The organism is Pseudomonas sp. NFPP07, assembly GCF_900115645.1.
Lineage (GTDB): Bacteria > Pseudomonadota > Gammaproteobacteria > Pseudomonadales > Pseudomonadaceae > Aquipseudomonas > Aquipseudomonas chlororaphis.
On the sequence record NZ_FOXG01000004.1, the window covers coordinates 386173 to 443584 of the forward strand.

Below are 57412 nucleotides of genomic sequence, written 5' to 3' on the forward strand. Positions count from 1 at the left end.
TCGGCCCGAAGGGACGCGGCGATCTCAAGCCCCATGAAGGCCCTGCGGGCCTTGTCGCAGCCTCGCGGGCTCGGCAGCGGCTACAGGGTCGCTGCATCATCCGGCGAATCCCCCAACCACAAACAATGCTATTTTTTGCCGCTCGCGGCGCAGCCAGGCGCCGCCACTTCTACAGGGAACGTATCGATGCAGACCGCCGTCCAGCCTTGTCCATTGCCCAGCCCGTCCAGCATTGCCAACCTGGCCGTCGGGGCGAGCTTCATCGATTGCCGCCAGGTCCTGGCCAACGACCCCGAGCGCACGGCCATGCGCCACCTGCTCAACCTGATGAGCCAGACCCCGGCCTGGATCGACCGGATGATGGGCCTGCGCAACCGCGTGGTGCAGTTGTTCGGCCTCAAGGACCTCGGGCGCCTGACACACATCGACCTGACCAGGGCGGACGAGGATTACCGGCCGGACGACCGGGTCGGCATCTTCACCCTGGTTGCCCAGGCCCCCGACGAGGTACTGGTGGTGGACCGCGACCAGCACCTGGACGTGTACCTGTCCCTCAATCGCCTGCCGCTGACCGCCGAAGGCCAACGCCCGGTGGTGCTGTCCACCGTGGTCCACCCGCACAACCTGCTGGGGCGCCTGTACATGCTGCCGGTGGCGCCGTTCCATCGGCTCATCGCGCCCATGACCCTGGCCAACATCAATCGCCGCTGAGCCGCCACATTCAAGGACACTGCCATGCAGACACCCGAGTTCGACGTTGTTGTAGTAGGCCTGGGCGCCATGGGCGCCGCGACCCTGTACCAGTTGGCCAAGCGTGGCGTGAAGGTGGCCGGCATCGACCGTTTTGCCCCACCCCACGACCAGGGTTCGAGCCATGGCGACACCCGCATCACCCGCCAGGCCGTGGGCGAAGGCGCCGCCTATGTGCCGCTGGCGATCCGCGCGCAGCAGATCTGGCGCGAGCTGGAAGCGCAGCAGGATGCGCCGTTGTTCGAGCAATGCGGGGTGCTGGTGATGACGTCCAGCGCTACCCCGAGCGGCCAGGACGGCGCGCCGGACTTCACCGAAAACACCCTGGCCCTGGCCCGCCAATTCGGCATCGAACATGAGGTGCTGGACGCCGCGCAGATCCGCCAGCGCTTCCCGCAGTTCGCGCCGATCCACGACAGCGCCCTGGGTTACTTCGAGCCCGGCGGCGGTTATGTGCGGCCGGAGCGTTGCATCGACGCGCAGCTGACCCTGGCCCGCCAGTTGGGCGCGACCCTGATCACCGGCGAGACAGTGCTGGATATCGACAGCCCCCCGGACCGGGTGCAGGTCACCTGCCAGAACCGACGTATCAGCGCAACCAAGGTGGTGGTCTGTGCCGGCATGTGGTCCAGCCAATTGCTCGGCGCGCCGTTCGACAAGTTGCTGCGGGTGTGCCGGCAGACCTTGTACTGGTACCAGTTGGCGGAACCGCTGATCTTCCCCGAACACTCGCCGAGTTTTATCGTCCACGGCGCCAGCGACGAGCAGACCTGCTACGGCTTTCCGCCGATCCCCGGCGAAGGCAGCATGAAGATCGCCACCGAGCAGTACCGCGAGACTTCGACGCCGGACAACCTGGACCGCCAGGTCAGCGCGGCGCAGAGCGAGGCGATGTACCGCGACCTGGTGCTGGCCACTATCGCCGGGGTCACGCCGCGACTGGTGAAGTCCGCGGTCTGCGCCTACACCGTGACCCCGGACTCGCACTTCATCATCGACGAGCACCCGCGCCTGGCCAACGTCATGGTGGTCAGCGCCTGTTCCGGTCACGGCTTCAAGCACTCGGCGGCGATTGGCGAAGCCCTGGCCCAGCGGCTGGTGGACGGACGCAGCGAGATCGATTTGAGTGCATTTTCCCTGGCGCGCTTCGGCCATTGAGGGGTGCCTGGATGCCCTGTGACGGGGCGCTTTCCGGGAAGAAACGATTCAGTGACGTTTTTCCTTCTGTGGGTGCCGCTTTCAACCTTGCCCCTTCGTTCAGTCTCTACGATTCTGTAGAGACCCCCGCGGGGCGGCGCCAGACCGCCCTGGGCAAAACAACAGGAGCGCCCCATGAAGAGCGTCGCTGAAGTACTGAAGTTGAAGGCCAAACACAACCAGCAAGTGCACACCATCGCGCCCCACCAGATGGTGCTCGAAGCACTGATGCTGATGGCCGAGAAGAACGTCGGCGCCCTGCCCGTGATGCAGAACGGCGAAGTGGTCGGGGTCATCAGCGAACGCGACTACGCGCGCAAACTGGTGCTGCACGGCCGCTCCTCGGTGGGCACGCCGGTCAGCGCGATCATGAGTTCGCCGGTGATCACCGTGGACTCGCACCAGAGCGTGGAAACCTGCATGGGCATCATGACCGACAGCCACCTGCGGCACCTGCCGGTGGTGGAAGACGGCCAGTTGCTGGGCCTGCTGTCGATCGGCGACCTGGTCAAGGAAGCCATCGCCGAACAGGCCAACCTGATCCGCCAGCTGGAACAGTACATTCGCGGCGAGTAGCCTCCTCCCTGGTAGCCGCCTTTGGGCGGCTACATTCCCCCGCACACCTATCTTCTGTAGGAGCGAAGCACACAGTGTGTAGCCCCTTACCAGGCGCCGTTTAATCCGCGGTGAAGAACTGCCGCCCATCACGCTTGAGCAAATCCAAAAGCAGCTGGGCCGCCGGCGACAGGTAGCCTTCGGTCCGCACCAGTACCACGATGCTGCGATGCATGCGGGTTTGCGCCAGCGGCACTTCCCGCAGGTGGGCGATGCCCTTGAAGTCGTCCAGGGTTTCCCGGGCCAGGAAGCTCAGCAGCCTGGTCTTGGCGATCAGCCGCGGCAGCAGGGAAATGGTGTTGGTCTCGATCTGCACCGACGGCAATGGCAGTTGGTGGCTCTGGAACACATTGTCGATCCAGCGGCGGGCCGAGACCCCGGTTCCCGGCAGTACCCAACGGTAGTCGCACAGGTCTTGCAGGCGCATCGGCGTGTCGAACACCGGATGGTCGCGGCTGGCCACCACCACGGCCTGGTCTTCGAACAGGGTGTGATGGCTCAGGTGCGGGTCACCCTCGGACAGCGGGCAAATCACCATGTCCAGGCGCCCCGAACGCAGGGACTCGCGGAGCACGTCGTCCTGGCCGATCACCAGGTTCAGGGTGATGTCCGGGGCACGCTCCAGCAGGGTCGCGGTCATTTGCGGCAGCAAGTGCTCGGCCATGCTGGCGGCACAGCCCAGGCGGATATTGCCGAGCACGCCGCTGGCAAAATCGCGCACCTCGCGATGGGTCTCGGCGATGTTCTGCTGCAACTGCCGCGCGCGCTGTTGCAGCAACTGGCCCACCGCCGTCAGCTTGATCCGCCGCCCGTCACGCTCGAACAGCTTGGTGCCGAAGGACTCCTCCAGGCGCTGGATGCTCTTGGTCAGCGCCGGCTGGCTGCGATTGAGCTTCTGCGCCGCGCGCCCGAGGTGGCCGAGTTCGGCGATGGTTTCGAAATAGGTCAGGTCGCGCAGGTCCATGATCGATAAACCAGAGTTATTGGTTGATCACAATTAGAAACTGGACTTGATCAATTGCGCTATCAATAATTTGCTCCGAAGCGCTGGTAGCAACGGTCCCGCAACAGGAACGGCCAGCGCGCTGGAGAATGCCCTTGCCTCGTCCCTCGCCTTTGTCCCTGTCCGCCTGGCCCCTTGCCCTGCAATGGCTGGCGCTGCTGATCCTCGCCGGCAGCGCCGGGCAGTTGCTGAACCACTTCGAAGTGCCTGCCGGGCAGTTTCTCGGGCCGATGCTGGTGGCCATCGGTTTCGGCGTCAGCGGTGCCAGCATCCGTGTGCCACGCCAGGCCTTCCGCCTCGGCCAGGGCTCGGTCGGGGTCCTGGCCGCCCACTCCATGACCATGGCGGTGCTGGCCTCGATGGCCCAGTCCTGGCACGTGATGCTGTTCGCCACCTTGCTCACCGTCTGCCTCAGTGCACTGGTCGGCCTGGCGCTGGTGCGCCTCGGCGGCCTGCCACCCAGCACCGCGGCCTGGGGCACCGCGCCGGGGGCGGCCTCGGCCATGGTCGCGATGGCCGACGACTTCGGCGCCGACTCGCGGGTGGTGGCCACCATGCAGTACGTGCGAGTGGTCTGCGTGGTGATGATCGGCGCCCTGGCCGGCCACTGGATCGGCGTCCCTGCCGGCGGCAGCCAGGCCCACAGCACCGAGGTGGTGCTGCAGACCTTCACCCTGCTCAACCTCGGCCTGACCCTGGGCATCATCGTGCTCGGCGTGCTGCTCGGCTCACGGGTGCCGGCCGGGGCCCTGCTGGTGCCGCTGCTGATCGGCGGCGCGCTGCAGATCTCCGGACTGCTGCACATCACCCTGCCCGGCTGGCTGCTGGCCCTGGCCTATGGCGCCATCGGCTGCTACATCGGCCTGCGCTTCGACCGGCCGACCGTGCGCTACGTCTGGACCCGCCTGCCGGCGATGATCTTCGGCGCGGTGCTGCTGATCGCCCTCTGCGCGCTGTCGGCCTGGCTGCTGGCGCACTGGCTGGACAAGGATTTCCTCTCGGTCTACCTCGCCACCAGCCCCGGCGGCCTGGACGCCATGACGATCATCGCGGTGGACACCCACTCCGACGTCGGCCTGGTGCTGGCCATGCAGACCCTGCGGCTGTTCGCGGTGATCGTCAGCGGCGCTTTTTTCGCCCGGCTGATCATCAAGTGGTCGCGCTGAACCCTGGAGCCGCGTGTCTTTAAACACTCTGAAATAGTAAATCCAAGCGCCATCCGCCCTTCCCAGGCCCCGCCGCCAGGCGCCTGAATACAGGCTTCAAGCCACCGCCCTGCAGCGCCCCGGGCCGTTTCAGCAGCGGCCCGAAAGCTTATTTCCCTCGCGAATAAGAAACGTCTTGCCGCCGGCTGTTGTTACCATGGCGCACATTTGCGTGAAGATTTAATGACTGGCAGGTTTTTCGTGAATTTCATCCGGCGTGTTTTCCATCATCCCCTGGCCCCCCTCGGCGCACTGCTGAGCCTGGTGCTGCTCGTGCCCCTGGTGGCGCGCGCGCTGCTCGGCTGGTCCGACCCCCTGGGCTATCTTTCCGACCTGGGCACCGCGGGCCTGTTGACCCTGCTGCTGTACCGCCGGCCCTGGTGGCTGGCCCTGCCGGTGCTGCTGGTGTGGAGCCTGCTGAGCATCGCCAGCGCCGAGCTGGTCAGCGCCGTGGGCCGCCTGCCCAATGCCTCCGACCTGCATTACCTGTTCGACCCGCAGTTCGTCGGCAACTCCACCGGCGGCGGCCTGGCCCATCCCTGGCTGGCGGCGGCGCTGCTGTCCGGGCTGGCGTTGTGGCTGGGCGTGCAATGGGCGGCCCGCGGCACCCGCGCCCCGCGCTTGCCACGCCATGCCTGGACCGCCCCGGCGCTGCTGTGGCTGGCCCACGGCGGCGTGCAATACCTGAACCCCAGCGAAGCCGATCAATGGCGCCTGTTCAACCTGCCGCACCAGTTGCTCGCGGCCGCCGCCGGCCAGGGCCAGGTACAGCTGGAACAATGGCTGGAAGGCGATGTGCCCGAACTGCCGGTGCAGATGGCCGGCCTGACCCAGCTCGACCTCGACGGCGAGCCGTTGCTGGCCGCCCCGGGCCAGGCGCGCAACGTGCTGGTGATCGCCCTGGAAGGCATTCCCGGGGCCTATATCAAGACCAACCGCGAGGCCCTGCACAGCCGCTACCAGGACAACCTGATGCCCAAGCTCAGCGCCTGGGCCGAACGCGGCATGAACACCCCGGACTACGTACTGCACAGCCACCAGACCATCCGCGGCCTGTACGCCATGCTCTGCGGCGACTACGACAAGCTCGACAACGGTACGCCCAAGGGCATCGAGCTGCTGACCCAAAGCCAGCGCAACCAGGCCTGCCTGCCGGCCCAGCTGCGCAAGCAGGGTTTCAATACCCATTACCTGCAAGGCGCCGGCCTGCGCTTCATGGCCAAAGACAAGATCATGCCGCACATCGGCTTCGACTCGACCCACGGCCTGGAGTGGTTCAGCAACGCCAACTACCTGGACTTCCCCTGGGGCAAGGACGACAAGGCCTTCTTCGAAGGCGCGCTGGACTATGTCGGCCAGCTGAAAAAGCAGAAGCAGCCGTGGATGCTCACCCTGCTGACCGTCGGCACCCACCAGCCCTACTCCGCCCCGGAGGACTACCTCAACCGCTTCGACACACCCAAGCAGGCCGCGGTGGCCTACCTGGACGATGCCATCGGTGAGTTCATGGACCAGCTGGAGCGCCAGGGCGTGCTCAAGGACACCCTGGTGGTGATCACCTCGGACGAGTCCCACGGCATCGATGGCGTGCGCCTGGCCTCGTCCTGGGGCTTCAACCTGATGCTCGCCCCGGAGCAGGCGCAGTTGCCCCGGCTCAAGTCCGGGACCTACGGCCATGTCGACCTGAGCGCCTCGGTGCTCGACTATTTCGGCTTCCAGGTACCGGACAGCCTCAGCGGTCGCTCGCTATTTCGCGACTACGCCCTGGGCCGGGAGATCATGTCCTACACCAACGGCAAGCTGCGTTATCACGATGGCCAGGGCACCCTGACCGAGTGCGATTTCCAGCAGCGCTGCCGCTACTACGCAAGCACCGGTTTCATCGCCGACAGCGCCACCTTCAAGGGCCAGTACGGCGGCCTGCGGGCGCGCCAGATCAGCGCCCGGGCCGAAGGCCTGGACCGCACCCTGCTGCAATCGCCGCTGAACCTGCACTACCAGTTCGGCAGCCCGGCGATCATCCCGCTGCAAGCGCAGATCAAGGATGACTGGGCCGACAACCTGATCGGCGCGCAGTACCTGGAAATGCCCAAGGGCTCGCTGACCCGCGTGCGCTTCACCGTGCGTTCGGCCGACCCGCAGCAGAACGCCTACATCCTGCTCAAGGGCAAGGAGCGCGAGCAGGACGTGCCCCTGGGCCTGCCGGAAGAGATGCTGGTCACCCCCGACCAGCCGCTGGAAATGGACTTCAGCTTCGCCAACCCGGAATCGCGCAAGGCCTTCTCCTTCCACCTGCTGGGCTACGGCCTGGGCGCGGTGGAAGTCAGTGACTTCAGCGTGATCACCGAACTGCCGGGGCAAGAGCAAGACAGCGAAGAACCCCAGGACGACAACCCGCACGCCTCCTGAATCGCCTCCCCGGGAGCTGGACGGCAGCACGACCGCCCAGCTCCCGCGCCCTTGTCTAAACTCCTCGTCAGGCACAAGGTATGGCCTCGCTGCGGTCCACAGCGCCACCGCCGGAGTACGAGGACGCACATGACCGACACCCTGGACACCCCTCTGGAGCAGTTGCAGCGACTGATGGCCGAGCGCCCCTTCATGGTCCTCACTGGCGCCGGCATCAGCACCCCTTCGGGGATTCCCGACTACCGCGACAACGACGGCGTGCGGCGCGGCCAGCAACCGATGATGTATCAGGAGTTCCTGGCCGAACCCAAGGCCCGGCGCCGCTACTGGGCACGGGCCATGCTCGGCTGGCCGCGGATCCGCCAGGCCCGGCCGAACGCGGCCCACGAGGCCCTGGCGCATTTACAGGCGCGGCAGAAAATCGCCGGCTTGATCACCCAGAACGTCGACACCCTGCACGACCAGGCCGGCAGCCGCGATGTGATCGAACTGCACGGCAACCTGCACCGGGTGGTCTGCCTGGATTGCCGCCAACGCAGCGATCGGCAGGCGATCCAGCAATTGCTGGAACTGCACAACCCCTACCTGGCCGGCGTCGACGCGGTGCAGGCGCCCGACGGCGACACCCTGCTCGACCCGGTGTTCGAGGAACGTTTCCAGGTGCCCCGCTGCCCTCATTGCGCTGGCGAGCGGCTGAAACCGGATGTGGTGTTCTTCGGCGAGAACGTGGCCCAGGCCACCGCGGCCAAGGCCCTGCACAGCATCGAGCAGGCCGCCGGCCTGCTGGTGGTGGGTTCGTCGCTGATGGCCTATTCGGCCTTTCGCCTGTGCAAGGTCATGGCCGACCAGGGCAAGCCGCTGATCGCCATCAACTTCGGCAAGACCCGCGCCGACGAGCTGCTGGACCTGAAGATCGCCGCCTCCTGCGAACAGCTGTTGCCGCTGCTGGCCGAGCGCCTGAGCTCCTAGGCAACCCCCGACAGGCGCTCAGCCAGACCGGCCCCGCGCAAAATGTCGAACAGCGCCTGGGCCGCGCTCGACAGCTCATGCCCGGGGTTGGTCAGCACGCCGATGGCGCGTTCCACCACCGGGTCGCGCAGGGTGATGCAGCGCGCGCCCAGCTCGCGCATCTGTCCGGCGCACAGGGCCGGCACCGCGCTCACGCCGAGGCCGCTGGCGACCATGCGCCCCACCGTCGCCAGTTGATGGCTTTCGAATTCCACCGGCAATTTCATGTCCCGCGCCAGCAAGTGCTCTTCAAGCATCACCCGCACCGTGGACGGCCGTTGCAGGGTAATGAAGGGCTGTTCCAGCAGCGATTGCCAGTCGATGTCCTTCAGGTCGGCCAGGGGCGAATCGCTGGGCACCACGGCGACGAAGCGGTCGATGTACAGCGGGGTGAATTGCAGCGATGCGCTTTGCTGCGGCTCGAAGGCCACCCCCAATTCCACCTGACGGTCGCGGACCATCTCCAGCACCTGCTCGTTGATCACGTCGTTGACCGTGACGTTGACCTGCGGGTAACGCGCGCGAAAGGTCTTGAGGATCGGCGGCAGCAGGTTGCCGGCAAAGGACGGCATGGCCGCCAGGGTCACCCGCCCGCGCTGCAGGGTGAAGCGCTGGCGCAGTTCGTCCTCGGCGTTGTCCCAGTCGGCGATCAGGCGCCGCGCCAGGGGCACCAGCGCCTCGCCTTCCGGGGTCAGGGCGACGTTGCGCGTATTGCGGCTGAACAGGCGCCCGCCGAGGCCGTCCTCCAGGGCCTTGATGGTCAGGCTCAGGGCCGACTGCGACAGGTGCAGGCGTTCGCAGGCCACAGCGAAACTCAGGCTCTGGGCCACCGCCAGAAAGGCGCGGATCTGTTTGACGGTCATGCTCTGCCCTCGGGATCGACTGTTGAGTTTTATCTATCAATCAACCTTAAAAATCAACTTAACAAATCAATCCCCTGGCGCAACACTGCTGCTCACTCTCTTCATACGGCCAGCCAGCCGGCTGGCAACGCAAATACCAATAACAAGAGGATGTGCAGATGGCAGGTTTCGACAAGCGCGTGGCGTCCTATGAGGAAGCCCTCGAAGGTCTCAAGGACGGCATGACCGTGATCTCCGGCGGCTTCGGCCTGTGCGGCATTCCGGAAAACCTGATCGCCGAGATCAAGCGTCGCGGCACCCGCGACCTGACCGTGGTCTCCAACAACTGCGGCGTCGACGGCTTCGGCCTCGGCGTGCTCCTGGAAGACCGGCAGATCAGCAAGGTGGTGGCCTCCTACGTCGGTGAAAACGCCCTGTTCGAGAAGCAGCTGCTGAGCGGCGAAATCGAAGTGGTGCTGACCCCGCAAGGCACCCTGGCCGAAAAAATGCGCGCCGGCGGCGCTGGCATCCCGGCCTTTTTCACCGCCACCGGCGTCGGCACCCCGGTCGCCGACGGCAAGGAAACCCGTGAATTCAACGGCCGCGCCTACCTGATGGAAGAGTCCATCACCGGCGACTTCGCCATCGTCAAAGGCTGGAAAGCCGACCACTTCGGCAACGTGGTCTACCGCCACACCGCACAGAATTTCAACCCGCTGGCCGCCACCGCCGGCAAGATCACCGTGGTCGAGGTCGAAGAGATCGTCGAGCCGGGCGAGCTGGACCCGACGCAGATCCACACCCCCGGCATCTACGTCGACCGGATCATTTGCGGCACGTTCGAAAAACGCATCGAACAGCGCACCGTGCGCAAGTAATCGCCCGCCCAACGACTGACGGAGAATAAAAAATGGCTCTTACCCGCGAACAAATGGCTCAACGCGTCGCCCGCGAACTGCAGGACGGCTTCTACGTGAACCTCGGCATCGGCATCCCGACCCTGGTGGCCAACTACATCCCCGACGGCATGGAAGTGATGCTGCAATCGGAAAACGGCCTGCTCGGCATGGGCGCCTTCCCCACCGACGACGAAGTCGATGCCGACATGATCAACGCCGGCAAACAGACCGTCACCGCGCGCATCGGCGCGTCGATTTTCTCTTCCGCCGAATCCTTCGCGATGATCCGTGGCGGCCATATCGACCTCACCGTGCTCGGCGCCTTCGAGGTCGACGTGCAAGGCAACATCGCCTCGTGGATGATCCCCGGCAAGCTGGTCAAGGGCATGGGCGGCGCCATGGACCTGGTGGCCGGCGCGGACAACATCATCGTCACCATGACCCACGCCTCGAAAGACGGCGAGTCGAAACTGCTGTCGCGCTGCAGCCTGCCGCTGACCGGCGCCAACTGCATCAAGCGCGTGCTGACCGACCTGGCTTACCTGGAGATCGAGAACGGCGCGTTCATCCTCAAGGAGCGCGCCCCGGGCGTGAGCGTCGAGGAAATCGTCGGCAAGACCGCCGGCAAGCTGATCGTGCCGGCCCACGTGCCTGAAATGCAGTTCGCCTGAGGAGCAACCAGACCATGCAAGACGTCGTAATCGTTGCCGCCACCCGCACCGCGGTCGGCAGTTTCCAGGGTTCGCTGGCGAACATTCCCGCGGTCGACCTGGGGGCCGCGGTGATCCGCCAGCTGCTGGCCCAGACCGGCCTGGACGGCGCCCAGGTCGATGAAGTGATCATGGGCCAGGTGCTCACCGCCGGCGCCGGGCAGAACCCGGCGCGCCAGGCCGCGATCAAGGCCGGCCTGCCCCACGCCGTGCCGGCGCTGACCCTGAACAAGGTCTGCGGCTCCGGCCTCAAGGCCCTGCACCTGGGCGCCCAGGCGATCCGCTGCGGCGACGCCGAGGTGATCATCGCCGGCGGCCAGGAGAACATGAGCCTGACCAATTACGTGCTGCCCGGTGCCCGCACCGGCCTGCGCATGGGCCACAGCCAGATGATCGACAGCATGATCAGCGACGGCCTGTGGGACGCCTTCAACGACTACCACATGGGCATCACCGCCGAGAACCTGGTGGACAAATACGCCATCAGCCGCGAAGCCCAGGACGCCTTCGCCGCCGCCTCGCAGCAAAAGGCCGTGGCCGCCATCGAAGGCGGGCGTTTCGTCGATGAGATCACCCCGATCCTGATTCCCCAGCGCAAGGGCGAGCCCGTGGCCTTCGCCACCGACGAGCAGCCGCGCGCCGGCACCACCGCCGAATCCCTGGGCAAGCTCAAGCCGGCCTTCAAGAAAGACGGCACGGTCACCGCCGGCAACGCCTCGTCGCTGAACGACGGCGCCGCCGCGGTGATCCTGATGAGCGCCGCCAAGGCCCGGGCCCTGGGCCTGCCGGTACTGGCGAAGATCGCCGCCTACGCCAACGCTGGGGTCGACCCGGCGATCATGGGTATCGGTCCGGTGTCGGCCACCCGCCGCTGCCTGGACAAGGCCGGCTGGTCCCTGGAGCAGCTGGACCTGATCGAGGCCAACGAAGCCTTCGCCGCCCAGGCGCTGTCGGTGGGCAAGGAACTGGGTTGGGACGCAAGCAAGGTCAACGTCAACGGCGGCGCCATCGCCCTCGGCCACCCGATCGGCGCCTCGGGCTGCCGGGTGCTGGTGACCCTGCTGCATGAAATGCTCAAGCGCGACGCCAAGAAAGGCCTGGCCACCCTGTGCATCGGTGGCGGCCAGGGCGTGGCACTGGCCATCGAACGCTAACGCTTACCGCGCACCACGGCCGGCCCTCGGACCCACGACATCCGGCGGCTGGCCGGCAATACGCCCGGCGCACCCCATGGTGCGCCGGGTTCGTTTTGCGGCCCGGCAGACGCCGGCCAGAGGCCGCTGGCAGCCCCCCATCCGTCAGCTACATTCAACTCATGCGGCTGGCGAGACTCGTTTTCCACGCCTTCCTACCCACTGACTCACGGCTGAAACAGTCCAGGCCGATGCGTGGAGCCTTATCCGTCGAAGCCGGATCACAGCACTCAAGCCCCCATGGGCAGAGCCCGGTATGCCACCCAGCCCTTCGCCTGCTTCATCGACCCGATAACGAGGAGCGGAACATGCGCCCGATCAGATGCCTGCTCTACGCCGGCTTTTGCATAGTGCTGGCGGGGCTGGTCAGCCTCCAGGCCAGTGCCGGCCCCTCCTTCGACGCGGACAGGAAAGGACTCGAGAAGCTCTCGACCAACGCCGGCGCCGAGTTGCACCGAGGCTTGCAGAAATCCCACGAAATGCTGATGTACCTCGAACTGCGGGACACCCTGCATGCCACCGAGGCCAAGGCAGCGGCCCTGGAGCATTTCAACGAGTCGGTCGCCCTGTACAAGAAAGTCACTGCAAGCGCCCCCGAGCAGAAGATCCTCTATCAGCCCTGGGATGACAGTGAAAAAGACGCCATCAGCGCCTTCCAGAAGCGCTTGCAAGAGCTGGATATCGCGGTGCCCGACACCGAGAAGCAGCTGGCCAACCTCGCCGTCACTGTGGTGACCCGGCATATCCATGTGCTGGAAAGGTCCAGCTTCAAGGCGACCAAGGCCGACTACCCCCCCTTGCGCAAGGTCCTGCGCTCGCAGGCCCTGTTGCTCGACCTGGGCCTCCTCAGCTCGATTGTCTGGAGCCTGTCGGCCGACCAACCCGCTGGGGCCAGCTAAGTCACTGATCAAGGATCGAATCATGAAAAAAAGGATTGCTTCTGTACTTGTCGGCATCTTTCTCCTGAGCGTCTGCACGCTACTGGCCCTCTATTGGCCCACTGGCATAGAAACAAACATACGCAACGAAATAGGTAAATCGGCCCTGCATCTGTTGGTGGTATCGGTGATCGGCACGATTATTTCGCTGCTGGTCTTTGAATATCAGCGAGAACGACAAACTATCGATAGAAATGCAGAGCAGGCCCGTCAAGCCAGCGAAAAAAAGCGTGACCAGCAACAAAAGCACTTCGAGTACCGAGAGTCGCTTTTGATCTCCGCGCTTTCCCGAACCGCGAACGCCTACAGCAGGGCCAAAAAAGCCCGGCGAGTGACCAGGGCGCATATGACGCTCACAGGAACGACACGCCAGCTTTCGCTGGCCCAATACGACAGTTTTTTTGACTTGATCAATGAGGCCCAACTGGATCTGGAGAACCTCAAGCGGGATATCCGGACCATTGCCAAGACCTTAAGCGCCCCTGAAAACCTGATTGAAAAACTGAACACCATGGATAGCTATCTGGGGGAGCTGATAACGGAATATGAAGACTCTCGACAGAAATTCATCGGAACGCTCCCCACCCTCCCTCTTAGTGACTTTCCGTTACTGGATAACTACGTCAGGCCAGCGAACAGCAGCTTCATGTCCGCAATGGTTACGCCGTACAGCGAGATCCAGGCCACCATTCGTAGCGACCTGCTTCATCCCAACCTGCCCTAAGCGGGCCGACCACAAGCCTTTCACTCCGTTCTCGGCTTGCCCATCAGCAACAGCAACGACAAGCCGGCAAACCCCGCCCCGGCGTAGAACGTCAGCGCCGCGCCATGGGCCTGCCACAGCCAGCCGGCGATCACGCTGGCCAGCAGCAGGGCCATTCCGCTCAACAGGTTGAACACACCGAAGGCCGTGCCCTTGAGGTCGGCGGGCGTGGTGTCGGCCACCAGGGTGGCGAGGATGCCCTGGCTGAAGCCCATGTGCAGGCCCCACAGGGCGACGCCGAGCAGCACCAGCGGCACCGACTCGGCATAGGCCAGCACCAGGTCGGCGAGGATCAGCAACAGCAGGCCGACGCTGAGCAAGGCGCTGCGGTTGATGCGGTCCGACCATTTGCCGACCGGATAGGCCGAGACCATGTAGAACCCGGCCATGACCACCATCACCAGTGGTACCCAGGCGGCGGAGAAGCCCAGTTGCTGGGCCCGCAGCACCAGGAACGCCTCACTGAAACGGGCCAGGGTGAAGGCCGCGCCGATGGCCACCACCCACCAGTAATGCCGGGAAAACCGCCGCAGCGAGGCCAGCCGCAATGGCGACTGGAAGTGCCGGCTGCCGGGGGCATGCTCGGGTTCGCGGATGGCGAAGACCAACAGCGCCACGGCCAGCGCCGCGGGGATCACCGCCAGCCACAAAACCTGGGCGATATCGTTGGCCAGCCACAGCATCAGGCCGATGGCCAGGATCGGGCCGAGGAACGCCCCCACGGTGTCCAGCGACTGGCGCAGGCCAAAACAGGCGCCGCGAATTTCTGCCGGGGCCACATCCGCCACCAGGGCATCCCGTGGCGCGCCGCGAATGCCCTTGCCGATACGGTCCAGCAGGCGCGCGCTGAACACCAGTTCCGCCGAACTCGCCAGGGGGAACAGCGGCTTGGTCAGCGCCGCCAGGCCGTACCCCAGTAGCAGCAGTTCCTTGCGCCGGCCGATGAAGTCGCTGAGGGCGCCGGAAAAGACTTTCACGATCAGCGCCGTGGCTTCCGCCACCCCTTCGATGATGCCGACCGCCAGCATGCTGATGCCCAGGGTGCCGACCATGTACAGCGGCAACAGGCTGTGCACCAGCTCGGACGACACGTCCATGAACAGGCTGACGAATCCCAGCGCCCAGACCGTGCGCGGAATGCCGCGGCTCAAATGCTTCCCGGATTCGCTCGTTACAGGTCCCGCCATGACAGACATCCCCCAGGGTTTACAAAGGATCCGGTTGCTCCAAGCCTAGGCCGACAACGACGGCAATGCCTGTCATGGCTCCCGTTGCAATCGACGCTCGAGGGCCGCGGCCAGGGCCGACGCCTCCTGTTTCAAGGAGGCGCAGAAGGCCTCGACGAAAATCGACGACGGCCGGAAATCCGGACGGATCAGCATCACCCGGTATGGCACCGACAACTGCAGCGGGCGGATCGCCAGGCCCCTGCCCGCCTCCTCCATGGCGCTCAGCGGGTTGATGATCGCCACCCCCAGCTGCTGGCGCACCATGGCGCAGACCGAGGCGGCATTAGTAGTCTCGATCACCACCCGGCGGTCGACGCCGGCCTGGCGAAAATGCTCGTCGAGGGTCTGACGATAAATGTCCAGGCCTGACAGGTTGATGAAATCCACCCCGCGAAAGTCTTCGCTGTGCAGCAGCGGCTTGGCCAGCAGCGGGTGCCCTTCTGGCAGGATGCACACCATGTCGGCGCAGAACAGCAGCTCGCCCTGGGTGCCCCGTGGCAGGTGCTCGCTTTCGGTCAGGCCCAGGTCGTGGCGCTGGGCGCTGAGGGACTCTTCGAGCAAGGGCGACTCCTGGGCGGTGATGCTCAGGCCGATGCCGGCGTGTTGCTCCTGGAAGTGTTTGCACACCCGCGGCAGCAGGGTCTGGGAGAACAGCGGCAGGCAGGTCAGGCTCAACTGGCCGTGCTCGAAGCGGCGGATCGACTGCGCCACGCTGTTGATCCGCTCCAGGCCGACATAGGCGCGCTCCACTTCTTCCAGCAACAGCATGGCCTGGGCGGTCGGCAGCAGGCGGCCGCCCTCGCGGTCGAACAGGCTCAGCCCGGACAGGCTCTCCAGCCGCGCCAGCTCGCGGCTGACCGTGGGTTGCGAGGTGAACAGCAGGCGCGCGGCGCCGGTGACGCTGCCGGCCTGCATGATGGCGCGGAACACCTCGATATGGCGCAGGGAAATGTCCACGGCTTGCTCCTCGGTTTGAGACGTTGATTCACACAAGCCATATCAGAACTGAATCGAGATACAAAGAATAGATATTTTATTGAATACGCCGCCCTCGGCATCATGCAGGCCTCTTTCCTCGCCACAGACGATTGCCATGGCCATTCCCTTTTCTCCCGAGCAACTGACCGCCGCCGCCCGCCAGTACGGCACCCCGTTGTGGTGCTACGACGCGCGGACCATCAAGGTGCGCATCCAGCAACTGAAGGCCTTCGACGTGGTGCGTTACGCGCAGAAAGCCTGCTCCAACCTGCAGGTGCTGCGCCTGATCCGCGAGGCCGGGGTGCGGGTGGACGCGGTGTCCCTGGGGGAAATCGAGCGGGCGTTGCTGGCCGGGTTCAGCCCGGAGGGCGATCCGGCCGGCATCGTCTTCACCTGCGACCTGTTCGACACCGCCACCCTGCAACGGGTGGTGGAGCTGAACATCGAGGTCAATGCCGGTTCCATCGACATGCTGCGCCAGCTTGGCGAGAAATCCCCGGGCCACCGCGTGTGGCTGCGGATCAACCCGGGCTTCGGCCACGGCCATAGCCGCAAGACCAACACCGGCGGCGAGAACAGCAAGCACGGCATCTGGCACGAGCAGGTCGGCGAAGCCCTCGCGGTGATCCGCCAGTACGGCCTGAAGCTGGTGGGCCTGCACATGCACATCGGTTCCGGCGTGGACTACGGGCACCTGGAGCAGGTCGGCGCGGCCATGGTGGCGGCGGTCAAGTCCCTGGACCACGACATCGAGGCCTTCTCCATCGGCGGCGGCCTGTCCACCCCGTACCGCGCGGGCGATGAGCCGGTGGACGTGCGGCGCTATGCCAATGCCTGGCGCCAGGCCCGCGAAGAAATCGAAGCCTGGCTCGGCCACGGCGTGCGCATGGAAATCGAACCCGGGCGTTTCCTGGTGGCCGAGGCCGGCTGCCTGGTCAGCGAAGTGCGGGTGGTGAAAGACGCCGGCAACCATCACTTCGTGCTGGCCGACACCGGCTTCAACGACCTGATGCGCCCGGCCATGTACGGCGCCTATCACGCCATGAGCCTGATCGACGCCAACGGCCAGGCGGTGCAGCGCGAGTTGCGGCCCACCGTGGTCGGCGGCCCGCTGTGCGAGTCCGGCGATATCTTCACCCAGGACGACGAAAGCCTGACCCCGCAGCTGCTGCCCCAGGCCCGGGTCGGCGACCTGCTGGTGATCCACGACACCGGCGCCTATGGCGCCAGCATGTCCTCCAACTACAACAGCCGGCCGCTGCTGCCGGAAGTGCTGTTCGAGGATGGCCAGGTGAAACTGATCCGCCGGCGCCAGCCGCTGGCGGACCTGCTGGAACTGGAGATGGGGTTGTAAGGGCCTGAGACGCAACGTCACAGGTAAGCGGGGGGACGATCTGCCTGTCCCCCCTTCCAGGCATCGCCCCTTGATCGACGCCGGGACTTCGTGGCCAGCCGCTGGAGTGCTGGCCACGCCAATCAAAAAACCTGCCCCGACGCCGGGTACCGCCTGGCGCTAGCCCTCGACCACCACCAGGAACTGGCTGTAGCGATCGATGCCGTCCTTGGACAGTTCAAGCCCGGTCTCGCCCATGCGCGACATCCACTTGCCGTTGTCGCCACGCAGGGAAATCTGCCCGCTGGCGGTGTCGATGGCATAGGAGAACTGGCAGTACTGATCGATGCTGTCCTTGGACAGTTCAAGCCCGGTCGCCCCCATCCGCGACATGAACTTGTTGGTGTCGCCCTGCAATGCCAGCTTCTTGTCGTTGCCGATCTGGATCAGGGTGACCCTGAACTTGCAGTATTGGTCGATGGCGCCCTTGGACAGTTCGAGCCCTGTCGCGCCCATCCGCGACATGTAGTTGCCCGAGTCGCCGCGTAGCGAGATGACAGTACCGTTTTCAATCACACGTTGAGGAAGAACGATCATGTTTGGCACTCCTTGCTGATTGGGTAGGTTCCCTGGTGTAACCACAGGCGCAGCAATGCCTTGGCAACTCATGACCGTGCTCATCCCGGAGGGATATTCAACACCCCTGGATTGCCTGCCGCAGGCGCAGTGTAGTCGAGCGATTGCCGGCTCCCGGGGGCGCCCGGGAGACAACTGGACCAGCGGTTACCGCGGCCCCGCCGCCCTCAGATCAAAGCGCTATGCACGGCCAGATGCAGACGCCACAAGGCTATAAAAAACCGCGGAGCGCCAAGGCTCCAAAGAGCCAGGAGTCGAATGCCGGGACAGCTTCACAGCTGGGCTGTGAAGCCTGTCGAGGGGGAAGGATTCAGTCTTGCCGGGGGTTCATGTACCGCGAGAAATTCTCGATGTAGTCGGTAAGGTTCTCTTCCATCATCAGGCGGAATTCCTCGACGAAATAATCCACCGCCTGCTGCTTGGCCGCCGCCAGTTCTTCGGCGTTGCGGCAACCGCAGGCGCTGACCCAGGCGGCGAAACGCGAGTTGGCGTACATCAGCGAGGCACTGGCCTTGCCGCGGCTGCTGTCGCCGATATGGGTGTTTGCCAGTTCGATGATGGCATCGGCGCGGTTGTAGAAATCCTGATCCGTTTCGTTGGCCAAGGGGCATTCCTCTTGAAAGTGGGCAGATGAGCGATAGGCGATGAAACATGAGCCTGAAGAAAGCCGGCGAGTATAAAAGCCTCGCGCCCAACCATCGACGGCTTTTGCTGCCTCGCGCCCTGCCGTATTCAGTCCGGCCAATGCCGCTCCAGCACCTGTGCCACCTGCGGGTGGCGGTCGATGCGCTCCAGCAGATCACAACACTCGGGGCGTTCGCGCCGCAGATGCTCGCGCGTGCCGCACCAGCGCGACACCACCGCCGCCTGGAAATCCAGGGCCGCCAGGGGTGAACCGCTGGCGTACAGCTGTGTGGCGAACTGATCGGCGAACACCTCCCAGTTGCGGTGCAGGCGCTCATGGGCCGCGTCCCGCACCCGCGCCCTCAGCGCTTCATCGGCGCCCTGCAGCCAGCGCTCCGGGTAATCGATCACGCTGATCGCCGAGTAGCAATTGGCGGCGATAAACACCAGCCCGCGAATGGCCTGCGCCCGGGCGCTCTCATCCTCGGGCAGCAGCGCCGAGCGCGGATAACGCAAGCCCAGCTCGATCAGGATCGCCGCACTCTCGGTGAGGACACTGCCGTCCGGCAGTTGCAGGGTCGGGACCTGTTTCAGCGGGTTGAGCCGCGCCAGCTCGTCGGCCCCGGGCGACGGCGCCCAGGACGAGGCTTCGACGATACGGTACGGCACCTGGCAACACTCCAGGGCGATCTCGACGATGGCCGAGCCGGAGCCTTGTGTCCCATAAAGTTGATACATGACCATCCCCTCGCTTGACTGGGCCTTACATCTGACGGGTGGCTTACGCGGGTTGTTCACTCCAGTGCCGGAAGTCCGCGAGGCGATAGGTCGAATGCTGACGGATAGCCTCGGCCGGCACACGTAGAACGCTTCCACGGTAGCTCAAAAGGTAAAGGCTCAGCGGCTCGGGAGCCCGCATGCGCCGCACCAGGAAATGGATCAAGCGATTGAGCATCCCAAAGCGTTCGATCTCCGGCCGTATCCCGGCCTTGACCCGCAAGAACTTGCCGCAAGCAGAGAACCGGATCTGGTGACGGACAAGCTCAATGACGCTGGGCTAGAACCTCGATGCGCAGCACCCCGTGAACGCCCGTCGCACAGTCGATACGCACCGGCAAAAACGCCTCGATCACCCGGATATTGCTCTGCAGGTGCTCGCTCATGCGCGGGGTGGTGAAGCTCCCGCCGCCGGCCAGGGCCATGGGCAGCAGCAGTTGGTCCGCCAGGTGCTCGGCCACCGCCGCGCCGGAATCCAGCCACTCGCGGGCCTGGTCGATGGCCCGATCGGCCACGCTTTCGGCCCGCAGGCTGCTCTGGCCAAAACCGCTGAACAGCTCGGTCAGGTGCTCGAAGACAAACTCCAGCAACAGCACGTTGCCCGGACCGCATTGCTCATCCAGGCGCACCGGGCTCAGGTGCTCCCGAGGCAGCTCCAGGCGGCTGCCGACGCGGCGCAATTCGCGCTCCGTCACATGCTCCGGCAGGCCGGCGCTCAGGGCCCAGGCCCGACGCCCGAGCAGTTCGCCACGCTGTTCCAGGTGCAGGGGTTGCAGGGTCGAAGGCTGGATAAAAGCCTCCAGCTCGCCGCCGCCGGCGGGAACGAAGCCATGGCGCAGCAGCTGCAACTCCACCTGCCCGCCCATGCGCCGCAGTTGCGGCAGCCAGGCCTGCTGGAGGAAATCCACCGGTGGCGCCAGCGGGTTGTGGGTGCCGCCGCTGATGCTCACGCGGCTGGGCTCCGGGGCTTGCAACAGCGCCGGCAGCAGGGTCTGCAACACCAGGGTGCAACTGCCGGCGGTGCCGATGGCGAAACGGTAGTCGCCGCCGCGAATCGGCCCCGGCTCGAAGGTCAGCGCCCGGGAACCCAGCTCGGCGCCCGAGACCCTGGCCGCGCAGACCTGCGCCGCCGCCAGCACCGCGGTCAGGTGCTGGCGCAGCAACCCCGGGCGACTGCGCCGGGCCCGTATGTTGTGGATGCGCAGGGTCTTGCCGGTGAGCATCGACAGGCTCAGGGCACTGCGCAGGACCTGGCCGCCGCCGATGGCGCCGTCCAGTTCGATGACATCCTGTTTCATCACATTCCTCAGGCGTAGCGCCGGACACTGTCTCGCAAGTAGGCGTCCAGCACAGCATTGTCTTGATGGGTGCGCGCCAGCTTGGGCACCGGGCGTTCCAGTTCGGCGGCGATAAAGGCGTGCAGCGCCGGGCGCCGCGGCCCGTAAGCAGACTCGTCGGCGCTGCGTTTCAAGGCCAGCAACTCATCCACTTCGTCCAGCAGTGGCCGATGGTCGACGGTGCCCAGCAGCTCGGCGAAGGTCATCGGCGGCCGGCCGCGCCCCTGATCGATCCAGCGCACCGCGAGCAACGGCCGGAGCACGTAGAAGTACTTCTTGAACCGCACGCTGTCGCCTTGCAGGTAGCCGCGAAAGTTCTTCCTGGCCATCGACAGGTAGTGATTGCGTGCCGCCGGCGGACTGTAGAAGGCCTCCGCCAGCTCTCGCAGGCGTGCGGTTGCCGCCGGCTCGCGGCGATACACCAGGGGCGAATCCAGCCACTCCAGCAGGGTCGGGTTGGACTTGCGCAGCAACCCGAGGGTCTTGCGCAACTCCCAGCCGCTGATGTCCAGCTCGTCGTCCAGCGGCCGCTCGATCACGTCCCGCCCGGCATCCACCTGGATGAACCACTCGGGCTTCTCCACATAGACGAATCGCACATCGTAGTCGCTGTCGGTGGAGGCAAAGCCCCAGGCCCGGCTGCCCGATTCGCAGGCATACAACACCTGCACGTTACGCTCGCGCTCGATCCGCGCCAGCTCATCCAGTACCCGCTCGCGCATGGCGCTGCTCAGCGGGTAGCGTTCATTGAATTCCATGATTCCTTGTCCTGTTCAATCGACGATCGCCAGCACCTCAGCGCTGGCCTGATCGCCTTGTACATCGGTATTCACAACAGGCGCTTGAGCGATCCGCGAGGCACTTCACCGCCCTCCTCCATCGCTTGCAACCGCTGCGCCAGTGCTTCTCGCAGTGGCTTGGGGGTCACCGGGTCGAACATCGCGTAACGGGCATCGCACCAACGGGCCAGGGCCTCGCGCCAATAAGCGGCTTCGCTGCCCGCCCGATCCAGGCGACACAGCAGGTATTGCAACTGGCGCCAGCCCGGCTTGAGCCCCAGCAAGGCCCAGCGACGCGCCTTCGGCAGCGCATGCCAGTGCTGCTCCAGCCGCTGTTCCAGGGCCTCTTCGAACGCCGCCCAGGGCTGCTCGTGCAGCAGGTCGAGGGCGCAGTCGAAGACTTTGTCCGACGGATCGTCCAGGGCCGCCAGCTGCTGGGCCACGCCACGTTCGCCGAGGGGCTGCAGGGCCAGCAGGCGCACCGTCAGCGCCTTCGAGGCCAGGGCCTGTTGCAGCATGGCGTCGGCCTGTGGCTCCCGCAGTTCCTTGACCAGCCCCAGCAGGCCCAGCCACTCGCGCTTGTTGCCCGGAGCCGGCTGCTGCAACCGGTCCAGCAGCACTTGCCGTGGGTCCAGCCCATGGCGTGGCGCGGCCCAATGGGCCAGGCAACGCAAGGCCCCGGAAGGGTCGAGCAGGGCCTGCGCCAGGTACCCGCGACAATCGGCCAAGCGTGACAACAGCAGCCGCAACGCCTTGACCCGCACACTGGCACCACAGCTGCGCATCACCGCTTCCAGCAAAGGCATCGCCTGCTCGTCGCGCAGTTCGGCGCAGGCATCCACTGCCATCTGCCGGACGCTGACCTCGGGATGGCGCAACGCCATGGCCAGCAGCGCCGGCCGGTCCTCGACGCCCTTGAGCAACAGCTCGAAGACAAAGCACGCGGCCTTGCCCCGGCAATCGCCAAAGGCCCCTTGCACTTCGTCGCGCACCTGGGCCAGTTGCAACACCGCGGTGGCCCGCCCCAGGGTCGCGCCGTGGTCGGCCCGCTGCTTGCTGGTAAGGGCCAGCAACGGTGCCAGGGTCTGCAACAGCAGCCCGGCGTGCTCCGGCGCCCAATACGCCTCGACGGCCACGGCCGCTTCCTGGCGAACCTGGGGCACCCAATCATTGAGACGTTCCAGCAACGCCGCCAAAGCCTCGGCCGATGGCTGCGCGGACAATCCACGCACCGCGGCCTGCCGCACGAACCCGTTGCCGAAGCGGCTCAGTTCCAGCCAGGCGCTGTGCCTGTCCAGGGTGTCCATCACTTCCCGCACGCGGCGGGCTTCGTAGTCGCTCAGCTGGTAATGCCAGCCGGGCGGGGCCGCTATCACTGCGTCCATGTCGTGCATTGTTCTACCCCTTGACGCACACCACCTGACGCAGGGTGTGCAGCACTTCCACCAGCTCGCGCTGGGCGTGCATCACTTGGTCGATGTCCTTGTAGGCCATCGGGATTTCATCGATTACCGCGGTGTCCTTGCGGCATTCCACATGGGCGGTGGCGCGGATCTGGTCGGCCAGGGTGAAAGTGTTCTTGGCCTTGGTGCGGCTCATGGTGCGCCCGGCACCGTGGCTGCAGGAGCAGAACGCCTCCTCGTTGCCCAGCCCACGAACGATGAAGCTCTTGGCACCCATCGATCCCGGGATGATCCCCAGCTCGCCCTTCTTCGCCGACACCGCGCCCTTGCGGGTCACCAGCACCTCTTCACCGAAGTGGCGTTCCTTCTGCACGTAGTTGTGGTGGCAGTTCACGGCCTCCAGCGCCACGTCGAAGGGCTTGCGGATCACCTGGCGGGTGGCCTGGATCACCAGTTGCATCATCAGTTCACGGTTGTGCCGGGCAAAATCCTGGGCCCAGGCCACGGCCTCGACGTAATCGTCGAAGTGCCGGCTGCCTTCCTCGAAGTAGGCCAGGTCGCGGTCCGGCAGGTTGGCGATGTGCTGGCGCATGTCCGCCTGGGCCAGGTGAATGAACAGGTTGCCGATGGCGTTACCCACGCCACGGGAACCGCTGTGGAGCATGAACCAGACCCGGTTGGCCTCATCCAGGCAGACCTCGATGAAGTGGTTGCCGCCGCCGAGGGTGCCCAGGTGCTGGCGGTTGTTGCTGTTGGCCAGCGCCGGGTACTTGTCGGTGATCGCCTTGAAGCGTGGCTGCAAGGCCGCCCAGGCCTGGTCGGCCTGGCGCGGCACGTCGCCCCAGGCGCCCTTGTCGCGGCCGCTGCGCGGCGAGGTGCGGCCATGGGGCACCGCCTGTTCGATGGCGCTGCGCAGACCGTGCAGGTTATCCGGCAGGTCTGCCGCCGTCAGCGAGGTACGGGCGGCAATCATGCCGCAACCGATATCCACCCCGACCGCCGCCGGGATGATCGCACCCAGGGTGGGAATCACGCTGCCGATGGTCGAGCCCTTGCCCAGGTGCACATCCGGCATCACCGCCAGGTGCTTGAAGATGAACGGCATCTTCGCGGTGTTCATCAATTGCTGGCGGGCTTCGTTTTCCACGGGCACGCCCTCGGTCCACATCTTGATCGGCTTGCCGTTGGCGACTTCCAGCAGTTGGTAGGTCTTGTGTTCCATGTTCCTGACTCTTTTTTCTGTGGCTGAAAATCCAGCCTTGTTCGGTGGCCGGTGGTCCGGCATAAAACGGCGACCAGTGAAGGCGGAACATGCAGCGCGCTCTGCCACTGAGCTACTCCCTTGCGGTTGGCGGGAATCGAACCCGCGACCACGCTGTCCTGTAGTTCCACCGGCATTCGCCGGGTCAATCGGTGCAGGCAGGGCCTGCGGGCAGCGACAAGAGAACAGGCACATTTGCTCTACCGACTGAGCTACAGCCTTGCGGCTGGCGGGGTTCGAACCCGCGACACGATGTAGTACCTGTGGCATTCGCTGCCATCCCGCTCGGGCGGGAGAAAAAACTGCGACGACAAGGGTCGATGAAACAGTGCACTCGTGTTCTGACCGTTGAACTACGGCGCCTTTTCAGGCACCGGCGGGACTCGAACCCGCATCACGAATCTGGGATGTAGTTCCATCAGCATTCGTCGCTGAAATCGCAAAAAAGGTGGCACGAAAAAAGGAGTGACTGATAGCCGGAATCGAACCGGCATAACCATGATGTACAGCCACCGGCATTCGTGCCTTCACAGGCCCTGACAACATGTGCTGGGACGTCTTTGGATGTAGTCACAGCGGCATTCAGGGCCAATGAACGAAGATTCTTCGGCGTGCGCCGGGTGAGCGGCGCACGGTTTATCTCATGCCTTGCCGATCAGGACGCCATCGCCTCGATCGCCTCGACCCAGTGCTGCGCACCGTAGTTGCCCGCGGTGAACTGCTGGATCACATCGAACACCGCGTCACTGAAGCCGCCGACGTTGAGGATGTCCTCGCGGTCCGGCGCCTGGGTGGTGGCCCCGGGTTGCATATCGATGCACACCAGCCGCGCCTGCGGGTTGATGGCCTTGATCCGCTCCCACTGGCGCAGGGTTTCGGTCGCCCCATGGCGCCGCGCATCGATCCACGACTCGTTGTCCGAGACCAGGATCAGGGTGTCCACCTTGCACTTGGCATTGGCCAGTTGCGCCAGGGGCGCCGAGCAGTTGGTCCCGCCACCGCCGATGGCCGCCAGTTTCTGCGCGTTGCTCATCACGCTGTCCCGCGGGTTGAGGCGGATATCCACCACCCCGACCTCGAACGGCATGACCCGCGCCGCCGGCTGCTTGCGCAACACCGCTGCCGCCACCAGGGCCGCCACATCGATGCAACGCACCGCCGTGGTGGCGCCCTGGCGATAACCGGTGACCGGGCTGTGCATCGACCCCGAGACATCCGGGCACACCACCACCGCGCCTTGCAGCGCCGGCACGTTGGCCAGCGACAGCTCCAGGGCATCCTGCAACGCTTCGCGCACCGGCTGCGGCACCTCGTCCCCGGCCATGCGGTAGGCCGCCAGCAACTGGTACGGGTAGACCCGGGCCTTGGCCACCTCGGCGGCATCCGCCAGCCGCGCCGCCACATACTCGGTGCAACCCGGCACCTGGAACGCGCCATGGCGGGCCAGGGTGTTGAGGTTCATGCGCAGCCCCTGCCAGCCCATATTGTGCGCCTGTTCGGCCCATTGCTCGCGGCTCAGGGTTTCGTTGCCGAGCAACTGGAACGGCACCTGCGGCACCACCGTGGTCGCACCGCTGCGAAAGGCCAGCAAGGCGCGGGTCAGCTCGGGCAGCGCCTGGGCATCCACCGGCTTGCCGATCAACCAGGCGAAGAAGGCTGCGCGCCAGTCCTCGCCTGGCTTGGGGTGCACCATCTTGACCACGTCCGCCAGCGACGGCTGGTTGCCCACCGAAGCCTGCAACAGCTGGCGTTCGGTGGCGCTGTTCAACCAGTTCTGCACCAGGCGCTTGGGCTGCGACCCCAGGGATTTACGCCCGGTCGCCCCGCTGCGCAGGATCTGCACGAAGTTGCGCAGCATCTTGCCGTTGTCCACCACCTGGGCAAACAGCTCCGGCACCAGGGCCGAGCGTTGCGCGGTCAGCGCCGCCAGCAGCAAGGCCGGCATGTCTTTCATATGACCCTGTTGCCGAGCGTAACGAGCGGCCTGGGCGACGAAACGGCTGTCGACTTCGTTCACCAGTTGCAGCACTGCTTCCAGCTGGCCTTCGGGCGAGGTGTAGAAGGTCGAGTTCAGGCAACCGGTCACCGCCAGCTGGGCCAGGCGGTGCTTGGCGTTGTAGGCATAGGCCGGGGCCTGGGCGGCGTTCAGGGTGTTGCTCGCTGGCGCTTTGGCCTGTTGGGTGTTGAACAGCTGGAAGTTGGCCATCTTGGCGTCTCGCTCTGTTGTCTTGTTCGTTGCCAGAGAGATTGCAGCCGCTGTGCCAGTTTTATTTTTCTCCGCAAATTATTTTTTAACTTATTGATTTATAACAATTTTATTTTTAAATGATTTTTCATTGGCGAGTCGTCGAGACAAAGCTTCTGATAATTTTATATCTTTGTTTATCGTTTTTTATCTTCAGGTATAAACATGTCAGGCAAGCCCACGGTCGCCATAGGTTTTGTCGGTTCCACCCTCGATCGCGTCGGCAAGGGCGCCAACCGCTGGAACCATTGGCGCCCCAGTGTCGGCCTGTGCCAGCAGCAGGACGTGCTGATCCACCGCCTGGAGCTGATCCACGGCCTGGACGCCCGGGACGTCAGCCTGGCCGAGCGGGTGGCCAGCGACATTCGCCAGGTGTCGCCGCAGACCGAGGTGCGCCTGCACCCCATGGGCCTGAAGAACCCCTGGGATTTCGAAGAGGTGTACGGCGCCCTGCACGACTTCACCAGCGCCTACCCCTTCGACACCGAGCGCGAGGACTACCTGGTGCACATCACCACCGGGACCCACGTGGCGCAGATCTGCTGGTTCCTGCTGACCGAGGCGCGCTACCTGCCGGCACGCCTGATCCAGACCTCCCCGGCGCGGCGCCGCGACCCGCAGGAGCACGCCACCGGCACCCACGCCCTGATCGACCTCGACCTGTCGCGCTACGACCGCATCGCCTCGCGCTTCGCCGGCAAGCGCCTGGAGGGCCTGGCCTTCCTCAAGTCCGGGATCGCCACCCGCAACGCCGCGTTCAACCGTTCCATCGAACAGATCGAGCGGGTGGCCCTGCGCTCCAAGGCACCGATGCTGCTGATCGGCCCCACCGGGGCCGGCAAGTCGTTCCTGGCCCGGCGCATCTATGAGCTCAAGCGCGGCCGGCATCAGGTCCAGGGGCGTTTTGTCGAGGTCAACTGCGCCACCCTGCGCGGCGACGGCGCCATGTCGGCGTTGTTCGGGCATATCAAGGGCGCCTTCACCGGCGCCCAGAACGCCCGCGACGGCCTGTTGCGGGCAGCGGACGGCGGCATGCTGTTTCTCGACGAGATCGGCGAACTGGGGCTCGACGAACAAGCGATGCTGCTCAAGGCCATCGAGGAGAAACGCTTCTTCCCCATGGGCTCGGACAAGGAAGTGGACAGCGACTTCCTGATCATCGCCGGCACCCACCGCGACCTGCGCGGTCGGGTCGCCCAGGGCCTGTTCCGCGAGGACCTGTATGCGCGGATCAACCTCTGGACCTTCAACCTGCCGGGGCTGGCCGGGCGGCGCGAGGATATCGAGCCGAACATCGATTTCGAACTGGAACGCCATGCCCGCGAACAAGGGCGCCTGGTGCGCTTCAACCTCGAGGCGCGGCGGCGCTACCTGGCGTTTGCCAGCTCCAGCGAGGCGGCGTGGCTGGGCAACTTCCGCGAGCTGTCGGCGTCCATTACCCGCATGGCCACCCTGGCCGACAGCGGGCGCATCGACGAAGCCCAGGCCGAGGAAGAAATCGAGCGGCTACGGTATGCCTGGGGCTTGAGCCAGGAGCAGGATCCGCTGGCCACCCTGCTGGGCGACACAGCCGAACTCGACCTGTTCGACCGCTTGCAATTGCAGGCAGTGCTCGAGGTCTGCCGCCAGGCCGACAGCCTGTCCGATGCCGGACGCAAGCTGTTTGGCGTATCCCGCCAGACCAAGGCCCAGCCCAATGACGCCGACCGCCTGCGCAAGTACCTGGCGCGCTTCGGCCTGGAGTGGAAGCAGATAGTTGCACCAGCGGATTAAGGAGAACTGCCTGCGGCAGCCCCGCCACTGTAGCCGCTGGCGCAGCCTGCGATCGGCTGCGTAGCAGCCGCCAAATCCGGCGACGAGGTTTTCCAGCAATACCGCGCTGCATCGTTACGGCCGCTGCGTCGGAGTGCCGCCCAACCCGATCGCAGCCTGCGGCAGCGGCTACACAAAGCTGTCGCCAGCAATACGCCCACCTTCACCCAGCAGGCACCGCATCAGCTCTGGCGACCACCCGCTCACCCACCTGCAAGGTCACGGCGGTAAAGGACATTTGCACCACCTGTCGCCGGCGATACGTCCACTCTCAACCGCCGGGCACCGCGAACACCGCATTGGCCCTGGCCACCACCCGCTCGCCGACCTGCAGGGTGACGGTGGCGAAGGCCATCTGCCGGCCGCGCTTGGAATGTTCCAGGCGCACGTCGATCCATTCGCCGACCTGCACCGCGCCGAGGTAGTCCAGGTGCATGCTGGCGGTGATCAGCGGCAGCGGCGGGTCGCTGGCGAAGGCCATGGCGTAGCCCATGCCGATATCGGCCAGGGTGGCGAGGATGCCGCCGTGCACGGTGCCACGACCATTGGCGTGACGGTGGTCGGCGCGCAGGCCGATCTCCAGTTGCAGGCCGCTGCCACGGCAATACACCGGGCCGATCAGCTCCAGCAGCGGACTGCTGCGGGACAAGGGGGCATAACCTTCGGGTAACTCGAGCGAGCTCATGACGGATCTCCGTTGCCGATGGCGATGACCGAGGCACGGGTCATCGGTCCCTGAGGTGTACGCCGAAGCGGTGCCCGCGCCCAGCCGTATCCATCCGGCAAATCCCTGGCGATAAGTCGCGGCGACACGACATCCGCCCCTCCCCGCGCAATCGACGATAAGATACGCAGCCGTCCCGCCAGCCCCGGGCACGATCATTTATTTCAAGGAGCGACCATGCACCCTCAGGACGACACCCCCACCCCGCTGCGCAGCCTCGCCGTGGTGCTGCTCAGCACCCTGCTGGCCGCCTGTTCCCCCAGCGATCGTTCGTCCTCGGTGGCGGTCGGCGGCGCCCAGGGCAAGGCCGGCGCGCAACTGGCCTATGAACATGAACTGAGCCTGTCGCTGCCCTCGGCGCAGATCGCGCCGCGCCTGGCCGCCACCCGCGAAGCCTGCGAAAACGCCACGTTCGGCGCCTGCAATATCCTGCGCCTGCAACAAGGCCAGCACCACGCCCAGGTGATCCTGCGCATCGTGCCCGACGGCGTCGAACCGATAGTCGCGCTGGCCGCCCAGGGCGCCGAAATCGGCGAACGCATCACCAGCGCCGAAGACCTGGCCGACGCCGTGGCCGACGTGCAGCGCCAGCAGGAACGGCTCAAGGCCCAGCAGCAACGCCTCGACCAGCTGGCGGCGCGCAAGGACATCACCGTCAGCGACCTGATCGCCCTGAACAAGGAACAGGCGAGCATCGAGAACGACCTGCAGGCCCTGGCCCAGGTCGCCGCCGGGCAGCAGCGGCGGCTCGACACCAACCGCCTGACCCTGAACTTCGTGCCCACCGACAGCAGCCAGCGCGGCTCGAAACTGCAACGCGCGTTCGACAACCTGCTGGACAACCTCGCCTACGGCACCGCCGAAGCCCTGGAGAAAGGCAGCTATGTGCTGCCATTCCTGATCCTGGCCTTCCCGCTGGTGATGATCTGGGTCTGGCTGTGGCGCCGGTTCGTGCGCCGTCGTTGAGTCGCAGCACTCTGCAAAACCCAAGAAGCCCGGCCTGATGCGCCGGGCTTTTTCATGGGCACGAGGGGCGAGCTTGTCGTCCCGAGGATTTTTATCGCGAGCCGGGCCGCCCCCGGCCCCGCCAACATCGGCTGCCCACCGCCAGGCCCCGCCAAACAAGGCCTGGCGGGCATAGGCGAAGAAAACTGCACGAACGTACCTGGAACTGGCACGTTTTTCCCATGCACCTGCAGCTTGCGAATCGACCCACCGCAAGAGCCGCATCGACGGTGCCTACCCGCACCAATAGCAATCATCGGACGCTATCCGCGTCCCCATAAAGTGCAGACGGCGAGCCAAAAGCTCGTTGAGCTGAGACTGGCGATAAGGAAGTCTCATGTGCGATGTGCAGTCATGTTCACCGGCGTTTTCCGCTATTGGCTCCACCGTTTCGCCCCTGGTTCCGCCTCGTCCGGCAGCCCTGCCCGGACCGGCCCTCGCGCCCTGTGCGTCATCGACGATCGACCTTGCGCACGCTACGCGGCGCTGCCTGTGCCAGCCTCTGGCGATGCCCCCTGCTCCAGTCGCTGGGGCAACTTTCAGGCTGGCGGTAGCGGCTGTTATAAGGCCGACCCTCTCCCGGTACCGATATCCAAGCCAGTCTTCCCAGGTACTGCCCAGCGTATCCCGACACAAACACTCGCCCCCAGCCCGGTCTCGCCACTGTCCAAGTAGCGTCGACGGAAGAAACCTCGACAAGACCGATCGTCGACTGTTTTTGAACCACTAAGCAGCCAACTTAATTTTGTACTCGGTGACACTTCACCGAGCGAAAGCCGTATTTCTATCGTTGCGTATTCGACAACAAACAAACGTGCCAAAGCGCGTTAAAAGTGGATGATCAGAGCGTTGTCCGACAATAAGGCAATTCAATATCAATGCATCGACCACTGGGTAATGAGCGGACCGCTGTTTACATACATTCAATGTACGCATCGGTTAATTATCCGCACCCCCAGCAGGTTAATAAGAGCTCCGTCATCGCCCTGCTCAATGACGGGCAGGCGAGCGCGCCATGGATACTCAAGAATGCTCCCCGAACGGGCCGTAAAAGACTACAGAAGCCCTACGCAGAGCCCTGAAAACAACAAGATCAAGGACCTCCAGGCAATGACCGGCTAGTCACTGTTTATTTGCACCAAATCAATTCGCCAGACACTTTTTAGTGCGTTGGCCATGGTACTGATCGCCCCTGTTTCCGGCTGAAAAGCGGATAACCCAGGGCAGGCAGGCTCGCCCGCAAAAAGTATTTAAGGTCAACTTTTCGAGACGCTGAATATATATTGCTGCGCCAGTTTTTCTCGCAAATTTATATAAATGCGACATGCGCTACGAGCCGTCGCCAATTGCATAAAGACCGACACAATCTGGCATAGCGGTTGCTATATGTAACGAGTACGAGACAGGTGCATTACAGACACCAACTCATCCCACAACAATGTTCCAGGGAGTGGTAATGAACAATCCAAGCCGAAGGCGTTAAGCCACTCGCTTGCACAGGGCCGTTCAACCGGATAGTTCAACTATCGGCTTTTGCTCACCCTTGAAAAAGTTAAACCCGACTTTCGAACATTCCAGCCAATGTTCGAACGGTGCCTTATTGCCCTTCATCCGACCGAGGGAGCTTTAATGAACGATGCGGTAAAGAACAGAACCCTGCCGAGGCCCTTGGACGATGAAGCCGCCGTCCAGGTTGCGCGGGGCCGTCCTTATAAGGGCAATGCATCGCAACCCGGAGGCCTGAGCAAGCGCCAGGTGCTGTTGCTGGTGACGGTTTCGGCCCTGCTCCATGGTGGCGCCTGGTGGTTCTTCCAGCAGACCCGCGCCGCGCCACTGGAAACGCCCCCGGAAATCCCGGAAATGACCGTCGAGCTGAGCAGCCCGACCCCGCCCGCGCCGCCTACCCCGGAACCTCCGCCGCCTCCACCGCCGCCCGAACCCGAGCAACCGGTGGAAGACGAAGACGCGCTCAAGCCGCCGCCCAAGCCGGTGGAGAAACCCAAGCCCATCGAAAAGCCCAAGCCGGTGAAAAAGCCCGAGCCGCCGAAAACGCCGGCTCCACCCGCCCCCGCGCCACCGGCCGCGCCCGCGGCGCCCGCGGCGCCCAGCCAGCCGGCCGCCGCTCCGGCGCCTGCCGCGGCCCCCGGGCCGGTCAAGGAGTCGGCGGCGGTTTCCGGCCTGGCCAGCCTCGGCAACCCGCCGCCGGAATACCCGTCCCTGGCCCTGCGCCGCAACTGGGAAGGCACCGTGGTGCTGCGCATCAAGGTGCTGCCCAACGGCCGTGCCGGCAGCGTGGAAGTCACCCGTTCCAGCGGCAAGCCGCAACTGGACGAGGCCGCCGTGGCCGCGGTGAAGAACTGGAAATTCATCCCGGCCAAGCGCGGCGACACGCCGATCGAAGGCTTCGCCACCCAGACCATCGATTTCAAATTGCCGCAATGACTGCGGCCTGACCTGAACTCACAACCTGTTTACGCATGCGAGGTGTAGCCATGAACGATTCCCTGACATCCCTGATTGTCCCCGGCGTGCTCTGGGCCCTGGTGCTGTTTTCCGTGGTCAGCTGGGCACTGCTGCTGGTCAAGTCGGCGCAGTACCTGCGGCAGAAGACCCAGAACCGGCAGTTCAGCAAGGCCTTCTGGAGCGCCCCGGACCTGCTCACCGCCGCCGAGCACGCCAGCCAGTACCCCGGCTCCCTGGCGCGCATCGCCAGCAGCGGCTTCGAGGCCCTGCTGGTGGAAGAGTCGCCGCGCACCACCCAGCAGCTGGCCCACACCATCAACCGCGCCGACCGCCTGGAGCGCAACCTGCGCCAGCAGATCCAGAAGGAGCGCCGGGCCCTGGAAAGCGGCCAGGCGGTGCTCGCCAGTATCGGCAGCACCGCGCCCTTCATCGGCCTGTTCGGCACAGTCTGGGGGATCATGGAGGCCCTGCAGAGCATCGGCGCCAGCGGTTCGGCCAGCCTGGAAACCGTGGCCGGGCCGATCGGCCATGCGTTGATCGCCACTGGCGTGGGCATCGCCGTCGCCGTGCCGGCGGTGCTGATCTACAACTTCTTCCTGCGCCGCCTGAAGCTGGCCTCGGCCAGCATGGACGACTTCGCCCATGACTTCGACGCCCTGGCCCAGCGCAGCGCCTTCGCCATCAGCCGCCAGGCCATCGCCAGCAAGACCGCCCACGCCGTACGGGAGGCCAGCTGATGTCCTTCTCTACTCAAGACAGCGACGAAGTGCTCAGTGAAATGAACGTCACGCCACTGGTGGACGTGATGCTGGTGCTGCTGGTGGTGTTCATCGTCACCGCCCCACTGATGACCAACGCGATCAAGGTCAACCTGCCGAAAACCGACGCCGTGGCCCCTGCCGAGAAAAAAGACCCGGTGGTGGTCAGCGTCGACCAGGACGGCAAGTTCTACCTGGCCAAGTCCGAAGTAGCCCCCGAGCTGCTGGAAAGCAGCCTCAAGGAGGTCAAGGCCAAGGACAGCGAAGTGCGCGTGCAATTGCAGGCCGACGCCGCCGTCAACTACGGCCAGGTGGCCAAGGCCATGGCCTCCATCGAACGTTCGGGAATCACCAGGATATCCGTGATGACCACCCGATGAAGGCAGTGCCTGGCGCCCCCTGAGGGACGCGCCAGGCACTGCCTCGAAAAATCCCGTCGCAATCGGCCGACCGCAAGGCGCCACGCGCCTGCGGAGGGGATCGGCTTGCTTGAAGAAAGTGGTTTTCCGGGGTCGGTACAACCCAGCCGGAGCAATGAGGGCTCACAAGGCCATTTCGATAAACGTCTAAAAAGTCGGAAGTAATCATGCTGATGAACATTCCACGTTTCACGCTCAAGCCACTGGTGACCACGCTGCAACGGCACCGTTTTGTCCCGCTGTACCTGATGGCCATGGGCCTGGGCGCCGGCACCACGCAAGCCGCGGAAGAGGACGCCGACAGCAGCGCCGCCGTCCCGGCCGCCAGTGCCGCGGCCGTGGCGCCCACCACCCAGCTGCAACGGGTCGAAGTGACAGGTTCGGCGATCCGCCGGGTCGATGCCGAAACCGCCGTGCCGATCACCATCCTGCGCGCCGAAGAGCTGCGCAAACAGGGGGTGAGCACCACCGCCGAACTGGTGCAGCGCATCACCGGCAGCCAGTCGATCAACAACAGCGCCGGCTCGGTGGGAGCCGCCACCGGCGGCGCCTCTTTCGCCGACATGCGCGGCATCGGCGCCAACAAGACCCTGGTGCTGCTCAACGGCCGGCGCCTGGCCAACAACGCGTTGTCGGGCACCAACTCGGCCGGCGGCGCGGTGGACCTGAACATGATCCCGTTCGCCGCCATCGACCGGGTCGAAGTGCTGCGCGACGGCGCTTCGGCCCTTTACGGCACCGACGCCATCGGCGGCGTGATCAACTTCATCACCAAAAAATCCATGACCGATGGCCAGTTGACTCTCGGTGGCGAAACCCCGACCCACAGCGGCGGCGGTGCGAGCAAGGACATGAGCGCCAGCTGGGGCTTCGGCGACCTGGAAGAAGACCGCTTCAACGTGCTCGGGGTGTTCAACTACAACAAGCAGCAGAACCTCGATGCCAACGACCGCTCCTTCGCCACCGACTACCGCCCCGGCCGCGGCCTCGACCAGACCTCGGGCACGGCCTTTCCGGGCAACTACACCCAGGGCGACAACGCCACCAACCCGCTGGCCGGCAGCAACTGCAACGGGCCGAACCTGATTGCCCGCCAGGGCCTGTGCCGCTTCAGTACCCGCGAGTACATCGACCTGGTGCCGGAGACCGAAAAGACCTCGTTCTTCGGCAAAAGCACCGCCAAGCTGGCCGACGACCACAACGTCAACCTGGAGTACTTCTGGTCGCGCAACAACAACGCCACGGCGGTCGGCCCGGCGCCCCTCACCGGCCTGAGCCTGGACTCTTCCTCGCCCTACTACCCGGGCAACGGCATCACCCCGGCGCCGACCGACTTCAGCCTCGACCCGAGCCAGCCGATCGGCGTGAACTGGCGTGAAACCGCCGCCGGTGCGCGGGAATCCAAGGACCAGAACACCAGCCAGCGCTTCGTCCTGAGTTTCGACGGCCTGGTGGCCGGCTGGGACTACAACCTCGGTGCCTCCTACAACCAGAACAAGGTGGTCTCCAGCGTCACCAACGGCTACGTCAGCGACCGCGCGATGATCGCCGGCCTGGCCAGCGGCCTGCTCAACCCGTTCGGCCCGCAGACCCAGGCCGGCCAGGACTACATCGAGCAAGCGGCCTACCACGGCGCCTACTCCACGGCTGTCGGCCGGGTCGTCGGTTTCGATGGGCGCGTCAGCCGCGAGATCGGCGACTGGTTTGGTGCCGGTCCCTCCGGCCTGGCCCTGGGCGGCGAGTACCGCAAGGAGAAATTCCACCAGGACTACGAAGAGTTCGCCGGTGACATCCAGAGCCTGGGCATCGACCCGTCCGGTAGCGTCGAGGGCAATCGCAGTGTCAGGGCGGCCTACGCCGAACTGAACGTGCCGGTGCTCGACAGCCTGGAACTGTCCGTCGCCATCCGCCACGACAAATACAGCGACTTCGGCAGCACCACCAACCCGAAATACTCGTTCCGCTACCAGCCGCTCAAGGAGCTGGTGGTGCGCGGCGCCTACAGTGAAGGTTTCCGCGCACCGTCGCTGTACGAGCTGTATGCGCCGCGCAGCATCACCTACACCCAGGGCTACTACAACGACCCGGTGCTCTGTACCGGCGGCGTGGTGCAGCCCGGCGGCAACGGCGGGCGTGACTGCGGCCAGCAGTTCCTCAACCAGATCGGCGGCAACACCGACCTGGCCCCGGAAAAGGCCCGCAACGTGACCCTGGGCTTCGTCTATCAGCCGATCCGCGACCTGTCGGTGGGCCTGGACTTCTGGTGGATTCACATCTCCAACCAGATCCAGCCGTTCCCCGAATCCACGGTATTCGACCAGTCCGGCGCCTACGCCGACCGCTTCGTGCGCAACGCCGACGGTTCGTTGAACTACATCGTCACCGGCAACGCCAACCTGGGCATAGTCGAAACCAACGGTGTCGACGTGTCCCTGGACTATCGTTTCCCCAATACCCCCTACGGCCAGTTCGGCCTCGGGCTGCAAGGCACCTACGTCAAGAGCTACGACTTCCAGAGCACCATCAAGGGGCCATTCACCGACAAGGTCGGCGACTTCGAGGGCGATGGCGTGATCGCCCGCTGGAAACACAACCTCACCGGCACCTGGACCCTGGGCGCCGCGCGGGCCTCGCTGAGCAACCGCTTCACCACCGGCTACAACGACTACGACCGCACCACCAATGCCCGAGTGGCCTCGTACTCGGTGTGGGACCTGTCGGCCGGCTACACCTTCGACAAGGTGCTGGACGTCGATGCCGGGGTGAAGAACGTCTTCGACCGCGACCCACCGTTCTCCAACCAGGCCTACAACTTCCAGAGCGGCTACGACCCTCGGTACACCGACCCGCTGGGCCGCACCCTGTTCGCGCGCATGACGTACCACTTCTGAGTCACCGCCGGGGCCGCGCAAGACTCCGGCCGGCCCCGGCAGCATTGCGAATTCGCGCCCCATGGCGGCCCGCCGCCGTGGGTCTTTTCGCCCTGCCGACCCAGGCTTTCCGGCATCACGAGGAACCTTTCGATCATGTCTGCACTGACCCGCACCCTGGCTGGGCTGACGCTGGCTGCCACGCTGCTTGGCGCCGCCGGCGGGGCCCTGGCCGCCGCCCATGGCAGCTATGCCATGACGGTCTATGGCGAACCGCCGAAGTACCCGCCGGGCTTCCAGCACTTCGACTACGTCAACCCCGATGCGCCCAAGGGCGGCTCCCTGAGCCGCGCCTCGATGGAGATCGGCCAGTTCAACTACATCACCCCCTATGCCGACCAGGGCATCGCGGTGGCCCAGGTCAACGACTGGGTGTATTCGCCCCTGGCCTTTCGTTCCCTGGACGAGCCCTACACCGTCTACGGGCTGGTGGCCGAACGCATGGAGCGCGACCCCGACGGCCTGTGGGTGCGCTTCTACCTCGACCCCAGGGCACGCTTCGCCGATGGCACGCCGATCACCGCGCAAGACGTGCGTTACACCTTCGACCTGCTGCTGAGCAAGGGCAGCCTGAGCTATCGCCAGCTGTACGGCGACGTGCGGGACGTGGTGATCGAAGGCCCCGGGCAGGTGCGCTTCGACTTCAAGAACAACCTCAACCGCACCCTGGCCCTGGACCTGGCGACCCTGCGCGTGCTGCCCGAACACTGGTGGAAGACCCGCGACTTCGCCAACGGCGGCGGTTTCGAGCCGCCCCTGGGCAGCGGGCCATACAAGGTCGGCAAGGTCGACGCCGGGCGCAGCATCAGCTTCGAGCGCGACCCGAACTGGTGGGCCAGGGACCTGCCGGTCAGCCGCGGCCTGTACAACTTCGACCGCCTGACGGTGAATTTCTACGGCGACACCGACGTCGCCCGCCAGTTGCTGCAGGCCGGCGCCTTCGACTACAACCGCGAGTTTTCCTCGTCCGGTTACGTGGTCGGCTACGACAGCCCGGCCCTGCGCGACGGCCGCCTGCAACAGGCGATCCTCGCCCCCGACAAGCCCACCGCCGCCCAGGGCTTTGTGTTCAACCTGCAGCAGCCGGTCTTCCACGACCGCCGGGTGCGCCAGGCGCTGATCCTGCTGTGGGATTTCGAGTGGACCAACAAGCAGATGATGCGCGGCTTCTACGTGCGCCAGCAGAGCTACTGGCCGAAAAGCGAAATGGCCGCCACCGCCCTGCCGGACGCCCGCGAACGGGAGATCCTCGAACCCCTGCGCGGACAGATCCCCGACGAAGTCTTCACCCAGGTCTACCGGGCCCCGCAGACCGACGGCAGCGGCCGCATCCGCGACAAGCAACTGCAGGCCCTGCGCCTGCTGGCCGAGGCCGGCTGGACACCGCGGAACAACCGACTGCTGAACGCCGCCGGCGAGCCGCTGGAGTTCACCTTCCTCGATGGCCAGGGCGGCTTCGACCGCATGCTGCTGCCGTACAAACGCACCCTGGCGCAGATCGGCATCACCCTCAACCTGCGGCGCATCGATTCGGCGCAGTACATCAACCTGCTCAACGCCCGGGACTACGACATGATCGTCACCAGTTTCCCCCGCAGCGGCGACCCCATCGTCTCCCCGGGTCGCGAGCTGTACAGCCTGTACGGCTCGCAAAGCGCGACCCAGGTCGGTAGCTCCAACTCCATGGTGCTGGCCAACCCGGCCGTGGACCGCCTGATCGATGGCCTGGTCCAGGCCAATAGCCGCGACGAGATGGTGCATTACGCCCGGGCCCTGGACCGGGTGCTGCAATGGGGCCAATACATGATTCCCAATTACTACTCCAAGGGCACGCCCACGGTGTTCCAGAACCGCTTCGGTCGGCCGGCCATCGCGCCGATCTACGACGAGGGCCTGAACACCTGGTGGGAGGTCAGCCCCAAGGCCCTGACCACCCGCCAGATGAGCGCCCTGCGCAGCACCGTGGAGGCGCACTGACATGGGCCGTTACCTGAGTCGTCGCCTGCTGCTGATCATCCCCACCCTGCTGTGCATCCTGGTGGTCAACTTCCTGATCGTCCAGGCCGCGCCCGGCGGCCCGGTGGAACAGGCCATCGCCCGCCTGCAAGGCTTCGGCGGGCATGCCATGGGCGGTGGCGCCGAGGTCGCCGCCGTGGGTGGCGGCGGACGCAGCAGCCGTGGCCTGGACCCGGCGCTGATCGAGGAGATCAAGCACCACTACGGCTTCGACAAGCCGATGCACCAGCGCCTGTGGCTGATGCTGAAGAACTACGCGCAACTGGACTTCGGCAACAGCTTCTTCCGCGGGGCCAAGGTCACCGACCTGATCCTGCAGAAACTGCCGACCTCGCTGTCCCTCGGCCTGTGGGCGACCCTGATCACCTACCTGGTGTCGATTCCCCTGGGAGTGCGCAAGGCGATCCGCAATGGCAGCGCCTTCGATGCCTGGACCAGCAGCGCCATCGTCCTCGGCTACGCCATGCCGGCGTTCCTGTTCGCCATCCTGCTGATCGTGGTGTTCGCCGGCGGCAGCTACCTGGACTGGTTCCCGGTGCAGGGCCTGGTCTCGGACAATTTCGCCAGCCTCGGGCCCCTGGCCAAGGTCGGCGACTACCTGTGGCACCTGGTGCTGCCGGTGTCGGCTCTGGTGATCGGCGGCTTCGCCACCCTGACCCTGTTGACCAAGAACAGCTTCCTCAACGAGATCAGCCGCCAGTACGTGGTCACCGCCCGGGCCAAGGGCCTGAGCGAGCGTCGGGTGCTCTACGGCCATGTGTTTCGCAACGCCATGCTGCTGGTGATCGCCGGCATTCCCACGGCGCTGATCGAGGTGTTCTTCGCCGGCTCGCTGCTGATCGAGACCCTCTTCAACCTCGACGGCCTCGGGCGCATGAGCTACGAGGCCGCGGTGTCGCGGGACTACCCGGTGGTGTTCGGCGCGCTGTTCCTGTTCACCCTGTTCGGCCTGCTGATCAAGCTGATCGGCGACCTGTGCTACAGCCTGGTCGATCCGCGCATCGACTTCTCGGCGAGGACTGCCTGATGTTCACACTCTCTCCCCTGGGCCGTCGTCGCATCGAACACTTCAAGGCCAACCGCCGGGGTCGCTGGTCGCTGTGGCTGTTTATCGGCCTGTGCCTGGTCTGCCTGGGTGGCGAACTGATCGCCAACGACAAGCCCTTGCTCATCCGCTATCACGGCGCCTGGTATTTCCCGATCCTCAGCGACTACGACGAAACCGAGTTCGGCGGCGAACTGCCGTTCCAGCCCGACTATTCCAGCAGCTACGTGCACGAACTGATCGAGGGCCAGGGCGGCTGGATGCTGTTCCCGCCGATCCCCTTCAGCTACGACACGGTCAACTACGACCTCAGCCTGCCTGCTCCCAGCCCGCCCTCGGCGCAGAACTGGCTGGGCACCGACGACCAGGCCCGGGATGTACTGGCGCGGGTGATCTTCGGCACGCGGGTGTCGATCCTGTTCGCCCTGGCGCTGACCGTCATCAGTGCGCTGATCGGCATCACCGCCGGTGCGTTGCAGGGTTATTACGGCGGCTGGGTCGACCTGTTCGGGCAGCGCCTGCTGGAAATCTGGTCGGGGCTACCGGTGCTGTACCTGCTGATCATTCTCTCGGGGTTCGTCTCGCCGAGCTTCTGGTGGCTGCTGGGGATCATGGCGCTGTTCTCCTGGCTGGCCCTGGTGGACGTGGTGCGCGCCGAGTTCCTGCGCGGGCGCAACCTGGAGTACGTCAAGGCCGCCCGGGCCCTGGGCCTGAGCGACGGCGAGCTGATGCGCCGGCACATCCTGCCCAACGCCATGACCTCCACCCTGACCTACCTGCCGTTCATTCTCACCGGCGCCATCGCCACCCTCACCGCCCTGGATTTTCTCGGCTTCGGCATGCCCGCCGGCACCGCCTCGCTGGGCGAACTGATCGGCCAGGCCAAGCGCAATCTGCAAGCGCCCTGGCTGGGCCTGACGGCGTTTTTCGCCCTGGCGCTGATTCTCTCGTTGCTGGTGTTTATCGGCGAAGCCTGCCGCGACGCCTTCGATCCCCGGAGCTGACATGCACGACAACCTGATTGAAATCCGCAACCTCAAGGTGGCCTTCGCCGGCACCGAAGTGGTCCATGGCCTGGACCTGGATATCCGCCGCGGCGAATGCCTGGCCCTGGTGGGCGAGTCCGGCTCGGGCAAGTCGGTGACCGCCCACTCGATCCTGCGCCTGCTGCCGGCGCAGAAGGTGCAGACCCAGGGCAGCATCCGCTACGCCGGCCTGGACCTGGTGCAGGCCAGCGACGCCCAGTTGCGCACCCTGCGCGGCAACCGCATCGCGATGATCTTCCAGGAACCCATGACCTCGCTGAACCCGCTGCACACCGTGGAGAAACAGATCAGCGAAGTGCTGGACGTGCACAAGGGCCTGCGCGGTCGCGCGGCCCGGGCGCGGACCCTGGAACTGCTGGAGCTGGTGGGCATCCGCGAGCCGCACAAACGCCTCAAGGCCTACCCGCACCAGCTGTCCGGCGGCCAGCGCCAGCGGGTGATGATCGCCATGGCCCTGGCCAACGAGCCGGAGCTGTTGATCGCCGACGAGCCGACCACGGCGCTGGATGTGACGGTGCAGCGCAAGATCCTCGAACTGCTGATCGCGTTGCAGCAACGCCTGGGCATGTCGCTGCTGCTGATCAGCCACGACCTCAACCTGGTGCGGCGCATCGCCCAGCGGGTGTGCGTGATGCGCCAGGGCGAGATCGTCGAGCAGGCCGAGTGCGAAGCACTGTTTCGCGCCCCGCGGCATCCCTACAGCCGCTTGCTGATCGAAGCCGAGCCCAGCGGCGCCCCGGTGCCCAGCGCCTACTCGCACAATCTGCTGGAGGTGGACGAGCTCAAGGTCTGGTTTCCCCTGCCCAAGGGCCTGTTCAGCCGCCAGCGCGACTACATCAAGGCGGTGGACGGCGTCAGCCTGAGCCTGCACCGGGGCAAGACCCTGGGCATCGTCGGCGAGTCCGGCTCGGGCAAATCCACCCTCGGCCAGGCGATCCTGCGGCTGGTGGAGTCCGAGGGTGGCATCCGCTTCGGCAACAAGGAGCTGAGCATCCTCAACCAGCGCCTGATGCGCCCCTTGCGCCGGCAGCTGCAGGTGGTGTTCCAGGATCCGTTCGGCAGCCTCAGCCCGCGCATGTCGGTGCAACAGATCATCGCCGAAGGCCTGCTGACCCACGGTATCGGCACCGCCGAGGAACGCGAGGCGGCGGTGATCCGCGTGCTCGAGGAAGTCGGCCTCGACCCGCGGAGCCGCCACCGCTACCCCCACGAATTTTCCGGCGGCCAGCGCCAGCGCATCGCCATCGCCCGCGCCCTGGTGCTGGAGCCGGCGCTGATCCTGCTGGACGAACCCACCTCGGCCCTCGACCGCACCGTACAGAAGCAGGTGGTCCAGCTGCTGCGGGAGTTGCAGGTACGCCACGGCCTGACCTACCTGTTTATCAGCCACGACCTGGCGGTGGTCCACGCCCTGGCCCACGACCTGATCGTGATCAAGGACGGCAAGGTGGTGGAACAAGGGCCGTCGCAGGCGATCTTCAGCGCGCCGCAACACCCCTATACCCGGGAGCTGTTGCAGGCTTCGGGGCTGCAATGGAGCCCGCCGCAGGCCTGCGAAGAACCGGCCTGAGGCTCTGTTCCGGGGGTTGGCGCAGCTATCATTGGCGTCGATGGTCACCATCGACCCAATGAAATTCTCAAAAAAAATCCGCCACGTAACATCTGCTCCATACCAACCAAACAACACCCCGGAGCACACCACCATGAAACGCCAAATTCTTCTCAGCATCGCTTTCTCGGTTCTTGCAGCAAACGCTTTTGCCGCGTCCTCGGCCTACCCAGTGGTCGCCGAAGGCGGCTCGGATCGCCTGATTGAAAAACGTGTCGCCGAAGGTGGCGCCGATCGCTTGATCGAACGTCGCGTTGCCGAAGGTGGTTCCGATCGTCTGATCGAACGCCGCGTTGCCGAAGGTGGCTCCGATCGTCTGATCGAGCGCCGTGTAGCCGAAGGTGGCTCCGATCGTCTGATCGAACGTCGCGTCGCTGAAGGTGGTTCCGATCGTCTGATCGAACGTCGCGTCGCTGAAGGTGGTTCCGATCGTCTGATCGAACGTCGCGTTGCCGAAGGTGGCTCCGATCGTCTGATCGAACGCCGTGTAGCTGAAGGTGGTTCCGACCGTCTGATCGAGCGTCGCACCGTATGATTGCGTGGTCCGCAGTACTCGAAAAAAAGCCCGGCCTGATCAGCCGGGCTTTTTTCATTTCAGGGCACTGTCAGTCTCTATCGATCACCATTCCCCTGTAGCCGCTGGCGAAGCCTGCGATCGGTCTGGGCGGCATTCCGACGCAGCGGCCGCAACAATGCAACGTCATACTCCTACCCCCACAGGCGTCTGCTGCGCAGCCGATCGCAGCCTGCGGCAGCGGCTACAACCTCGCCATGCAGCGCTGATACCGCTCATCCACCCGTTTGGCGAACCAGGCGGTGGTCAGTTTGCGGGTGATCTTCGGGCTCTTCAGCTGGATGCCCGGCAGGATCTGCCGCGGCAAAGCCTTGCCCTGGGCCTGATCGGCCAAGGCGAATACCCGCTTGTACAGCGTGGTGTCCTCGAACTCGAGGCTGTTGCCCTTCTCCAGCTGGTTGCGAATGGTCGGGTTGCGCATGTCCAGGGATTTGCCCAGGGCGCGCGCCGCCAGCTCGGTGCTGCCGGGCATGATCGAGTCGTAGCGGATCAGGTCGCCGTCCAGCGCCAGGGAAATCCCCGAGGCCACGCTCAGGGCGTTCTGGAACGCGGCATTGCGGCTGGCGTACCAGCCGGCGTTGAAGTCGGCGAAGCGGTACAGCGGCTGCGGGTAATTCACCGGGTAACCGAGCAAGTGGGCGATGCCGAAATACATGCCGCCACGCCGGCTGAACACCTCGCGGCGGATCGAGCCGTCCACGCTGTAGGGGTAATTGCGCGCCTGCTGCTCGGCGAAGTCGATGCTGACCTGCATCGGCCCGCCGGTGTGCACCGGGTTGAAACCGCCGAACAGGGTCTTGCCCATGGGCACGCTACCGATGAAGTCGTCGAAGATCGTGCTCAGTTCCTTCTCCGTGCGCGCCCCGGCCAGGCGCTCGCTGTAGGACTTGCCGTTCGGCGAACGCACCTGTAACGCCGCACTGACCAGCATCGACGGCACATGCACCTTGGCCGCGCGGCGGTCGATTTCGCTGCGGGCGATCTTGCCCAGCCCCGGCACCGGCGGGTCGACCTGATAGGTGGACTCCTGCTCGGCCACCGCCAATACCGCGCAGAGGTTGCTCTTGCTCGGCTCGATGCCCTGGGCGGTAAAGGCCACCTGGATATCCCGGGCCCAGCCCTGGCGATCGGCGACCTTGGCCGGCAGCAGGCGCGCCACCTGGGCCTGGACCTGCGCCGGGCTGGGCGCCGGCGCCTTTGAACCGAACTGGCCGGCACAGCCGGCCAGGGCCAGCGAGGCTGCGACAGCGGCCCAGCGAAGTGAATGCAGAGGTTTTATAGACATGGCTTCCCAGTAATTCCGAAGGTGGCCCGCGCTTGAGGTGCATGCGTCGCCGCGGATATCGACCCTCAAGGCGCCGCGCTGTTCCGTGCCAGCGACAGGCCATTTGAGCATTCCCCGTGACCGACGGCGAATTTCACCTAATCTGAAAGCTCATCGCCCACAGAAAAACAACAGGCGGGGCCCATCATGAGCGTGCAACTCAACCACACCATCGTCTGGTGCCGCGACAAGCAACGGTCGGCGGATTTTCTCGTGCAACTGCTCGGCCTGCCGCCACCTGTGCCCTTCGGCCCGATGCTGGTGGTGCAGCTGGATAACGGCGTGTCCCTGGATTACTACGACAACGACCCGCCCATCGCTTCCCAGCACTACGCCTTTCTGGTCGCCAGCGACGACTTCGAACCGATACTGCAGCGCATTCGCCAGCGCGGCCTGGCGTTCTGGGCCGACCCGGGCAAGCAGCGAGCCAATGAAATCAACCGCCACGAAGGCGGTCGCCGGGTGTATTTTGATGACCCCGACGGCCACCTGCTGGAAGTGTTCAGCCAGACCTGAGCGTCCTTTACCTGCCCTGGAGTCCCCTGCGCCATGCTCTCACTGGATTTTCTCATTACCTCGCTGATTGTCGTGCTGATCCCCGGCAGCGGCGTGATCCTGACCATTTCCACGGCGCTGGTGGCCGGCAAGCGCGCCAGCCTGTTCACCGCCATCGGCTGTACCGCCGGGATAGTCCCGCACCTGCTGGCCTCGGTGCTGGGCCTGTCGGCCATCCTGCACACCAGCGCGCTGGCCTTCCAGGGTTTGAAGTTCGCCGGGGTCGCCTACCTGCTGTACCTGGCCTACGCCACCTGGCGCGACCGCTCGGCCTTCGCCGTGGACACCAGCGCTCCTGCCACCAGCGCCGGCGGCCTGGTGCTCAAGGCCTGCCTGCTGAACATCCTCAACCCCAAGCTGACGATTTTCTTCCTGGCCTTCCTGCCGCAGTTCATCAGCCACGACGGCCCGTCGCCGGCCATGCAGATGCTCGGCCTGAGCGGCGTATTCATGGCGATGACCTTCGCTGTATTCGTGGTCTACGGCCTGCTGGCCAACCTGTTCCGCAAGGCGGTGATCGAGTCGCCCCAGGTGCAGAACTGGCTGCGCCGCAGCTTTGCCGCGAGCTTCGCCGCCCTGGGCCTGAACCTGGCGTTCGCCCAGCGCTGAAACCTGGTACACGAAACCGGCATGACATTGATCTCTCGACGAGGGCAAGGACATGAACCGCAGCGACGTACTGATCATTGGCGCCGGCCCCACCGGCCTGGTTCTGGCGCTGTGGCTGAGCCGGCAAGGGGTCAAGGTGCGCATCCTCGACCAGACCGCCGGCCCGGGCACCACTTCCCGGGCCCTGGCGGTGCAGGCGCGGACCCTTGAGCTGTACCGCCAGTTGGACCTGACCCAGGCCATCCTCGACCAGGGCCACCGGGTGCCGGCCGCCAACCTCTGGGTCAAGGGCGAACAGGCCGCCCATCTGCCCCTGAGCAGCATCGGCGCCGACCTGACGCCCTACCCCTTCCTGGAAATCTACCCGCAGGACCAGCACGAACAACTGCTGATCGAGCGTCTGCAGCGTTTCGGCGTGACGGTCGAGCGCCAGACCGAACTGCTGGGCTTCATCGACCACGGCCACCTGGTCAGCGCCCAGCTGCGCGGCCCCGACGGCCAGGAGGAAACTTGCCAGGCCTTCTACCTGGCCGGCTGCGACGGCGCCCATTCGACAGTGCGCAAGACCCTGGGCATCGACTTTCCCGGCGGCACCTATCAGCAGGTGTTTTATGTGGCCGATGTCGACGCCCGCGGGCCGGCGCTCAATGGCGAGTTGCACGCGGACCTCGACGAGGCGGACTTCCTCGCGGTCTTTCCGCTGGCCGGCGAAGGCCGGGCACGGCTGATCGGCACAGTGCGCGACGAACGTGCCGAACAGGCGGAAACCCTCAGGTTCGAGGACGTCAGCCGGCGCGCCATGGACAACCTCAAGGTCCAGGTCGACAAGGTCAACTGGTTCTCCACCTACCGCGTGCATCACCGGGTGGCCGAGCGTTTCTTCAGGGGCCGGGCCTTCCTCCTCGGCGATGCCGCCCATGTGCACAGCCCGGCCGGCGGCCAGGGCATGAACACCGGGATCGGCGACGCCATCAACCTGGCCTGGAAACTCGCCACGGTGCTCAACGGCAAGGCCGAGGAACACCTGCTGGCAACCTACGAGTTCGAGCGCATCGAATTCGCCCGGCGCCTGGTGGCCACCACCGACCGGGTGTTCAGTTTCGTCACCGCCGACGGGCCGATCGCCAACCTGCTGCGCACCCGCCTGGCGCCGCTGCTGATCCCCAAGGTGACTGCGGTGGAAGCGGCGCGCGAGTTCCTGTTTCGCACAGTGTCGCAGATCACCCTCAACTACCGCGACATGCCCCTGAGCTGCGGCAGCGCCGGCCATGTCCACGGCGGCGATCGCCTGCCCTGGGCCCACGGCGCGGTCACCGACAATTTCGCCAGCCTCGACTACCTGGGGTGGCAGGTGCATGTGTACGGCGTCACCAGTGACGCCCTGCGCGCCTGGTGCGCCGAGCGGCAACTGCCGCTGACGGTGTTCGACTGGGAACCGGCGCACCAGGCCGCTGGCCTGGCGCGCAACGGCTTCTACCTGCTGCGGCCGGACACTTATGTGGCATTGGCGGAAAAATCGGCGGACCCGAAGGTGCTGGAACGGTATTTCGAGGAGCGCAAGATTACGCTGTGAGGGGGGTGGCAGGCGCGATAGTTGTACCGTGCCGGCTGACGTCATCGCCAGGCTCGCTCCTGCACAGGACAGCACCGACCCTGTAGGAGCGAGCTTGCTCGCGATAGAGCCCGCGAGGGCTCAGCCGGGATGCGTCAGATCCCGGCGAGCGCCAGGTCCATGGCGAAGTAGGTGAAGATCAGGTCGGCACCGGCGCGCTTGATCGAGCCCAGGCTTTCGCGCACCACCCGCGCTTCGTCGATGGCCCCGGCCAGGGCGCCGAACTTGATCATCGCGTACTCGCCGCTGACCTGGTACGCCGTCACCGGCAGGCGCGAGGCTTCGCGGATGTCGCGGATGATGTCCAGGTAAGCGCCGGCCGGCTTGACCATCAGCGAGTCCGCGCCTTCCTGTTCGTCCAGCAAGGACTCGCGCACCGCTTCGCGGCGGTTCATCGGGTTCATCTGGTAGCTCTTGCGGTCGCCTTTCAAGGCGCTGCCGCCGGCCTCGCGGAACGGCCCGTAGAGCGCCGAGGCGAACTTGGTGGAATAAGCCATGATCGCGGTCTGGCTGAAGCCGGCCTCGTCCAGGGCGCGGCGGATGGCCTGGACCTGCCCGTCCATGGCCGCCGACGGCGCGATCACATCGGCGCCGGCGCGGGCCGCGGCCACTGCCTGCTTGCCGAGGTTGACCAGGGTCTGGTCGTTGTCCACTTCATGGCCGTGCAGCACGCCGCAGTGGCCGTGGTCGGTGTACTCGCAAAAGCAGGTGTCGGACATCACGATCATCTCCGGCACCGCGTCCTTGGCGATCCGCGACATGCGCGACACCAGGCCGTTGTCGTTCCAGGTGTCGCTGCCGTTGCTGTCCAGGTGGTGCGACACGCCGAAGGTCATCACCGACTTGATCCCGGCGCGGGCGTAACGCTCGATCTCCCCGGCCAGCTTCGATTCCGGAATGCGCATCACCCCCGGCATGCTCTTGATCGGCACGAAATCGTCGATCTCTTCCTCGACGAAAATCGGCAGCACCAGGTCGTTGAGGGTGAACTCGGTTTCCTGGAACAGGCTGCGCATCTGTTCGCTGCGGCGCAGGCGACGGGGACGGGCTTGGGGGAACTGGCTGGACATGGGACTTCCTCAGGGCAGGCCAAGTAAGACGAGGCTGGGCGCGAAAAGACCGCAGCCAAAAGAAGCGAAGCTTATGCCCCAAGCCCCGACCGGCACAAACACCGCGTCGCCAAAACTGTGTTTGCGCGTTGGTAACAATGCCGTGAAAGCAGGGAGTTACGCCTGTCAGACAAATGCTCCACGGCGAAACTGTCGCGTCGATTTTCGATCTAAATAAGACACGCAGAGCTGCGCAGGCCGGCCTTGAAGACCAGTGCCTGCGGCACTTGCTCGCCGCGTGTGCAGGACCTTGCGCCCGATAGAAGCGGGCCCGGGCGAATCATCTGCCGGGGACGACATCGAGGATTTCAGTCGAGCTCCCTGGCAGCACGTTCGCGCGATGGCTGTCGCGGGCACAAGAACCGGGCTTGCAGGCAGTGAGCCCGGTTGTCGTTCTGTCGTGACGGGTCGCCACAGGGACGCTCGCGGCCCGCCCCCTTGACCCGGGAGGAGAAGCGAAAATGGCCAACTCCGTGAAAAAAATGCCGATCCAGAGTGAAGACAAGGCCACCCGGCGCTCGAGCATGAGCGACCTGTGGCAACCCCTGGAAAAACTGCGGCAACAGGTCGATCACCTGTTCGATGACTTCAATCGCGGCCCCGGCCTGTCACCCTTCAGCCGTGGGCTGTTCGATGTGGATCCGTTCTGGCGGCGCGAACTGATCGGCCGTGGCATGCCCGCCGTCGACATCACCGAGAAAGACGAGAGCTTCGAAATCACTGCCGAATTACCCGGCATGGATCAGAAGAATATCGAGATCAAACTCTCCGACGGCAGCCTGATCATCAAGGGTGAAAAACAAGAGGAAACCCAAGAAAACAGAAAGGGCTACCACCTGAGCGAACGTCATTACGGCTCCTTCGAGCGGGTGTTCAACCTGCCCAAGGGGGTCGATGCCGAAAAGATCGAGGCGAGCTTCAGCAAAGGCGTGCTGAGTATCTCGCTGCCGAAAAAACCCGCCGCCATGACGGCGGACAAGGTCGTGCAGATCAAAGGCGAATGACCCAGGCCAGCCAGCCCCTTGCCGGGAAAACGGCAAGGGGCTTTTTTTGTTTGACGATGACTCCAGCCCGGCACTTCGCTGGACTGCGCCCAAGCCCGATACAGCAGGTTTATCAATTACTTAGGCGAGTTCAACATAGGCCGGTGCTTTCCGAAACCTGACCCGGCTTCCGGTCGCGTGGCGTTAGGCAAGAGCGTGAGAGGTCACGTTTTGTCGTCTCGTCTTATAGAGTCGGCACAGGGGTGCTGCCGTTCAAGGCTGGAATCTTTGAAAACACGTCAGCCATAAAATCCATGAACACGATAGCCCGCGTGGGGAGCAGTCTATTGGCGACATAAACCATCTGCACGGGGACAGGGGGAGCCGCATGGTTGGTGAGAATGAACTGTAATCTCCCGCTGTTCAGCCCGCCCTCAAACAGCCACGCAGGTCCATGCGCCACACCCAGGCCTGCCACGACCGCCGCACTCACAGCGTCGGGCGAGTTGACCCTGAGCCTGCCGGCAATCGGAATGTCCGCGTCCCGGAATCGCCAGGTCGCCCCGGACGACAGCAAGGTGTAGATGATGCAATCGTGGTCGCGTAGGTCATCCGGGGTCTGCGGAACTCCGCGTTTGGCCAAGTAGTCCTTGCTGGCGACGAAGACCCGGTCGTACCACCCAAGAGGCCGGGCGCGCAAGGTGCTGTCCTCCAGATGTCCTATGCGAATGGCGAGTTCGGTGCCTTCATTGACCAGGTCTACGTATCGATCGTTGAGTTGGAGATCCAGGTTCAATTGAGGGTAGCGCTCCAGAAAGGCCGGCACATGCGGCAGCACAAACGCGTGTGCGAGCGCTGTCGGACAGGCTACGCGCAAGAGTCCCGAGGGGTCGACGTTGTTCCTGAAGGACGATTCGGATTCATCCACCGCATCCAGGATGCGCCGGATGTCCGCATAGTAGCGTTCGCCCTCCGGCGTCAAGGACAGCTTGCGCGTAGACCGGTGGAGCAAGCGCGTCTGCAAATGATCCTCCAGAGCCGCTACATAGCGGCTTACATTGGGTTGCCCCAGCCCTAGATCGCGCCCTGCCGCCGAAAAGCTCCCAGTTTCTACAGCACGCGCGAAGCATGTCATCAAAAGAAATCGGTCCACTTCGTCGCCTCAATTCATGCTTGATTTGCATGAATTATATGCGAATAGGCAGTCTTATCTACTACGAAGCATGAGCGCATATTTCTCCATGTCGACCGCGGTGGTCGTCATTCACCGGAGAATTCAAATGTCGCGCTTGCAAGGTAAACGTACGCTCATCACTGGCGGCACCAGTGGCATCGGGCTGGAAACGGCAAAGCAGTTCCTGGCGGAGGGTGCTCGGGTGATCGTAACGGGTGTCAACCCCGATTCGATTGCAAAGGCCCAGGCCGAATTGGGCCCGGAAGTGCCGGTGCTGCGCGCCGACTCGGCCAGCGTTGCAGCACAAAAGGAGCTGGCACAAGTCATCAAGGAACACTACGGCCAACTCGACGTTGCCTTCCTCAATGCCGGCGTATCCGTCTGGCTGCCCATTGAGGAATGGACGGAAGATATGTTCGACCGCTCTTTCGACATCAACGTCAAAGGACCGTACTTCCTGATGCAGGCGCTGTTGCCGGTCTTCGCAAATCCTGCTTCCGTAGTGTTGACGACTTCCGTAAGCGCGCATGCAGGCGCAGATCGCTCGTCCGTGTACGCCGCAACGAAGGCCGCATTGCTGAACATGTCGAAGACGCTCTCGACCGAATTGCTGGGCCGTGGCATCCGTGTCAACGCAGTGAGCCCTGGCCCCGTCGAGACTCCGCTTTACGACAAGCTCGGTATTCCGGAAGCTTATCGCGAGCAGCTCAACAAAGAGATCGCGGCAACCATTCCGCTTGGGCGCTTCGGTACCTCCGACGAGGTGGCCAAGGCAGTGCTGTATCTGGCATCCGACGAGTCGCGCTGGACGGTCGGCTCTGAAATCGTCCTTGACGGCGGCCGCCTGCTGAATGGCTAAGCGCGCAGCTCAAGAATTGCGCGAATGCAACATCGCCTGGGCTGAGTCAATCAGGTACTGAACGCCCGCCTCAGCACTTAGCGACGAACCAGTCCAATCCAGACTGTGCAAACAGCGGTACGCGGGAAACCTCTGCCGCTGTTTCCACTTGATAAACCATCCACCAGGTTTTCGACGGCCTTGCGCGCATTTCGGCTTGGCGTGAGGCGCTTGAGGCGCGCTCCAGCGTAAGGGATGCCGTTGTCGAAGACTATGCCGATCGTTTCCAAACGCATCTGCGCCAACAAGGAGCGCTGATCGCTGCCGCTTAGCCGAAGCGATCAATCAACCCAAGCCTTTCGATCAGGGGTCGGGAACATGACGAATCCATCAAAAAGCGCTCTGATCATCGTTGAGTATGTCAACGATTGGCTGGCCCCAACGGGTGGACAAACGTGCATGATTCGAAGGTGCCAAGATCCGACCTAAGTTACTGTTCCGTATAGGTGTATGGTTCAAGTCTGTGGGTGTCGAGGACTTGACACAGGCCCTTTTTTGCCGGCCGGCACACCCGCTCAGCGCGAGTTATTGAGCGCCACGGCCGCCAGGATCAGCGCCTTCAAGGCGGCCTCGTCAATCTTGTCACCCTCATGCAGATCGATCGCCCGCCGGGTATTGCCCTCGAGGCTGGCGTTGAACAGGCCTGCCGGGTCGTCCAGCGCGGCGCCCTTGGCGAAGGTCAGCTTGACGACGCTCTTGTAGGTCTCGCCGGTGCACAGGATGCCGCCGTGGGACCACACCGGCACCCCGCGCCACTTCCACTCCTCGACCACCTGCGGGTCGGCCTGGCGGATTAGCCCCCGGACCCGGGCCAGCATCTCGCCGCGCCAGTCGCCCAGCTCTTCGATGCGCCCGTCTATACGTTGCGCGGCAGAGAGCCCCTCCTCCGCCGGTTTGCTGCCGGTGCCGTCCTTTTTCATCCTGGTCATCCTCTGGCTGAAGGGCGTTGCCCCGACACCTGAGTATCGCTGACCGGGCATTTCCCTCCAGCCAACCGACGAACAGTTCCAGGCCCTCGGACAAATGCAGCGGCTGCACAAATACCACGGCGCCAAGGCGCCCTGGGTGCTGGCGGCCTGGACCGAGAGCTGGCTATCGGAGGCTTTCGCGCCCTGGACCCCTGGAAAGCAGCGCGGCCTCGATCGACTGCCCGCTGCTGGTGCTGCATGGCGCGGAAGACCAATACGGCTCGCTGCTGCATCCCGAACGGATCGCCAGGCTGGCGACGGCGCGCCAGCGCTGCCTGATCCTGGAGAACTGCCATCACGTGCCGCACCTCGAGGCGATGGAGGGGGTTCTCGATGCGGTGGATCAACACTTGCGGATCGATAACGCCTAGCTGTAACGGCTTGCAATCGAAAACGGCCGTGCTCGCAATCAACGCGTTTTTCGGCTCAGATTAATTGCGATTGACGGCCCCTTCTACTCACCTTAAATGCGAGTGAGCTTGCATTGCGCCGCACCGGCTTGCATTCCATTTCCGTTGGCTCACATGATTTGCATCTATCAGAAATGTCTAATACCGCTCAAGGCCTCATGTTGGTTAGATACAGGGTTTACGACCCAAACCATTAAAAGGATGTTCGTATATGGCTAACCACGGATACATGACCATCTCTGGTAAAGCTCAAGGCTTGATTTCAGCAGGCTGCTCAACCCAAGACTCTATCGGCAATAAGTGTCAGACGGGGCATACCGACGAAATCATGGTGCTGTCTTACAGCCACAACATGGTCAACATTGGAAATATTAATAAGCCCACACACAGCCCCATCATTATTACAAAAAGCGTTGATAAATCCTCGCCACTCCTCGCCCAAGCACTTTCAACCAGAGAGGAAATAAACTGCACAATTAGTTTTTATCGCGTGTCGTCCTTTGGCATGCAGGAAAAATTCTATTCAGTATCAATCAATGGCGGGATTATTGCTGATCTAACACTTGAAATGCCTCACGCTATTTTGCAGAACGACGCCGAACCGCAAGAACATGTAGCCATCCGTTACCGAGAGATCACTTGGACCCACCATGCCGCTGGCACCAGCGGATATACTACGTGGGGAAATAACGAATGAAACCGGAAAATGAAAGTTGCATGCCGGGTAGCTGTGATTACTGGATGGTCAGTGCCGCAGCTGGAAAACTTGGAAGCCAAGCCAGCACATTAGCCGTTAGACACATTAAAGACGGCACGCTGCGTTTGCAATTCAACCGCGAAGTCGCTTATTACGCCAAAAGCATTGTTAATGATGTCGCGCAGGGTAACAAAAGCCCTGAGCAGGGGCTGCAAGACCTCAGGAACGAACAGAATAGCCTGCTGAGCCAGTCATTGGAGGTTGCTCAAAAAGGCGTAGGAGTAATCGCCGGAGCATTTCAATTTGCAGCAGGCGCTGGGATTTGCTATGGCTCAGCCGGTACGCTGTGCTTATTCCCAGGCTCACTCATGATGGCCCATGGCGCCAATAACATGTATGAAAACGGACGTAACCTTTTAGAGAATAGCTCTGACACCCAAGGCCCCGTCAGGAAGGTTTATCAGGAGGGGGCTAAACTATTCGGCGGCGGCGCACTTGAAGGAGACATGGCTTATGGGACTGCTGACTTAGGACTCTCTGCATATGGCGTCGGAAAAATGGTATTAAAGCCAGATGCTTGGCGCCTATTCAGATATATCCGGACGGATTATGTTCGCGCCTATAAAGCCACAAGCAATTCAGCATTGTCATTCGAAGTGCTATCTGATGGGGTAACTATAAATTCCATGTACCAAGAAGCTAAAGCCAGTGACAAATAATTCGATAATTGCGGCTACTCTGTACTTGTTTTTTTCCTTGACTGTCTTTCTGACGTTTCGCTACACCGTTAAAAAGAAATCAGGGAAAAACTTCAAGACTGGATGGTTCTGGCTTTTATTTTCATGTTCAATACTCTGGGGAATGATTCAGCTGAATGTAGCCAGATATGGCTATATATTATTTCTCCCATCAACCAAAGATATAATTTCGACCAATTATTTAATTCGATGGATCGCATTTATAAGTGCGCTCTTTCAAACAACTTGCACTCCAATTAAAGATGAACCAAGACGCTGGTTTTCACGAAAATAACTCTGCAGAAACAGGTTCTCACCAGATAAACACAGCGTTTAAACCCGGCGACAAACACTCGCCTCGAGCCATGTTGGCTTTGGGTGGCCGAATAGATGCCGTCGCCTCATGGCGCTGAATGCGGGACGGAATTATCCGGGCGCAAGAGAGGGCGGGAATCGAGAGCCAGGTGCGCCCCTGTGGGCGCACCTGGTTTTTTACAGCGGGGGGTGAATCAGTTCCACGGACGGTCGCCGTGCTCGTCCTTGACCCGGGTCGGCAGGCCCATCAGGTCCAGCGCCTTGAGGAACGGCTCGGCCGGCAGTTCCTCGACGTTGACCATGCGCTGCACGTCCCACTCGCCACGGGCCACCAGCAGGGCCGCGGCCACCGGCGGTACGCCCGCGGTGTAGGAAATGCCCTGGCTGTCGGTTTCGGCAAAGGCTTCTTCGTGGCAGGCCACGTTGTAGATGAACACTTCGCGCGGCTGGCCATCCTTGGTGCCCTTGACCAGGTCGCCGATGCAGGTCTTGCCGGTGTAGCCCGGCGCCAGCGAGGCAGGATCGGGCAGCACGGCCTTGACCACTTTCAGCGGCACCACTTCCAGGCCTTCGGCGGTCTTGACCGGTTGCTCGGAGAGCAGGCCGAGGTTCTTGAGCACGGTGAACACGTTGATGTAGTGCTCGCCGAAGCTCATCCAGAAGCGCACGTTGGGCACGTCGAGGTTCTTCGACAGCGAGTGCACTTCATCGTGACCGGTCAGGTACAGGTTCTGCGAACCGACCACCGGCAGGTCGTCGGTACGCTTGACTTCGAACATGGTGTTGCTGGTCCACTGGCTGTCCTGCCAGCTCCACACCTGCCCGGTGAATTCGCGGAAATTGATTTCCGGATCGAAATTGGTGGCGAAATATTTGCCATGGGAACCGGCATTGACGTCGAGAATGTCGATCGAATCAATGCGGTCGAAATACTGTTGCTTGGCCAGGGCCGCATAGGCGTTGACCACACCCGGGTCGAAGCCCACGCCGAGAATGGCGGTGACGTTCTTCTGCTGGCATTCCTCGAGGTGTTTCCACTCGTAGTTGCCATACCAGGGCGGCGTCTCGCAGATCTTGCCCGGTTCTTCGTGAATGGCGGTGTCCAGGTAGGCCACGCCGGTATCGATGCAGGCACGCAGCACCGACATGTTGAGGAAGGCGGAGCCGACGTTGATGACGATCTGCGATTCGGTCTCGCGGATCAGCGCCTTGGTCGCCTCGATATCCAGCGCATTGAGCGCGTAGGCCTTGATTTCAGCGGGCTGTTTGAGGCTGCCCTTGGCCTTGACGCTGTCGATGATGGCCTGGCATTTGGAGATGTTGCGCGACGCGATAGCAATACGACCGAGTTCGTCGTTGTGCTGCGCGCACTTGTGGGCCACCACCTTGGCGACACCTCCTGCACCAATGATAAGAACGTTCTTCTTCAATTTCTTTATCTCTCCTTTCCGCCAGCTTACGAGAGGCTGGACAGGTAGTCTTCGAACCCAAATTCACGAACCACCTCGACACTACCGTCGAGTTGTTTCACTACGATGGACGGCATTTTCAGGCCGTTGAACCAGTTTTTCTTGACCATGGTGTAACCCGCCGCGTCAACGAACGACAGCCGATCGCCGATGGTCAGCGGACGATCGAATTGATACTCGCCGAAGATGTCTCCGGCCAGGCAAGACTTGCCGCACACCATGTAGGTGTGTTCGCCCGTGCTGGGCGCCAGCTTGGCGTTCAGGCGATAGATCAGCAGATCGAGCATGTGCGCTTCGATGGAGCTGTCGACCACCGCCAGGTGCTTGCCGTTGTAGAGGGTGTCGAGCACGGTGACTTCCAGCGACGCGCTCTGGGTGATCGCCGCTTCGCCCGGCTCCAGGTAGACCTGCACGCCGTACTGCTCGGAGAACGCCTTGAGGCGCGCGCAGAAGGCGTCCAGGTCGTAGCCTTCGCCGGTGAAGTGGATGCCGCCGCCGAGGCTGACCCATTCGACCTTGTGCAGCAGGTGGCCGAAGCGTTCCTCGATGGTGCCCAGCATCTGGTCGAACAGGCCGAAGTCGGCGTTCTCGCAGTTGTTGTGGAACATGAAGCCGGATATCTGCTCGATGACCGCCTCGACCTTCACCGGGTCCCATTCGCCCAGGCGGCTGAACGGACGCGCCGGGTCGGCCAGCAGGTAATCGGAACTGCTCACCTGGGGGTTGACCCGCAGACCGCGGACCTTGCCCGCGGACGCCTCGGCGAAGCGCTGCAGCTGGCCGATGGAGTTGAAGATGATCTTGTCGCAGTTGTCGAGCATCTCTTCGATTTCGTCGTCGGCCCAGGCCACGCTGTAGGCGTGGGTCTCGCCGGCGAACTTCTGCCGGCCGAGCTTGAGCTCGTACAGCGACGACGAGGTGGTGCCGTCCATGTACTGCTGCATCAGGTCGAACACCGACCAGGTGGCGAAGCACTTGAGCGCCAGCAGGGCCTTGGCGCCGGACTGCTCGCGCACGTAGGCGATCTTCTCCATGTTGCCGAGCAGTTTCTGTTTGTCGATGAGGTAGTACGGCGTTTTGATCATTTCGAGGCCTCCGGCCAGGCCAGCCAAAAAAAGGATGCGCATTGTGCCTTCACTTGCTGCGTATCGAAAGGGCAGAAAGCACCGCTCGCCGGGTCAGTGCCTCGGCACTGTGTCCGGATCGGCGCCGTCGCAGGCAATGGACCAGGACGCAAACCGCCTGGCGGCCCCTATCCTAGGGGCCCGCCATGACGTTCTGAAGTGGCGCGCCGCGGTGGCTGGCGCATCGCACTCGCCGCTCAATCATCCTCGTGCAATTTAATGCCCCGGGCGTGCAGCAGGTGGGGCACCACCAGCACCAGCAGGGTCAAGCCGAGGAAGGCCGCGGATATGGGTTGGGTGACGAAGATCGACCAGTCGCCCTGGCTGATGGACAAGGCGTTGCGCAGTTGTTTTTCCGCCATCGGCCCCAGCAGCATGCCGACGATCACCGGTGCGACGGGGAAATCGAAACGCCGCATCAGCACCCCGCCCCAGCCGATCGCCAGCATCAGCAACAGGTCGAAGGACGAATGGCGCATGCCGTACACGCCGATGGAGGCGAACACCAGGATCCCGGCATTGAGGTACGGCCGCGGGATCTGCAGCAGTTTCACCCAGAGCCCGACCAACGGCAGGTTCAATACCAGCAGGATAACGTTACCGATATACAACGAGGCCACCAGGGTCCAGACCAGCTCGCCCGAGGTCTGGAACAGCAGCGGCCCCGGCTGCAGGTTGTAGTTCTGGAACGCCGCCAACAGGATCGCCGCGGTGGCGGAGGTCGGAATGCCCAGGGTCAGCAGCGGCACCAGGGAACCGGTGGCGCTGGCGTTGTTGGCGGCCTCCGGGCCGGCCACCCCTTCAATGGCGCCCGGCCCTTTGCTGGCGGCAAAGTCTTGTGGGTGCTTGCTCAGTTTGCGTTCGGTGGAATAGGACAGGAAGGTCGGGATTTC

The 57412-nt window shown here is 64.1% G+C and carries 51 protein-coding genes and 1 tRNA gene (1 of these 52 cut by a window edge); 31 read left to right on the top strand and 21 right to left on the bottom strand.

The genetic code is table 11. The features are described from left to right. Nucleotides 1-186 precede the first annotated feature (186 nt). From BM019_RS12930 to BM019_RS12940, 3 genes are all read left to right on the top strand, one after another. Nucleotides 187-711, top strand: coding sequence for a DUF2867 domain-containing protein (locus tag BM019_RS12930; protein WP_092418481.1), 525 nt, complete (start codon nt 187-189; stop codon nt 709-711). Nucleotides 712-735: 24 nt separating this feature from the next. Further along, nucleotides 736-1908 (top strand): N-methyl-L-tryptophan oxidase, encoded by a 1173-nt coding sequence (gene solA / locus BM019_RS12935; RefSeq protein WP_092418482.1) that lies wholly within the window; start codon nt 736-738, stop codon nt 1906-1908. Between the two features lie 174 nt (nt 1909-2082). Continuing rightward, nucleotides 2083-2523, top strand: a complete 441-nt coding sequence (locus BM019_RS12940) for a CBS domain-containing protein (RefSeq protein ID WP_009043197.1) — start codon at nt 2083-2085, stop codon at nt 2521-2523. Between the two features lie 100 nt (nt 2524-2623). On the opposite strand, the gene BM019_RS12945 is transcribed toward BM019_RS12940, so the two are convergent. Next, a complete protein-coding gene (locus BM019_RS12945; RefSeq protein WP_092418483.1) occupies nt 2624-3526 on the bottom strand; it encodes a LysR family transcriptional regulator in 903 nt (300 codons plus the stop codon). A 128-nt stretch (nt 3527-3654) separates the two neighbouring features. Between BM019_RS12945 and BM019_RS12950 the strand changes: the two genes are divergently transcribed. The 3 genes from BM019_RS12950 (at nt 3655) to BM019_RS12960 (ending at nt 8148) form a co-directional block, all read left to right on the top strand. Further along, nucleotides 3655-4731, top strand: coding sequence for an AbrB family transcriptional regulator (locus BM019_RS12950; protein ID WP_092418484.1), 1077 nt, complete (start codon nt 3655-3657; stop codon nt 4729-4731). A 222-nt stretch (nt 4732-4953) separates the two neighbouring features. Further along, entirely contained in the window at nt 4954-7179 is a 2226-nt protein-coding gene (locus BM019_RS12955) for an LTA synthase family protein (RefSeq protein WP_092418485.1), read from the top strand. 129 nt (nt 7180-7308) lie between these two features. Next, the gene (locus BM019_RS12960; protein ID WP_085530435.1) at nt 7309-8148 is read left to right on the top strand and encodes an NAD-dependent protein deacetylase; all 840 of its coding nucleotides are present in this window, start codon (nt 7309-7311) and stop codon (nt 8146-8148) included. Here BM019_RS12960 and BM019_RS12965 read toward each other — a convergent pair. Beyond that, nucleotides 8145-9050, bottom strand: coding sequence for a LysR family transcriptional regulator (locus BM019_RS12965; protein WP_053260539.1), 906 nt, complete (start codon nt 9048-9050; stop codon nt 8145-8147). The genes BM019_RS12960 and BM019_RS12965 overlap by 4 nt on opposite strands. 158 nt (nt 9051-9208) lie before the next feature. On the opposite strand from BM019_RS12965, the gene BM019_RS12970 reads away from it, so the two are divergent. From BM019_RS12970 to BM019_RS12990, 5 genes are all read left to right on the top strand, one after another. Then, nucleotides 9209-9907, top strand: a complete 699-nt coding sequence (locus BM019_RS12970; protein ID WP_007920583.1) for a CoA transferase subunit A — start codon at nt 9209-9211, stop codon at nt 9905-9907. A gap of 32 nt (nt 9908-9939) precedes the next feature. Then, complete coding sequence (locus tag BM019_RS12975) at nt 9940-10599, top strand: CoA transferase subunit B (protein ID WP_009043191.1); 660 nt, start codon at nt 9940-9942, stop codon at nt 10597-10599. A gap of 14 nt (nt 10600-10613) precedes the next feature. Beyond that, entirely contained in the window at nt 10614-11792 is a 1179-nt protein-coding gene (locus BM019_RS12980; protein WP_092418486.1) for an acetyl-CoA C-acetyltransferase, read from the top strand. A 347-nt stretch (nt 11793-12139) separates the two neighbouring features. Continuing rightward, nucleotides 12140-12730, top strand: a complete 591-nt coding sequence (locus BM019_RS12985) for a hypothetical protein (RefSeq protein WP_092418487.1) — start codon at nt 12140-12142, stop codon at nt 12728-12730. 22 nt (nt 12731-12752) lie between these two features. Continuing rightward, entirely contained in the window at nt 12753-13493 is a 741-nt protein-coding gene (locus BM019_RS12990) for a hypothetical protein (protein WP_092418488.1), read from the top strand. Nucleotides 13494-13513: 20 nt separating this feature from the next. Here the strand turns inward: BM019_RS12990 and BM019_RS12995 are convergent, their stop codons facing one another. Further along, the gene (locus tag BM019_RS12995) at nt 13514-14719 is read right to left on the bottom strand and encodes an MFS transporter (RefSeq protein ID WP_092418489.1); all 1206 of its coding nucleotides are present in this window, start codon (nt 14717-14719) and stop codon (nt 13514-13516) included. 72 nt (nt 14720-14791) lie between these two features. After that, entirely contained in the window at nt 14792-15718 is a 927-nt protein-coding gene (locus BM019_RS13000; RefSeq protein WP_085530431.1) for a LysR family transcriptional regulator, read from the bottom strand. A gap of 136 nt (nt 15719-15854) precedes the next feature. Here BM019_RS13000 and lysA point away from each other — a divergent pair, with 136 nt between their 5' ends. Beyond that, on the top strand, nt 15855-17093 hold the full coding sequence (lysA, locus tag BM019_RS13005) for a diaminopimelate decarboxylase (RefSeq protein WP_009043186.1): 1239 nt from the start codon (nt 15855-15857) through the stop codon (nt 17091-17093). Nucleotides 17094-17252: 159 nt separating this feature from the next. Here the strand turns inward: lysA and BM019_RS13010 are convergent, their stop codons facing one another. The 9 genes from BM019_RS13010 to BM019_RS13050 all read right to left on the bottom strand — a co-directional run bounded on the left by BM019_RS13010 (nt 17253) and on the right by BM019_RS13050 (nt 26095). Beyond that, nucleotides 17253-17669 carry a fascin domain-containing protein gene (locus BM019_RS13010; protein ID WP_007932660.1) on the bottom strand — a complete coding sequence of 139 codons (417 nt, stop codon included), beginning with the start codon at nt 17667-17669 and terminating at the stop codon, nt 17253-17255. A 349-nt stretch (nt 17670-18018) separates the two neighbouring features. Continuing rightward, entirely contained in the window at nt 18019-18312 is a 294-nt protein-coding gene (locus BM019_RS13015; RefSeq protein ID WP_009043185.1) for a DUF3144 domain-containing protein, read from the bottom strand. A gap of 128 nt (nt 18313-18440) precedes the next feature. Then, nucleotides 18441-19070, bottom strand: a complete 630-nt coding sequence (locus BM019_RS13020; protein ID WP_053260614.1) for a glutathione S-transferase family protein — start codon at nt 19068-19070, stop codon at nt 18441-18443. A gap of 305 nt (nt 19071-19375) precedes the next feature. Then, nucleotides 19376-20407, bottom strand: a complete 1032-nt coding sequence (gene rtcA / locus BM019_RS13030) for an RNA 3'-terminal phosphate cyclase (RefSeq protein ID WP_092418490.1) — start codon at nt 20405-20407, stop codon at nt 19376-19378. 8 nt (nt 20408-20415) lie between these two features. Continuing rightward, entirely contained in the window at nt 20416-21204 is a 789-nt protein-coding gene (locus tag BM019_RS13035) for a nucleotidyltransferase domain-containing protein (protein WP_092418491.1), read from the bottom strand. A gap of 71 nt (nt 21205-21275) precedes the next feature. After that, nucleotides 21276-22619 (bottom strand): HEAT repeat domain-containing protein, encoded by a 1344-nt coding sequence (locus tag BM019_RS13040; protein WP_092418492.1) that lies wholly within the window; start codon nt 22617-22619, stop codon nt 21276-21278. Between the two features lie 4 nt (nt 22620-22623). Continuing rightward, nucleotides 22624-23850, bottom strand: a complete 1227-nt coding sequence (locus BM019_RS13045) for an RtcB family protein (protein ID WP_085530427.1) — start codon at nt 23848-23850, stop codon at nt 22624-22626. A 124-nt stretch (nt 23851-23974) separates the two neighbouring features. After that, a tRNA-OTHER gene (locus BM019_RS30780) sits at nt 23975-24111 on the bottom strand. Nucleotides 24112-24544: 433 nt separating this feature from the next. Continuing rightward, a complete protein-coding gene (locus tag BM019_RS13050; protein ID WP_092418493.1) occupies nt 24545-26095 on the bottom strand; it encodes an RNA-binding protein in 1551 nt (516 codons plus the stop codon). A gap of 204 nt (nt 26096-26299) precedes the next feature. Here BM019_RS13050 and rtcR point away from each other — a divergent pair, with 204 nt between their 5' ends. Further along, complete coding sequence (gene rtcR, locus BM019_RS13055; protein ID WP_092418494.1) at nt 26300-27907, top strand: RNA repair transcriptional activator RtcR; 1608 nt, start codon at nt 26300-26302, stop codon at nt 27905-27907. 310 nt (nt 27908-28217) lie between these two features. Here the strand turns inward: rtcR and BM019_RS13060 are convergent, their stop codons facing one another. Further along, on the bottom strand, nt 28218-28631 hold the full coding sequence (locus BM019_RS13060; RefSeq protein ID WP_009043176.1) for a PaaI family thioesterase: 414 nt from the start codon (nt 28629-28631) through the stop codon (nt 28218-28220). A 216-nt stretch (nt 28632-28847) separates the two neighbouring features. On the opposite strand from BM019_RS13060, the gene BM019_RS13065 reads away from it, so the two are divergent. The 10 genes from BM019_RS13065 (at nt 28848) to BM019_RS13110 (ending at nt 42496) form a co-directional block, all read left to right on the top strand. Next, complete coding sequence (locus tag BM019_RS13065) at nt 28848-29636, top strand: DUF4349 domain-containing protein (protein WP_092418495.1); 789 nt, start codon at nt 28848-28850, stop codon at nt 29634-29636. Between the two features lie 1668 nt (nt 29637-31304). Continuing rightward, nucleotides 31305-32117: an energy transducer TonB gene (locus BM019_RS13070; RefSeq protein WP_092418496.1), complete on the top strand. Its 813-nt coding sequence runs from the start codon at nt 31305-31307 to the stop codon at nt 32115-32117. A gap of 50 nt (nt 32118-32167) precedes the next feature. Next, on the top strand, nt 32168-32875 hold the full coding sequence (locus BM019_RS13075; RefSeq protein ID WP_009048248.1) for a MotA/TolQ/ExbB proton channel family protein: 708 nt from the start codon (nt 32168-32170) through the stop codon (nt 32873-32875). Continuing rightward, complete coding sequence (locus tag BM019_RS13080) at nt 32875-33276, top strand: ExbD/TolR family protein (protein WP_009043172.1); 402 nt, start codon at nt 32875-32877, stop codon at nt 33274-33276. Before BM019_RS13075 ends, BM019_RS13080 begins: the two co-directional genes overlap by 1 nt. 206 nt (nt 33277-33482) lie before the next feature. Then, nucleotides 33483-36206: a TonB-dependent receptor gene (locus BM019_RS13085; protein WP_175510642.1), complete on the top strand. Its 2724-nt coding sequence runs from the start codon at nt 33483-33485 to the stop codon at nt 36204-36206. 135 nt (nt 36207-36341) lie between these two features. After that, nucleotides 36342-38222 (top strand): extracellular solute-binding protein, encoded by a 1881-nt coding sequence (locus BM019_RS13090; RefSeq protein WP_092418497.1) that lies wholly within the window; start codon nt 36342-36344, stop codon nt 38220-38222. Between the two features lies 1 nt (nt 38223). After that, a complete protein-coding gene (gene yejB / locus BM019_RS13095) occupies nt 38224-39288 on the top strand; it encodes a microcin C ABC transporter permease YejB (protein WP_009043169.1) in 1065 nt (354 codons plus the stop codon). Next, on the top strand, nt 39288-40310 hold the full coding sequence (locus tag BM019_RS13100; protein ID WP_092418498.1) for an ABC transporter permease: 1023 nt from the start codon (nt 39288-39290) through the stop codon (nt 40308-40310). The genes yejB and BM019_RS13100 overlap by 1 nt, the downstream gene beginning before the upstream one ends. A gap of 1 nt (nt 40311) precedes the next feature. Beyond that, nucleotides 40312-41922, top strand: a complete 1611-nt coding sequence (locus BM019_RS13105; RefSeq protein ID WP_009043167.1) for an ABC transporter ATP-binding protein — start codon at nt 40312-40314, stop codon at nt 41920-41922. 133 nt (nt 41923-42055) lie between these two features. Continuing rightward, a complete protein-coding gene (locus BM019_RS13110; RefSeq protein ID WP_092418499.1) occupies nt 42056-42496 on the top strand; it encodes a phage infection protein in 441 nt (146 codons plus the stop codon). 223 nt (nt 42497-42719) lie between these two features. Here BM019_RS13110 and BM019_RS13115 read toward each other — a convergent pair whose 3' ends face one another. Further along, nucleotides 42720-43820 (bottom strand): DUF1615 domain-containing protein, encoded by a 1101-nt coding sequence (locus BM019_RS13115; RefSeq protein WP_062822868.1) that lies wholly within the window; start codon nt 43818-43820, stop codon nt 42720-42722. 186 nt (nt 43821-44006) lie between these two features. Here BM019_RS13115 and BM019_RS13120 point away from each other — a divergent pair, with 186 nt between their 5' ends. The 3 genes from BM019_RS13120 to BM019_RS13130 are packed head-to-tail and all read left to right on the top strand — an operon-like array spanning nt 44007 to nt 46596. Then, on the top strand, nt 44007-44375 hold the full coding sequence (locus BM019_RS13120) for a VOC family protein (protein ID WP_062822869.1): 369 nt from the start codon (nt 44007-44009) through the stop codon (nt 44373-44375). Nucleotides 44376-44408: 33 nt separating this feature from the next. Continuing rightward, nucleotides 44409-45023 carry a LysE family translocator gene (locus tag BM019_RS13125; RefSeq protein WP_009043163.1) on the top strand — a complete coding sequence of 205 codons (615 nt, stop codon included), beginning with the start codon at nt 44409-44411 and terminating at the stop codon, nt 45021-45023. A 52-nt stretch (nt 45024-45075) separates the two neighbouring features. After that, the gene (locus BM019_RS13130) at nt 45076-46596 is read left to right on the top strand and encodes an FAD-dependent oxidoreductase (RefSeq protein ID WP_092418500.1); all 1521 of its coding nucleotides are present in this window, start codon (nt 45076-45078) and stop codon (nt 46594-46596) included. Between the two features lie 134 nt (nt 46597-46730). Here the strand turns inward: BM019_RS13130 and hemB are convergent, their stop codons facing one another. Further along, nucleotides 46731-47705 (bottom strand): porphobilinogen synthase, encoded by a 975-nt coding sequence (gene hemB / locus BM019_RS13135; RefSeq protein ID WP_009043161.1) that lies wholly within the window; start codon nt 47703-47705, stop codon nt 46731-46733. Between the two features lie 500 nt (nt 47706-48205). Here hemB and BM019_RS13140 point away from each other — a divergent pair, with 500 nt between their 5' ends. Next, a complete protein-coding gene (locus BM019_RS13140; RefSeq protein WP_062822871.1) occupies nt 48206-48748 on the top strand; it encodes an Hsp20/alpha crystallin family protein in 543 nt (180 codons plus the stop codon). Between the two features lie 223 nt (nt 48749-48971). On the opposite strand, the gene BM019_RS13145 is transcribed toward BM019_RS13140, so the two are convergent. Further along, complete coding sequence (locus BM019_RS13145; RefSeq protein WP_092418501.1) at nt 48972-49880, bottom strand: LysR family transcriptional regulator; 909 nt, start codon at nt 49878-49880, stop codon at nt 48972-48974. Between the two features lie 127 nt (nt 49881-50007). On the opposite strand from BM019_RS13145, the gene BM019_RS13150 reads away from it, so the two are divergent. Further along, nucleotides 50008-50760 carry an SDR family oxidoreductase gene (locus BM019_RS13150; protein WP_009043159.1) on the top strand — a complete coding sequence of 251 codons (753 nt, stop codon included), beginning with the start codon at nt 50008-50010 and terminating at the stop codon, nt 50758-50760. A 554-nt stretch (nt 50761-51314) separates the two neighbouring features. On the opposite strand, the gene BM019_RS13160 is transcribed toward BM019_RS13150, so the two are convergent. Then, on the bottom strand, nt 51315-51719 hold the full coding sequence (locus BM019_RS13160) for a DUF1801 domain-containing protein (RefSeq protein ID WP_092418502.1): 405 nt from the start codon (nt 51717-51719) through the stop codon (nt 51315-51317). A gap of 239 nt (nt 51720-51958) precedes the next feature. Between BM019_RS13160 and BM019_RS13165 the strand changes: the two genes are divergently transcribed. From BM019_RS13165 to BM019_RS13175, 3 genes are all read left to right on the top strand, one after another. Beyond that, nucleotides 51959-52138: a hypothetical protein gene (locus BM019_RS13165; RefSeq protein ID WP_092418503.1), complete on the top strand. Its 180-nt coding sequence runs from the start codon at nt 51959-51961 to the stop codon at nt 52136-52138. Between the two features lie 250 nt (nt 52139-52388). Then, the gene (locus tag BM019_RS13170; protein ID WP_062822875.1) at nt 52389-52874 is read left to right on the top strand and encodes an Hcp family type VI secretion system effector; all 486 of its coding nucleotides are present in this window, start codon (nt 52389-52391) and stop codon (nt 52872-52874) included. Then, complete coding sequence (locus BM019_RS13175) at nt 52871-53593, top strand: DUF4225 domain-containing protein (protein ID WP_239691068.1); 723 nt, start codon at nt 52871-52873, stop codon at nt 53591-53593. Before BM019_RS13170 ends, BM019_RS13175 begins: the two co-directional genes overlap by 4 nt. Before the next feature lie 527 nt (nt 53594-54120). Here BM019_RS13175 and BM019_RS13180 read toward each other — a convergent pair. The 3 genes from BM019_RS13180 to BM019_RS13190 all read right to left on the bottom strand — a co-directional run. Beyond that, the gene (locus BM019_RS13180; protein ID WP_062822877.1) at nt 54121-55356 is read right to left on the bottom strand and encodes a saccharopine dehydrogenase family protein; all 1236 of its coding nucleotides are present in this window, start codon (nt 55354-55356) and stop codon (nt 54121-54123) included. Between the two features lie 26 nt (nt 55357-55382). After that, nucleotides 55383-56480: a carboxynorspermidine decarboxylase gene (gene nspC, locus BM019_RS13185; protein ID WP_062826180.1), complete on the bottom strand. Its 1098-nt coding sequence runs from the start codon at nt 56478-56480 to the stop codon at nt 55383-55385. Nucleotides 56481-56716: 236 nt separating this feature from the next. Continuing rightward, nucleotides 56717-57412: the final stretch of a tripartite tricarboxylate transporter permease gene (locus tag BM019_RS13190; protein WP_092418504.1), read on the bottom strand. 813 nt of this gene lie beyond the right edge of the window; only the last 696 of its 1509 coding nucleotides appear in the window; the start codon falls outside the window, past its right edge; the stop codon is at nt 56717-56719.

Bases quoted from the DNA above. Each gene is read 5' to 3' on its own strand.
- BM019_RS12930 (WP_092418481.1), top strand. From the start codon at position 187: ATGCAGACCGCCGTCCAGCCTTGTCCATTGCCCAGCCCGTCCAGCATT.
- solA (WP_092418482.1), top strand. From the start codon at position 736: ATGCAGACACCCGAGTTCGACGTTGTTGTAGTAGGCCTGGGCGCCATG.
- BM019_RS12940 (WP_009043197.1), top strand. From the start codon at position 2,083: ATGAAGAGCGTCGCTGAAGTACTGAAGTTGAAGGCCAAACACAACCAG.
- BM019_RS12945 (WP_092418483.1), bottom strand. From the start codon at position 3,526: ATGGACCTGCGCGACCTGACCTATTTCGAAACCATCGCCGAACTCGGC.
- BM019_RS12950 (WP_092418484.1), top strand. From the start codon at position 3,655: ATGCCCTTGCCTCGTCCCTCGCCTTTGTCCCTGTCCGCCTGGCCCCTT.
- BM019_RS12955 (WP_092418485.1), top strand. From the start codon at position 4,954: ATGACTGGCAGGTTTTTCGTGAATTTCATCCGGCGTGTTTTCCATCAT.
- BM019_RS12960 (WP_085530435.1), top strand. From the start codon at position 7,309: ATGACCGACACCCTGGACACCCCTCTGGAGCAGTTGCAGCGACTGATG.
- BM019_RS12965 (WP_053260539.1), bottom strand. From the start codon at position 9,050: ATGACCGTCAAACAGATCCGCGCCTTTCTGGCGGTGGCCCAGAGCCTG.
- BM019_RS12970 (WP_007920583.1), top strand. From the start codon at position 9,209: ATGGCAGGTTTCGACAAGCGCGTGGCGTCCTATGAGGAAGCCCTCGAA.
- BM019_RS12975 (WP_009043191.1), top strand. From the start codon at position 9,940: ATGGCTCTTACCCGCGAACAAATGGCTCAACGCGTCGCCCGCGAACTG.
- BM019_RS12980 (WP_092418486.1), top strand. From the start codon at position 10,614: ATGCAAGACGTCGTAATCGTTGCCGCCACCCGCACCGCGGTCGGCAGT.
- BM019_RS12985 (WP_092418487.1), top strand. From the start codon at position 12,140: ATGCGCCCGATCAGATGCCTGCTCTACGCCGGCTTTTGCATAGTGCTG.
- BM019_RS12990 (WP_092418488.1), top strand. From the start codon at position 12,753: ATGAAAAAAAGGATTGCTTCTGTACTTGTCGGCATCTTTCTCCTGAGC.
- BM019_RS12995 (WP_092418489.1), bottom strand. From the start codon at position 14,719: ATGGCGGGACCTGTAACGAGCGAATCCGGGAAGCATTTGAGCCGCGGC.
- lysA (WP_009043186.1), top strand. From the start codon at position 15,855: ATGGCCATTCCCTTTTCTCCCGAGCAACTGACCGCCGCCGCCCGCCAG.
- BM019_RS13010 (WP_007932660.1), bottom strand. From the start codon at position 17,669: ATGATCGTTCTTCCTCAACGTGTGATTGAAAACGGTACTGTCATCTCG.
- BM019_RS13020 (WP_053260614.1), bottom strand. From the start codon at position 19,070: ATGTATCAACTTTATGGGACACAAGGCTCCGGCTCGGCCATCGTCGAG.
- rtcA (WP_092418490.1), bottom strand. From the start codon at position 20,407: ATGAAACAGGATGTCATCGAACTGGACGGCGCCATCGGCGGCGGCCAG.
- BM019_RS13035 (WP_092418491.1), bottom strand. From the start codon at position 21,204: ATGGAATTCAATGAACGCTACCCGCTGAGCAGCGCCATGCGCGAGCGG.
- BM019_RS13040 (WP_092418492.1), bottom strand. From the start codon at position 22,619: ATGCACGACATGGACGCAGTGATAGCGGCCCCGCCCGGCTGGCATTAC.
- BM019_RS13045 (WP_085530427.1), bottom strand. From the start codon at position 23,850: ATGGAACACAAGACCTACCAACTGCTGGAAGTCGCCAACGGCAAGCCG.
- BM019_RS13050 (WP_092418493.1), bottom strand. From the start codon at position 26,095: ATGGCCAACTTCCAGCTGTTCAACACCCAACAGGCCAAAGCGCCAGCG.
- rtcR (WP_092418494.1), top strand. From the start codon at position 26,300: ATGTCAGGCAAGCCCACGGTCGCCATAGGTTTTGTCGGTTCCACCCTC.
- BM019_RS13060 (WP_009043176.1), bottom strand. From the start codon at position 28,631: ATGAGCTCGCTCGAGTTACCCGAAGGTTATGCCCCCTTGTCCCGCAGC.
- BM019_RS13065 (WP_092418495.1), top strand. From the start codon at position 28,848: ATGCACCCTCAGGACGACACCCCCACCCCGCTGCGCAGCCTCGCCGTG.
- BM019_RS13070 (WP_092418496.1), top strand. From the start codon at position 31,305: ATGAACGATGCGGTAAAGAACAGAACCCTGCCGAGGCCCTTGGACGAT.
- BM019_RS13075 (WP_009048248.1), top strand. From the start codon at position 32,168: ATGAACGATTCCCTGACATCCCTGATTGTCCCCGGCGTGCTCTGGGCC.
- BM019_RS13080 (WP_009043172.1), top strand. From the start codon at position 32,875: ATGTCCTTCTCTACTCAAGACAGCGACGAAGTGCTCAGTGAAATGAAC.
- BM019_RS13085 (WP_175510642.1), top strand. From the start codon at position 33,483: ATGCTGATGAACATTCCACGTTTCACGCTCAAGCCACTGGTGACCACG.
- BM019_RS13090 (WP_092418497.1), top strand. From the start codon at position 36,342: ATGTCTGCACTGACCCGCACCCTGGCTGGGCTGACGCTGGCTGCCACG.
- yejB (WP_009043169.1), top strand. From the start codon at position 38,224: ATGGGCCGTTACCTGAGTCGTCGCCTGCTGCTGATCATCCCCACCCTG.
- BM019_RS13100 (WP_092418498.1), top strand. From the start codon at position 39,288: ATGTTCACACTCTCTCCCCTGGGCCGTCGTCGCATCGAACACTTCAAG.
- BM019_RS13105 (WP_009043167.1), top strand. From the start codon at position 40,312: ATGCACGACAACCTGATTGAAATCCGCAACCTCAAGGTGGCCTTCGCC.
- BM019_RS13110 (WP_092418499.1), top strand. From the start codon at position 42,056: ATGAAACGCCAAATTCTTCTCAGCATCGCTTTCTCGGTTCTTGCAGCA.
- BM019_RS13115 (WP_062822868.1), bottom strand. From the start codon at position 43,820: ATGTCTATAAAACCTCTGCATTCACTTCGCTGGGCCGCTGTCGCAGCC.
- BM019_RS13120 (WP_062822869.1), top strand. From the start codon at position 44,007: ATGAGCGTGCAACTCAACCACACCATCGTCTGGTGCCGCGACAAGCAA.
- BM019_RS13125 (WP_009043163.1), top strand. From the start codon at position 44,409: ATGCTCTCACTGGATTTTCTCATTACCTCGCTGATTGTCGTGCTGATC.
- BM019_RS13130 (WP_092418500.1), top strand. From the start codon at position 45,076: ATGAACCGCAGCGACGTACTGATCATTGGCGCCGGCCCCACCGGCCTG.
- hemB (WP_009043161.1), bottom strand. From the start codon at position 47,705: ATGTCCAGCCAGTTCCCCCAAGCCCGTCCCCGTCGCCTGCGCCGCAGC.
- BM019_RS13140 (WP_062822871.1), top strand. From the start codon at position 48,206: ATGGCCAACTCCGTGAAAAAAATGCCGATCCAGAGTGAAGACAAGGCC.
- BM019_RS13150 (WP_009043159.1), top strand. From the start codon at position 50,008: ATGTCGCGCTTGCAAGGTAAACGTACGCTCATCACTGGCGGCACCAGT.
- BM019_RS13160 (WP_092418502.1), bottom strand. From the start codon at position 51,719: ATGAAAAAGGACGGCACCGGCAGCAAACCGGCGGAGGAGGGGCTCTCT.
- BM019_RS13170 (WP_062822875.1), top strand. From the start codon at position 52,389: ATGGCTAACCACGGATACATGACCATCTCTGGTAAAGCTCAAGGCTTG.
- BM019_RS13175 (WP_239691068.1), top strand. From the start codon at position 52,871: ATGAAACCGGAAAATGAAAGTTGCATGCCGGGTAGCTGTGATTACTGG.
- nspC (WP_062826180.1), bottom strand. From the start codon at position 56,480: ATGATCAAAACGCCGTACTACCTCATCGACAAACAGAAACTGCTCGGC.